This window comes from Bradyrhizobium sp. th-b2 (genome assembly GCF_000426785.1).
GTDB lineage: Bacteria > Pseudomonadota > Alphaproteobacteria > Rhizobiales > Xanthobacteraceae > Bradyrhizobium > Bradyrhizobium septentrionale.
Genome location: NZ_AUGA01000019.1, coordinates 56976 through 113086, shown reverse-complemented (window position 1 = coordinate 113086; position 56111 = coordinate 56976). Strand labels below are relative to the sequence as shown.

52 protein-coding genes and 1 pseudogene (2 of these 53 cut by a window edge) are annotated in these 56111 nt (G+C 65.0%); 35 read left to right on the top strand and 18 right to left on the bottom strand.

Annotated elements, in window-relative coordinates; genetic code table 11:
• On the bottom strand, positions 1 to 410 hold the 5' end (the start) of the coding sequence (locus K359_RS0123080; RefSeq protein WP_029081459.1) for a serine hydrolase. It extends 823 nt beyond the left edge of the window; the window shows 410 of its 1233 coding nt (coding positions 1-410); it begins with the start codon at positions 408 to 410; its stop codon lies beyond the left edge, outside the window.
• 191 nt (positions 411 to 601) lie between these two features.
• Entirely contained in the window at positions 602 to 1978 is a 1377-nt protein-coding gene (locus K359_RS0123075) for a PLP-dependent aminotransferase family protein (RefSeq protein ID WP_029081458.1), read from the bottom strand.
• Between the two features lie 81 nt (positions 1979 to 2059).
• On the opposite strand from K359_RS0123075, the gene K359_RS52720 reads away from it, so the two are divergent.
• Both K359_RS52720 and K359_RS0123065 read left to right on the top strand, forming a co-directional pair.
• Positions 2060 to 2479 carry a DUF983 domain-containing protein gene (locus tag K359_RS52720; RefSeq protein WP_051346307.1) on the top strand — a complete coding sequence of 140 codons (420 nt, stop codon included), beginning with the start codon at positions 2060 to 2062 and terminating at the stop codon, positions 2477 to 2479.
• A 25-nt stretch (positions 2480 to 2504) separates the two neighbouring features.
• Complete coding sequence (locus tag K359_RS0123065; RefSeq protein WP_029081456.1) at positions 2505 to 3473, top strand: MBL fold metallo-hydrolase; 969 nt, start codon at positions 2505 to 2507, stop codon at positions 3471 to 3473.
• Here K359_RS0123065 and K359_RS0123060 read toward each other — a convergent pair.
• Complete coding sequence (locus K359_RS0123060; protein WP_371261178.1) at positions 3458 to 4660, bottom strand: multidrug effflux MFS transporter; 1203 nt, start codon at positions 4658 to 4660, stop codon at positions 3458 to 3460. The genes K359_RS0123065 and K359_RS0123060 overlap by 16 nt on opposite strands.
• A gap of 307 nt (positions 4661 to 4967) precedes the next feature.
• Here K359_RS0123060 and K359_RS0123055 point away from each other — a divergent pair, with 307 nt between their 5' ends.
• The gene (locus K359_RS0123055; RefSeq protein ID WP_029081454.1) at positions 4968 to 6302 is read left to right on the top strand and encodes an MFS transporter; all 1335 of its coding nucleotides are present in this window, start codon (positions 4968 to 4970) and stop codon (positions 6300 to 6302) included.
• A gap of 99 nt (positions 6303 to 6401) precedes the next feature.
• Here K359_RS0123055 and K359_RS0123050 read toward each other — a convergent pair whose 3' ends face one another.
• The 4 genes from K359_RS0123050 to K359_RS0123035 form a co-directional block, all read right to left on the bottom strand.
• The gene (locus K359_RS0123050; RefSeq protein ID WP_029081453.1) at positions 6402 to 7040 is read right to left on the bottom strand and encodes an aspartate/glutamate racemase family protein; all 639 of its coding nucleotides are present in this window, start codon (positions 7038 to 7040) and stop codon (positions 6402 to 6404) included.
• A gap of 210 nt (positions 7041 to 7250) precedes the next feature.
• Positions 7251 to 8261, bottom strand: coding sequence for an amino acid ABC transporter substrate-binding protein (locus K359_RS0123045; protein WP_035976927.1), 1011 nt, complete (start codon positions 8259 to 8261; stop codon positions 7251 to 7253).
• An 84-nt stretch (positions 8262 to 8345) separates the two neighbouring features.
• Positions 8346 to 9701 carry an aspartate aminotransferase family protein gene (locus K359_RS0123040; RefSeq protein ID WP_029081451.1) on the bottom strand — a complete coding sequence of 452 codons (1356 nt, stop codon included), beginning with the start codon at positions 9699 to 9701 and terminating at the stop codon, positions 8346 to 8348.
• Between the two features lie 5 nt (positions 9702 to 9706).
• On the bottom strand, positions 9707 to 10582 hold the full coding sequence (locus K359_RS0123035; RefSeq protein ID WP_029081450.1) for a MurR/RpiR family transcriptional regulator: 876 nt from the start codon (positions 10580 to 10582) through the stop codon (positions 9707 to 9709).
• Between the two features lie 106 nt (positions 10583 to 10688).
• On the opposite strand from K359_RS0123035, the gene K359_RS0123030 reads away from it, so the two are divergent.
• The 5 genes from K359_RS0123030 (at position 10689) to K359_RS52710 (ending at position 16725) form a co-directional block, all read left to right on the top strand.
• The gene (locus K359_RS0123030) at positions 10689 to 11876 is read left to right on the top strand and encodes an amino acid ABC transporter permease (protein ID WP_029081449.1); all 1188 of its coding nucleotides are present in this window, start codon (positions 10689 to 10691) and stop codon (positions 11874 to 11876) included.
• Between the two features lies 1 nt (position 11877).
• Complete coding sequence (locus K359_RS0123025) at positions 11878 to 12999, top strand: amino acid ABC transporter permease (RefSeq protein ID WP_029081448.1); 1122 nt, start codon at positions 11878 to 11880, stop codon at positions 12997 to 12999.
• Between the two features lie 141 nt (positions 13000 to 13140).
• A complete protein-coding gene (locus tag K359_RS0123020; RefSeq protein ID WP_156928628.1) occupies positions 13141 to 14067 on the top strand; it encodes a hypothetical protein in 927 nt (308 codons plus the stop codon).
• Between the two features lie 398 nt (positions 14068 to 14465).
• Entirely contained in the window at positions 14466 to 15260 is a 795-nt protein-coding gene (locus tag K359_RS52715) for a FadR/GntR family transcriptional regulator (protein ID WP_051346305.1), read from the top strand.
• The gene (locus tag K359_RS52710) at positions 15238 to 16725 is read left to right on the top strand and encodes an amidase family protein (RefSeq protein ID WP_051346303.1); all 1488 of its coding nucleotides are present in this window, start codon (positions 15238 to 15240) and stop codon (positions 16723 to 16725) included. Before K359_RS52715 ends, K359_RS52710 begins: the two co-directional genes overlap by 23 nt.
• 1121 nt (positions 16726 to 17846) lie before the next feature.
• On the opposite strand, the gene K359_RS61435 is transcribed toward K359_RS52710, so the two are convergent.
• Complete coding sequence (locus tag K359_RS61435; protein ID WP_156928627.1) at positions 17847 to 18062, bottom strand: hypothetical protein; 216 nt, start codon at positions 18060 to 18062, stop codon at positions 17847 to 17849.
• A 74-nt stretch (positions 18063 to 18136) separates the two neighbouring features.
• Here K359_RS61435 and K359_RS0123005 point away from each other — a divergent pair, with 74 nt between their 5' ends.
• From K359_RS0123005 to hemC, 9 genes are all read left to right on the top strand, one after another.
• Positions 18137 to 18889: a hypothetical protein gene (locus K359_RS0123005; RefSeq protein ID WP_029081446.1), complete on the top strand. Its 753-nt coding sequence runs from the start codon at positions 18137 to 18139 to the stop codon at positions 18887 to 18889.
• Between the two features lie 124 nt (positions 18890 to 19013).
• The gene (locus tag K359_RS0123000) at positions 19014 to 20606 is read left to right on the top strand and encodes an NAD(P)/FAD-dependent oxidoreductase (RefSeq protein ID WP_035976926.1); all 1593 of its coding nucleotides are present in this window, start codon (positions 19014 to 19016) and stop codon (positions 20604 to 20606) included.
• A gap of 2 nt (positions 20607 to 20608) precedes the next feature.
• On the top strand, positions 20609 to 21019 hold the full coding sequence (locus K359_RS0122995; protein ID WP_245284696.1) for a cytochrome c: 411 nt from the start codon (positions 20609 to 20611) through the stop codon (positions 21017 to 21019).
• Between the two features lie 15 nt (positions 21020 to 21034).
• Positions 21035 to 21523: a Rid family hydrolase gene (locus tag K359_RS0122990; RefSeq protein WP_029081443.1), complete on the top strand. Its 489-nt coding sequence runs from the start codon at positions 21035 to 21037 to the stop codon at positions 21521 to 21523.
• 127 nt (positions 21524 to 21650) lie between these two features.
• Positions 21651 to 22595 (top strand): M20/M25/M40 family metallo-hydrolase, encoded by a 945-nt coding sequence (locus tag K359_RS52705; RefSeq protein WP_245284695.1) that lies wholly within the window; start codon positions 21651 to 21653, stop codon positions 22593 to 22595.
• Positions 22573 to 23073 (top strand): M20/M25/M40 family metallo-hydrolase, encoded by a 501-nt coding sequence (locus K359_RS64525; protein WP_245284694.1) that lies wholly within the window; start codon positions 22573 to 22575, stop codon positions 23071 to 23073. The genes K359_RS52705 and K359_RS64525 overlap by 23 nt, the downstream gene beginning before the upstream one ends.
• Positions 23073 to 23891, top strand: coding sequence for an aspartate dehydrogenase (locus K359_RS0122980; RefSeq protein WP_029081442.1), 819 nt, complete (start codon positions 23073 to 23075; stop codon positions 23889 to 23891). The genes K359_RS64525 and K359_RS0122980 overlap by 1 nt, the downstream gene beginning before the upstream one ends.
• Positions 23891 to 24511 (top strand): bifunctional nicotinamidase/pyrazinamidase, encoded by a 621-nt coding sequence (gene pncA, locus K359_RS0122975; RefSeq protein ID WP_029081441.1) that lies wholly within the window; start codon positions 23891 to 23893, stop codon positions 24509 to 24511. The genes K359_RS0122980 and pncA overlap by 1 nt, the downstream gene beginning before the upstream one ends.
• A 65-nt stretch (positions 24512 to 24576) precedes the next feature.
• Positions 24577 to 25587: a hydroxymethylbilane synthase gene (gene hemC / locus K359_RS0122970; RefSeq protein WP_051346301.1), complete on the top strand. Its 1011-nt coding sequence runs from the start codon at positions 24577 to 24579 to the stop codon at positions 25585 to 25587.
• Between the two features lie 8 nt (positions 25588 to 25595).
• Here hemC and K359_RS0122965 read toward each other — a convergent pair whose 3' ends face one another.
• From K359_RS0122965 to K359_RS0122955, 3 genes are read right to left on the bottom strand one after another with little or no spacing between them, the layout of a single operon-like run.
• Positions 25596 to 26285, bottom strand: coding sequence for a DUF1045 domain-containing protein (locus K359_RS0122965; RefSeq protein ID WP_029081439.1), 690 nt, complete (start codon positions 26283 to 26285; stop codon positions 25596 to 25598).
• 20 nt (positions 26286 to 26305) lie between these two features.
• Positions 26306 to 27478 (bottom strand): alpha-D-ribose 1-methylphosphonate 5-triphosphate diphosphatase, encoded by a 1173-nt coding sequence (locus tag K359_RS0122960; RefSeq protein ID WP_029081438.1) that lies wholly within the window; start codon positions 27476 to 27478, stop codon positions 26306 to 26308.
• Positions 27475 to 28140 (bottom strand): chloramphenicol acetyltransferase, encoded by a 666-nt coding sequence (locus tag K359_RS0122955; protein ID WP_029081437.1) that lies wholly within the window; start codon positions 28138 to 28140, stop codon positions 27475 to 27477. Before K359_RS0122955 ends, K359_RS0122960 begins: the two co-directional genes overlap by 4 nt.
• Before the next feature lie 197 nt (positions 28141 to 28337).
• Between K359_RS0122955 and phnC the strand changes: the two genes are divergently transcribed.
• From phnC to phnE (K359_RS0122935), 4 genes and pseudogenes are all read left to right on the top strand, one after another.
• Positions 28338 to 29153, top strand: coding sequence for a phosphonate ABC transporter ATP-binding protein (phnC, locus tag K359_RS0122950; protein ID WP_029081436.1), 816 nt, complete (start codon positions 28338 to 28340; stop codon positions 29151 to 29153).
• A gap of 78 nt (positions 29154 to 29231) precedes the next feature.
• Positions 29232 to 30167 carry a phosphonate ABC transporter substrate-binding protein gene (gene phnD / locus K359_RS0122945; protein WP_029081435.1) on the top strand — a complete coding sequence of 312 codons (936 nt, stop codon included), beginning with the start codon at positions 29232 to 29234 and terminating at the stop codon, positions 30165 to 30167.
• Positions 30168 to 30245: 78 nt separating this feature from the next.
• Positions 30246 to 31126 (top strand): annotated as a pseudogene (gene phnE, locus K359_RS52700) (phosphonate ABC transporter, permease protein PhnE).
• The gene (phnE, locus tag K359_RS0122935; RefSeq protein ID WP_029081434.1) at positions 31123 to 31971 is read left to right on the top strand and encodes a phosphonate ABC transporter, permease protein PhnE; all 849 of its coding nucleotides are present in this window, start codon (positions 31123 to 31125) and stop codon (positions 31969 to 31971) included. The pseudogene phnE (K359_RS52700) and the gene phnE (K359_RS0122935) overlap by 4 nt, the downstream one beginning before the upstream one ends.
• Before the next feature lie 151 nt (positions 31972 to 32122).
• On the opposite strand, the gene phnF is transcribed toward phnE (K359_RS0122935), so the two are convergent.
• Complete coding sequence (phnF, locus tag K359_RS0122930) at positions 32123 to 32848, bottom strand: phosphonate metabolism transcriptional regulator PhnF (protein ID WP_029081433.1); 726 nt, start codon at positions 32846 to 32848, stop codon at positions 32123 to 32125.
• A 104-nt stretch (positions 32849 to 32952) separates the two neighbouring features.
• Here phnF and phnG point away from each other — a divergent pair, with 104 nt between their 5' ends.
• From phnG to K359_RS0122885, 9 genes are all read left to right on the top strand, one after another.
• Positions 32953 to 33414, top strand: a complete 462-nt coding sequence (phnG, locus tag K359_RS0122925; protein WP_029081432.1) for a phosphonate C-P lyase system protein PhnG — start codon at positions 32953 to 32955, stop codon at positions 33412 to 33414.
• 4 nt (positions 33415 to 33418) lie between these two features.
• Positions 33419 to 34027 carry a phosphonate C-P lyase system protein PhnH gene (phnH, locus tag K359_RS0122920; RefSeq protein WP_029081431.1) on the top strand — a complete coding sequence of 203 codons (609 nt, stop codon included), beginning with the start codon at positions 33419 to 33421 and terminating at the stop codon, positions 34025 to 34027.
• Between the two features lie 3 nt (positions 34028 to 34030).
• Entirely contained in the window at positions 34031 to 35134 is a 1104-nt protein-coding gene (locus K359_RS0122915; protein ID WP_029081430.1) for a carbon-phosphorus lyase complex subunit PhnI, read from the top strand.
• A complete protein-coding gene (locus K359_RS0122910) occupies positions 35131 to 36015 on the top strand; it encodes an alpha-D-ribose 1-methylphosphonate 5-phosphate C-P-lyase PhnJ (protein WP_029081429.1) in 885 nt (294 codons plus the stop codon). The genes K359_RS0122915 and K359_RS0122910 overlap by 4 nt, the downstream gene beginning before the upstream one ends.
• Complete coding sequence (gene phnK / locus K359_RS0122905) at positions 36008 to 36805, top strand: phosphonate C-P lyase system protein PhnK (RefSeq protein WP_029081428.1); 798 nt, start codon at positions 36008 to 36010, stop codon at positions 36803 to 36805. Before K359_RS0122910 ends, phnK begins: the two co-directional genes overlap by 8 nt.
• Positions 36806 to 36813: 8 nt before the next feature.
• Positions 36814 to 37512 carry a phosphonate C-P lyase system protein PhnL gene (gene phnL, locus K359_RS0122900; protein ID WP_029081427.1) on the top strand — a complete coding sequence of 233 codons (699 nt, stop codon included), beginning with the start codon at positions 36814 to 36816 and terminating at the stop codon, positions 37510 to 37512.
• A gap of 13 nt (positions 37513 to 37525) precedes the next feature.
• On the top strand, positions 37526 to 38680 hold the full coding sequence (locus tag K359_RS0122895; RefSeq protein ID WP_029081426.1) for an alpha-D-ribose 1-methylphosphonate 5-triphosphate diphosphatase: 1155 nt from the start codon (positions 37526 to 37528) through the stop codon (positions 38678 to 38680).
• Positions 38677 to 39273 carry a phosphonate metabolism protein/1,5-bisphosphokinase (PRPP-forming) PhnN gene (gene phnN, locus K359_RS0122890; RefSeq protein ID WP_029081425.1) on the top strand — a complete coding sequence of 199 codons (597 nt, stop codon included), beginning with the start codon at positions 38677 to 38679 and terminating at the stop codon, positions 39271 to 39273. Before K359_RS0122895 ends, phnN begins: the two co-directional genes overlap by 4 nt.
• An 85-nt stretch (positions 39274 to 39358) precedes the next feature.
• The gene (locus K359_RS0122885; RefSeq protein WP_029081424.1) at positions 39359 to 39970 is read left to right on the top strand and encodes a pyridoxamine 5'-phosphate oxidase family protein; all 612 of its coding nucleotides are present in this window, start codon (positions 39359 to 39361) and stop codon (positions 39968 to 39970) included.
• A 27-nt stretch (positions 39971 to 39997) separates the two neighbouring features.
• On the opposite strand, the gene K359_RS0122880 is transcribed toward K359_RS0122885, so the two are convergent.
• Together K359_RS0122880 and K359_RS0122875 are read right to left on the bottom strand one after the other, a co-directional pair.
• The gene (locus K359_RS0122880; RefSeq protein ID WP_029081423.1) at positions 39998 to 41722 is read right to left on the bottom strand and encodes a SulP family inorganic anion transporter; all 1725 of its coding nucleotides are present in this window, start codon (positions 41720 to 41722) and stop codon (positions 39998 to 40000) included.
• Positions 41723 to 41775: 53 nt separating this feature from the next.
• The gene (locus tag K359_RS0122875; protein WP_029081422.1) at positions 41776 to 42375 is read right to left on the bottom strand and encodes a TetR/AcrR family transcriptional regulator; all 600 of its coding nucleotides are present in this window, start codon (positions 42373 to 42375) and stop codon (positions 41776 to 41778) included.
• 203 nt (positions 42376 to 42578) lie between these two features.
• On the opposite strand from K359_RS0122875, the gene K359_RS0122870 reads away from it, so the two are divergent.
• Together K359_RS0122870 and K359_RS0122865 are read left to right on the top strand one after the other, a co-directional pair.
• The gene (locus tag K359_RS0122870; RefSeq protein WP_029081421.1) at positions 42579 to 43823 is read left to right on the top strand and encodes an efflux RND transporter periplasmic adaptor subunit; all 1245 of its coding nucleotides are present in this window, start codon (positions 42579 to 42581) and stop codon (positions 43821 to 43823) included.
• 23 nt (positions 43824 to 43846) lie between these two features.
• Entirely contained in the window at positions 43847 to 47029 is a 3183-nt protein-coding gene (locus K359_RS0122865) for an efflux RND transporter permease subunit (RefSeq protein ID WP_029081420.1), read from the top strand.
• A 37-nt stretch (positions 47030 to 47066) separates the two neighbouring features.
• Here K359_RS0122865 and K359_RS0122860 read toward each other — a convergent pair whose 3' ends face one another.
• The 4 genes from K359_RS0122860 to K359_RS0122845 form a co-directional block, all read right to left on the bottom strand.
• Complete coding sequence (locus K359_RS0122860) at positions 47067 to 47285, bottom strand: hypothetical protein (protein WP_029081419.1); 219 nt, start codon at positions 47283 to 47285, stop codon at positions 47067 to 47069.
• Between the two features lie 245 nt (positions 47286 to 47530).
• Positions 47531 to 48331: an SDR family NAD(P)-dependent oxidoreductase gene (locus K359_RS0122855; RefSeq protein ID WP_029081418.1), complete on the bottom strand. Its 801-nt coding sequence runs from the start codon at positions 48329 to 48331 to the stop codon at positions 47531 to 47533.
• 1 nt (position 48332) lies between these two features.
• Positions 48333 to 48887, bottom strand: coding sequence for a carboxymuconolactone decarboxylase family protein (locus K359_RS0122850; RefSeq protein ID WP_029081417.1), 555 nt, complete (start codon positions 48885 to 48887; stop codon positions 48333 to 48335).
• Between the two features lie 47 nt (positions 48888 to 48934).
• Positions 48935 to 49885, bottom strand: a complete 951-nt coding sequence (locus K359_RS0122845; protein ID WP_029081416.1) for a hypothetical protein — start codon at positions 49883 to 49885, stop codon at positions 48935 to 48937.
• 203 nt (positions 49886 to 50088) lie between these two features.
• Between K359_RS0122845 and K359_RS0122840 the strand changes: the two genes are divergently transcribed.
• From K359_RS0122840 to K359_RS0122830, 3 genes are all read left to right on the top strand, one after another.
• Positions 50089 to 53562: an indolepyruvate ferredoxin oxidoreductase family protein gene (locus K359_RS0122840; RefSeq protein WP_029081415.1), complete on the top strand. Its 3474-nt coding sequence runs from the start codon at positions 50089 to 50091 to the stop codon at positions 53560 to 53562.
• Between the two features lie 236 nt (positions 53563 to 53798).
• The gene (locus K359_RS0122835; protein WP_029081414.1) at positions 53799 to 54230 is read left to right on the top strand and encodes a hypothetical protein; all 432 of its coding nucleotides are present in this window, start codon (positions 53799 to 53801) and stop codon (positions 54228 to 54230) included.
• Positions 54231 to 54544: 314 nt separating this feature from the next.
• A protein-coding gene (locus K359_RS0122830) for an alkaline phosphatase (protein WP_051346300.1) crosses the window boundary here: on the top strand, positions 54545 to 56111 show its 5' portion. Its footprint extends 14 nt past the window's final position; only the first 1567 of its 1581 coding nucleotides appear in the window; the start codon lies at positions 54545 to 54547; its stop codon lies beyond the right edge, outside the window.

Genomic DNA, 56111 nt, shown 5'->3' with positions numbered 1-56111 from the left:
ATCGGCGGCACTAGCTCCACCTTGGCCGGATCGTTTCCGCCATCGGGTTCGATCGCGACCTTCACGTCGGCGAACGCCGGGATGTATTTCGACAATGGGTCCTGCGGCGACAATTTGCCTTCGTCGACCAGCATCATCGCGGCGGTGTTGGTGATCGGCTTGGTCATCGAATGCAGCGCAAACATCGTATCCGGCCGCATCGGCGATTTGGTCGTGACGTCGCGATAGTCGAAGGCTTTCAGATAGACCTGCTTGCCGTGCTGCTGGATCAGGATGACGGCGCCGGGAATTTTTCCGGTCGCAACTTCGTTGTTGAAGAATGCGGTGATGCGTTCGAGCTTCTCCGGCGACGGGGCAGGGGCATCGGCGGCGCGCGCCGCGCCTGATGTGACAAGCGCAAGACAGCCCATTGCAAGACACAAATTCGCGGTCACTGCCTTCCGAAGCGTCCGCACGTCAATGTGGACTGCCCGATCATACCCGCATGACATTGAAAAAGCCTGCCCCTGCCTGATGCCTTGAACGCCGGCGTTTTGGCACGAGCGCTCCCGCGCATCATAATCATTTTCGGGCGAGTTTATTCCCTGACGATGATCGAAATTTACACAATTTGCGTGGCGCCGACTGGCGTGCGCACCGCATTCGACAGCACCTGCAGCGCCTGGCTCAGTTCGGCGCGGTTGCGCGCGGCGCCGAGCGACACGCGCAGGCCGCGCGGCGCCGCATTGCCCACCGCAAAGGCATCTTCGCCGACCACGGCGAGGCCGTTGCGCATCAGATGCGACAGCAGGTCGGTGCCGTCGAAATGCTTTGAGAGCGGTATCCAGAGATGATGGCTCGCCGGCCGCGCCGCATAGGCGACGCCCTTAAGGAAGCGGCCGGCAAGCTGCTGGCGCGCCGCTGCCTCGTTGCGGATGGCGCGGATGACCTCGGTGGCGACGCCGGAGCGCAGCCATTGCGTGACCAGCGCGACCATCAGCGATGGCGGCATCTGCATGGTGGCCTGCATGCTGGCGCGCATGCGCTGTTCGGCGGCGGCGTCGGGCGCGACGAGATAGGCGACGCGCAATGCGGGCGCGATGCATTTCGCGATGCTGGCGGCAAGGTAGGTGCGCTCCGGAATTAGCGTAGCGATCGGCGCCACTTGCGGTTCGAGCGGGCCGTAGACGTCGTCCTCGATCAGGACGCAGCCGCGCTTGCTGATGATGTCGGCGATCGCCTTGCGCCTGATAGCGCTCATCGTCGCCGTGGTCGGGTTCTGCTGCGTCGGCACCAGATAGACCGCCTTCGGTCTGTGCTTGCGGCAGGCGTCGTCGAGTGCGTCGGGCCTCGCGCCTTCGTTGTCCATCGCGACGCCGACCAGGCGGACATCGAGCCGCGCCGCCGCGGCCTTGATGCCGGGAAACGTCAACGCCTCGGTCAGCACGATGTCCCCGGGCGACGTCAGCGCCAGCAAGGCGTTGAAGATGATCGCCTGCGATCCCGGATAGATCACGATGCGGTCGACCGATGCGCTCGGTACGCGCGGCTGCAACCACGCGGCGCCGGCGTCGCGCTCCTCAGTCGTGCCGCCGGGACGCGCATAGCCGAGATAGGCGGAAAACCCGGCCTCGGAGCGGATGGTCGCAAGTCCCTGTGCGATGCGCAGGTCGAGATTGGCCTCGACCGGTTGCGGCGGCAGGTTCATCGACAGGTCGATGTTGACGGGCGCGGGCAGGTCGGACGCCGCACGCGCGGTCGTCTCCGAGACGAAGGTGCCCTGGCCGACGCGGGCGTCGAGCAGTCCGCGTCGCCGTGCCTCGCCATAGGCGCGCGTCACCGTGGTGAGATCGATGTCGAGCGCGGTCGCCAGCGCGCGGTGGGTCGGCAGCCGCTGGCCGCGCACCAGCCGGCCGCTGGCGATATCGGCGGCGAGCGCATCGACGATGCGCAGGAACATCGGGCCGTGCCATTCCGAAACTGTAGGGATCCAATCCATGCAATCTGGCGCTTTGTCTTTGATTGTATGCCTTCGAATACATATTGTATGGATCATCAGATCAGGTCAAGGACAACGACAATGACCGAGACGGTTTCCCTGCCAAAGGCGATGTGGCGCGGCTTCACCATGAAGTGCCCGAACTGCGGGCGCGGCCATCTGTTCGGCCGCTTCCTCAAGGTGGCGGATCATTGCGAGGTGTGTGGCGAGGATTTCACCCCGCAGCGCGCGGATGATTTCCCGGCCTATCTCGTGATCGTCGTGGTCGGCCACGTCGTGGTGCCGGCGCTGCTGTGGCTGGAGATGAACTACGCGCCGCCGGCCTGGCTGCAGCTCGCAATCTGGCTGCCGTTCACGCTGTTCAGCGCACTCGGGCTGCTGCAGCCGACCAAGGGTGCGATCGTCGGTTTGCAATGGCAGCTCGGAATGGAAGGGTTTGCGACGTCGCGGCGGCGAGTGGATACCAGCCGACAATTGCTCGACTTGCACCGACAGGTTTGAGTCTGCAACGCGACAGGGGATTCCGATGGGTTCACAGCATGGACAGCTGATCTCGCGCCGCCACTTCTGTCTTTGCTGCACAAGCGCAGCTCTGGCCGCCACCAGTGGTTGGCTCACACCGCGCCAAGCCTACGCGGAGGCGCGTGGGCTCGTTACCCTCATTAAGGACAGTGCGGCAGCTTCGCCAATAACCACACACAAGTTGCGCGGAAACGTGACTGTACTCGAGGGCTCCGGCGGCAACATTGCCGTGTTGTCAGACCCAGACGGGAAGTTGCTTGTCGACGCAGGAATTAGTGTCTCTCGGCCGCAGCTCAGCAAAGCACTGTCCGGTCTAGGCCCCGATCCCGTGACACACTTGATCAACACTCATTGGCACTTCGATCACGCCAGCGGAAACGATTGGCTGCACTCGGTCGGCGCCAAGATCATTGCCCACGAGAACACCCGCAAACATCTTTCCGAGGTTCAGCGAGTGGAAGACTGGGACTACAATTTCCTGCCGTCACCGGCTGGCGCGATACCCAGTGAGGTCATTAGCGCAAACCACGCATTCAAATTCAACGGGGCATCCATCGAGTTGAAGCCTTACAAGCCCGCCCACACGGATGGCGATCTGTCGGTCACGTTCGGGGAAGCCGATATACTTCACGTAGGCGACACGTACTGGAACGGAATTTACCCCTTCATCGACTATTCGACGGGCGGGAGCATCGATGGAATGATTGCCGCATCGGACGCAAACCTGGGCATGGCAACGGAAAACACCGTGATCATTCCTGGACACGGAAAGCCGATCAGCAATAGATCGGAGCTCAGGGCTTTTCGCGACATGCTTGTCGACGTCAGAAACAATGTCGCGGCGTTGAAGAAGGAAGGCCGTAGTCTGGAAGAGACGGTCGCTGCCAAACCGACGGCCGCTTACGACGAAAAGTGGGGCCGGTTCGTGATCGATCCGCCCTTCTTCACAAGGCTCGTCTACGACGGTGTGTGATGATGCGGCCGGAACATCCGGCCCTTTTCCGTTACCAGCACCACGGCGAGCGCGGCCAGCGTGCAGAGGAAGAAGCCGGTCGCGAACGGCAGCAAGGTGCCGTCGTAATCCTGGCCGATCGTGGTGCCGATGCCGATCCCGAGCAGGGTGGTGATGGTGCCGTAGAGCGACGACGCAGTGCCGGCAATCTTGCCCTGCGGCTCCATCGCGAGCGCGGTGAAGTTCGCCATCATCAGCCCGAACGCGAACATCATCAGGCCGGCCAGCACCATGAACAGCGGCAGGGACAGCGTGTCGGTCTTTACCGCGAGCAGCAGCGCGCCGGCGACGACGGCAAAGCCGGTCAGCGCGGCGTGCGAGATCACCCGCATGCCGATGCGGCCGACGATGCGCGAATTGAGAAAGCCGGCGATCGCGACGCCGACCGCGCAAGCCGCGAAGGCAACCGGGAAGTAATGGCCGAGCTTGAAGACCTCGGTGAAGATCTGCTGCGAGGAGAACACGAAGGCGAACAGCGAGCCCTGCACGCCGCCGGCGGCGAGCGCGTAGCCGAGCGTGGTGCGGTTCGTGATGGTCTGGCGGAACGCGGAGAGCACGTCGGGGATCGCCAGCGACTTGCGCAGCTCCAGCGGCAGTGTCTCCGGCATCCGCAGCGCGCTCCAGGCCAGTGCGATCACGCCATAGATCATCAAGAGCACGAAGATGCCGCGCCAGTGCGTCAGCAGCATCACCGCCTGGCCGAATGACGGCGCGATCACGGGCACCGCGATGAACACCATCATCGCCAGCGACATCACGCTCGCCATGCGCCGTCCGGCGTAGCAGTCGCGCACGATCGAGGTTGCGATCACGCGGGTTGCCGCGGTGCCGAGCCCTTGCAGCGCGCGCGCCAGCAGCAGCGTCTCGAACGAGGGCGCCATGATCGCGAGCAGGCCGGCGATGGTGTAGACGGTCATGCCGCCGAGCAGCACCGGGCGGCGGCCGAAACGGTCCGACAGCGGGCCCATCACGAACTGGCCGACGCCGAAGCCGACCAGGAAGATCGACAGCACCATCTGCGGACGGTTGGCGTCGGCGATCTGGAACGCGGAGCGGATGTTCGGCAGCGCCGGCAGCATCATGTCCATCGCCAGCGGGTTCAACGCCATGATGGATGCAATGACGACGACGAATTCGGGAAAGCCCATCGGGCGGTGGCCTGAAGAAACCCAGGCATCGGCATTGATGTCAGACACTTAGCAACCTCTTGGGAATCTTGGCATCGTAGCAATCTTGCTGCGGTGCACAATCGGCGTTTCGGGATGGCTGCCCGCCGATCGCGGGTGAGGTAGCCAGGTCCGGGAACCGGCAATGTTGTCGAATATCGTTGCGAATGCAACTATTTTGCTCGTCCCCGGCAAGAAGCTCTGCTATCCCGGGTCCAACATCCGTGCGGGGCAGGTGCATCGCGGCCGGTCACGCCCGCGTGGACAAGAACGGTATTGGGGAGGCCACATGTCCATCGAACTATCCGCGCGCTCGCGCGGCGCTGAACTGTCGGAGGAGGAGCGCAAGGTCCTCACCGCAACGCTCGTCGGCACCACGATCGAGTGGTACGATTTCTTCGTCTACGCCCAGGCGGCGGGCCTGGTGTTCGGCGCGCTGTTCTTCGCGCCGATGAACGCGAACAATCCGCTGCTGGCGCAGATCGTGTCGTTTGCGACGCTCGGCCTGTCATTCCTGTTCCGCCCGTTAGGGGCCATCGTCTGCGGCCATCTCGGCGATCGCTTCGGGCGCAAGAACATGCTCGTCGTCACGCTGCTGTTGATGGGAGCTGCGACCGCACTGGTCGGCCTGCTGCCGACCTATGCGCAGATCGGCGCCTGGGCGCCGGCACTCCTTATTCTTCTCCGCATCCTGCAGGGCTTCTCGGCCGGCGGCGAGTGGGGCGGCGCGGCGCTGATGGCGGTGGAATCGGCCCCGCGCGACCGGCGCAGCTTCTTCGGCTCGTTTCCGCAGATCGGCACGCCGCTCGGCATGATCCTGGCGACCGGCGCGTTGTGGGTGCTGACCGCGACGCTCGGCAAGCAGGCGATGATCGAATGGGGCTGGCGGATTCCGTTCCTGCTGTCGATCCTGTTGATCGTGGTCGGCATTGTGATCCGCCGTACCGTCGAGGAATCCCCGGTGTTCAAGGCGATGCAGCGCCGGCACAAGGAATCCTCGGCGCCGCTCAAGGAGCTGATGCGCAATCACAGCAGGGAAATCCTGCGCACCGCGTTGATCTTCATGGCCAACAATGCGGCCGGCTACATCCTGATCGCGTTCATCATCAGCTACGGCACCAACACGCTGAAGATGCCGTCGGAGCAGTTGCTGCTGATCGGTACGCTGGCCGCGGTGAGCTGGTTCATCTTCACGCTGCTCGGCGGCATCCTCGGCGACAAAATCGGCCGCGTGCGCTGCTTCCAGATCGGCTACACCCTGATGGTGCTGTGGGCCGTGCCGATGTGGTTTTTGATCGACAGCAAGAACCTGCTGCTGTTCTTCATCAGCGCCGTCGGCCTCACCATCGCGCTGGGTCTATCCTATGGCCCGCAGGCGGCGCTTTATGCCGAGCTGTTTCCGGCCAAGGTGCGCTACTCCGGCGTCTCGATCGGCTACGCGCTTGGCGCCATCTTCGGCGGCGCCTTCGCGCCGATGATCGCGCAATGGATCATCGGCACCTACGGCGAGTCCTGGCGCGTCGGCGTCTATATCGGGGGGCTGGCGCTGATCTCGCTGATCACGGTGTCGACGATCAAGGATCCGCAAGGCGTCGATTTGAACGTGAGTGACGCGGGCGGGTAGGCAATCACAGCTCTGTAGGGTGGGTTAGCCGAAGGCGTAACCCACCGACTGCTCGACGAGAAGATGGTGGACTACGCTTCGCTAATCCACCCTACGGAGCTACGCAGTCACGCCCAGCATCGCCTTCAGCTTCTTGACCGCGCTGTCGGGTGTCGTCAGCACCTCGCGGCCGGTGGATTCAGCGACGCGTTCGGCTGCGGGTGCCATGCTGTACTGGGCGAGCGCGATCAGATCGCAGTCGCGCAAATCCCTGGACGCCTCGACCACGATGCGGTCGTGCTCGGCGCGGTCGCCGCGGTCGAGCGCCGCCAGCGCGCCTTCGGCGAGTTTTGGCACCAGCGTCACCGACGCGGGAAATTCCGGCGGCATCGACGCCAGCGTCGGCGGGAAGGTCGAGAGCAGGCCAATGCGTTTTCCCCTCGCCACCGCCTGCTCGATCATGGCCTCGTTCGGCTTCAGCACCGGCATCGGCGTGTGCTCGCGCGCGACCGCCTCGATGCAGGGCCCGAACGCCGAGCAGGTGAACAGGATGCCGTTGGCGCCGGTGCTGACCGCGTAGCGGCCGATGGTGAGGAAGCGCTCGGTCATGCGCTCGTTAAGCTTGCCGTCGCGCGCGAGATCGGCCGACAGGCTGTCGTCGAGCAGGTTCATCAGCCGCGCCTCCGGCCAATGCTTTGCGAATGACGCCTCGATCGGAACGATCGAATGCTTCAGGGCGTGAATCAGGGTGATGCGCATCGGGTTGTTACCGCCTCTTCTCCTCTCCCTCGCCCCGCCCTTCGCGGGGAGAGGGCAGGGGTGAGGGGCTCTATCGTGGCAACAGGTGTGGGAAGGATAAGCGGAAGCTCCCCCGCACCCGTCATTCAAGCTGCGCTTGAATGACGACCTCTCCCCGCATCCGCCTTCGCCAGGGCTTCGGCGGACAGGGGCGGGGAGAGGTGACTTCGCCTACTTGAACGGGATCGCGTACATTAACCCGCCCTTGCTCCAGGTGGCGTTCAACCCACGCTCGAGCTTCAGCGGACTTGCCTTGCCGACATTGCGCTCGAAAATCTCGCCGTAATTGCCGCCGGCCTTGATCGACGCGACCAGCCATTTGTTGTCGAGGCCGAGCCGCGAACCAAGATCGCCGGAGACGCCGAGCAGGCGCTGGATCGCCGGGGTCTGCGACTTCGTCATCTCGTCGGCATTGGCCTGGGTGACGCCGAGCTCCTCGGCCTCGACCAGGCCGTAATGCAGCCAGGTGATGATGTCGCTCCAGACCTCGTCGCCGTTGCGGGTGAACGGGCCGAGCGGCTCCTTGCTGATGGTCTGCGGCAGCACGACGTAATCGTCGGCCTTCGGCGCAGCGGTTGCGACCGCGCCGGCGAGCGCGGAGGCGTCCTGGGTCATGGCATCGCAGCGGCCGCCGAAGAAGGCCTGGTACATGGTGTCGGGCCGGTCGAACACCAGCGGCTTCCAGTCGATGCTGTTGGCGCGGCCGTAGTCGCCGAGCGTCACCTCATGCGTGGTGCCCTGCGCAACGCAGACCGTGGCGCCCTTGAGGTCCTTCACCTCCTTCACGCCGAGGTCCTTCTTCACCACAAAGCCCTGGCCGTCGTAGAAATTGACCGGGCCCTGGCGCAGCCCGAGCGTGGTGCCGCGCAGGTAGGTCTGCGTCGAGTTGCGGTAGAGCACGTCGATCTCGCCGGATTGCAGCGCGGTGAAGCGGTTCTGTGCGGTCAGCGCCACAAAGCGCACCTTGGCGGGATCGCTGAGCACGCCGGCGGCAAGCGCGCGGCAATAGTCGACGTCGAGGCCCTTGAAGTTGCCCTGCGAGTCCGGCGCCGAGAAACCGGCAAAGCCGGTCGAGACGCCGCACACCAGCGTGCCGCGCTGCTTGACGGTGTCGAGCGTCGCCGCGCTTGCGCCCGTGATGCCTGCGGCGAGAACGGTTGCAGTGATCAATCCTCTGTACATCTTACTCCTCCCTCCTGTTTGAGCATGATCCATGCGCAAACGCTTCGCGTTTGTCGCGGGAAAACCGGTGCCCACTTTTCCGGATCATGCTCCGTGACCGACATCTTTCAACGCGCTGTCTACCGCAGCCCCTAACCTTTCGACGATCATGTCGATGTCGCCGGGCGTTGCGATATAGGGCGGGGCGAGCAGCACGTGGTCGCCGCGCTGGCCGTCGGCGGTGCCGCCCGAGGGATAGCAGCCGAGGCCACCGGCGAAGGCCGCAGACTTGATCCGCTGATGCAGCTTCAGCTTGGGATCGAACGGCTGCCGGGTGCCGCGGTCCGCGACCAGCTCGATCGCCCAGAACAGGCCGCGGCCCCTGATGTCGCCGATATGGCGATGATTGCCGAAACGTTCGACGAGGCGTTGCTCGAGCTGCCTGCCGCGCGCCTTGACCTGGTCGAGCAGCTTTTCCTCAGCAATCGTCTTCTGCACCTCGAGCGCGGCGGCGCAGGCGAGCGGATGCGCCAGATAAGTGTGGCCATGCTGGAACGCGCCGGAGCCGTCGCGCACGGTGTCGACGATGGTGCCGCTCGCAAGCATCGCGCCGATCGGCTGATAGCCGCCACCGAGACCCTTGGCGACCGCCTGGATGTCGGGCGAGATGCCTTCCTGCTCCCACGCATGCAGCGTGCCGGTGCGGCCCATGCCGCACATCACCTCGTCGAGGATCAACAGCGCGCCGTGGCGGTTGCAGATCTCGCGCACCGCCTTGAAGTAGCCCTCGGGGGCCGGCACGCAGCCGGCGGTGGCGCCGACCACGGGCTCGGCGATGAAGGCTGCGACGGTGTCGGGGCCGAGCCGCTGGAATTCGGCCTCGAGTTCGGCGGCGAGCCGGCCGACGAACGCGGCCTCCGACTCATCGTCGCGCTGCTCGTGATAGGCGAAAGCGGGCGTGACATGGCTGAACGACGGCGACAGCAGCGGCGCGTAGGGCTCGCGGCGCCAGGCATTGCCGCCGGCCGACAGCGCGCCGAGCGTGTTGCCGTGATAGCTCTGGCGGCGTGCGATGAAGCGGGCGCGCTTCGGCTCGCCGCGCTCGATAAAATATTGCCGCGCCAGCTTGATCGAGGCCTCGATCGCCTCCGATCCGCCGCTGACGAAATAGACGTAAGAGAGACCGCCGGGCTCATGGCCGACCAGCCGCTCGGCGAGCTCTTCCGCCGGCGCGGAGGAGAAGAAGCCGGTATGGGCATAGGCGAGGGTCGAGGCCTGCTTGGCGATCGCGGCGAGAATGCGCGGATGCTGATGGCCGAGACAGGAGACCGCGGCGCCGCCGGACGAGTCGAGAATACGGCGGCCATCCTCCGCGATCAGAAACACGCCGTCGCCGCCGATTGCTTTCGGCGGGGTCTCGCGCAGGCTGCGATGCATCACGCGGCTCTTGGGGGCGGCCATGACACTCATCCTTTCTCGGCAAAATATTGCGACATTTCGGCAAGCCGGCCCTCGGTCTCCTCCAGCTTGCGTTTTGCCCCTGCGCCGCCCAGCGTGAAGCTGACGGCGGCGAGCGACTGCGCCACCGCGATCGCGCCGGTAAGGCTCGGGAAGAAGCCGGGCGAGGCGGCGGCCTCGAACAGCAAAAGATGATCGGCGCCTTCTGCCATCGGTGCGCTGATGGTATCGGCGATCGCGATCAGCGTGGCGCGCGCCTGATGCGCTGCGCGCGCGGTCTCGACGCTTATCAGCGTGTAGGGCGCAAAGCCGATCACGACCACGGCGTCATCGGCGCGGAAGGCGCCATGGTCGAGATCGAACGGGCCGGAACCGCCGACCAGCTGCACGGCGTCGGGGCGGAACAGGCGAAGCTGATAGGTCAGGAGTTCCGCGACGCTGCGGCAGCTGCGAAAGCCCGTGATCCAGATCCGGTTGGCCGCATGCAGCGCGCGCGCGGCGTCCGCAATCGCACTCGCGGAAATGCGCGCAAGTCCCGCCGCTTCCGCCTCCAACTTGTCGTGCACCAGCCGGACATCGGCATTCGGCCCGGCGCGGCGGCTTTTGGCGCGGCCGGAGAACGGCGAACCCTGCGCCGGCCGTCGCGCCTCGGTGAGCGCGGCGCGCAATTCGTCCCAGCCGGAATAGCCGAGCGCCTTGGCAAGACGGGTGAAGGAGGCGGGGTCCGCGCCCGCGACGGATGCGAGATCGCGCATCGAGCGGGTGGTGGCGTCGTAGTCGTTGGCTGCGACAAACCGCCCGACCTCCTGCAACCGCATTGGCAGCGATGGCAGCGCGCTGCACAATTCGTTCAGGGGCGATGGTTTCGGCTGAGCCTGGGCCATGAAACATATGTTGCATGAATCCAGATTTGGTGCAACATATGAAGTGCGCAGCCCCGAATACGCTCTTGCGCATGGCAGAAGATCGCTTCTCAGAGGATCCTGTGCTGTGACGACATCGACGCCGAAACGCCCTCCCACACGTCCCTGGCAGCTTTCGCTCGGCGATCCCCGCGTCGCCGGCCTGTTCTGGCAGATCCTGGTGGTCGCCATCGCGGTCGCCATCGTCGCCTTCCTGTGGTCGAACGCGCTGCATAATCTCTCGGTGCGCCGCATCTCGACCGGCTTCGCCTTCCTCGGCCGTGAGGCCGGCATGCCGATCGCCGACAGCTGGATCGACTACACGCCGAAGAACAATTATCTGCGCGCCTTCATCGTCGGCGTCGTCAACACGCTGCGCGTCGCGGTGATCGGCATCGTGCTTGCGACCGTGATCGGTACGCTGGTCGGCATCGCGCGGCTGTCGTCGAACTGGCTGCTGGCGCGGCTCGCCGCTGTCTATGTCGAGGTGCTGCGCGACCTGCCGCTCTTGCTGCAGCTGCTGTTCTGGTACGTGCTGATGCAGGGCCTGCCGGCGGCGCGCCAGGCGTGGAAGCCGGTCGAGGGCGTCTATCTCTCCAATCGCGGCCTGATCCTGCCGTCGGTCCCGCTGCACGAGGCCAATCTGTGGACGATCCTCGCGGTCGTCACCGGCCTCGTCGTGTTCTATCTCGTCCGGCGCCGCCTGATCGCGCAGCAGATGCAGGACGGCAAGGCGCGGCCGGCCTTGCCTTACGCGCTCGGCCTCGTCGTCGCGCTGCCGGCGCTGCTGTCGTGGCTTCTGGGCGCGAGCTGGAGCATCACGCTGCCGGAGTTGCGCGGCTTCAATTTCGTCGGCGGGCTGACTTTGGCGCCGGAATATTTTGCGCTACTGATCGCGCTCGTCACCTACACATCGGCCTTCATCGCCGAGATCGTGCGCAGCGGCATCCAGGCGGTGCCGCGCGGGCAGTCGGATGCCGCCAAAGCGCTCGGGCTGAAGCGCAGTTTTGTCTTGCAACACATCGTGCTGCCGCAGGCGCTGCGCGTCATCATCCCGCCGATGACCAGCCAGTATCTCAACCTGACGAAAAATTCCTCGCTCGCGGTCGCGGTCGGCTACCAGGACATCGTCTCGATCGCCAATACCACGCTGAACCAGACCGGGCAGGCGATCGAGTCGATCGCGCTGATCATGATGGTGTTCCTCACCATCAGCCTTGGTATCAGCCTGTTCATGAACTGGTACAATGCGCGGATCGCGCTGGTGGAGCGCTGACATGAGCTCGGTCGCCCACCTTCCGCAGGATCCGCTTCCGATCGGCCCGCGGCCCGCGCCACGGGCGCTTGGCGGTCAGTTCACCGCGTGGCTGCGCGCCAATCTGTTCCCCTCCATCCCGTCTGGTATCGTGACCCTGCTGCTGCTGTTCGTGCTCGGCAAGGCCTGCATCAGCCTCTGGCAGTGGGGCATTGCGAACGCGGTGTGGATCGTCCCCGGCAACGACAGCAGCGCCTGCCGCGCGCTGCGCGGCGTCGGCGCCTGCTGGGCGGTGATCCCCGAAAAATACCGCTTCGTCCTGTTCGGCACCTATCCGTTCGACGAGCAGTGGCGGCCGGCGCTCGTCGTCGTGATCTTCATCGCGCTGTTCGTGGTCTCGAGCCGCCGCAGTTTTTGGCGCAAGGAGCTGTTCCTGCTGTGGGCCGCGGCGCTGATCGTGATTGGATGCCTGATGTGGGGCGGCTTCCTTGGTCTCAGCTTTGTCACGCAGGACCGCTGGGGCGGGCTGCCGGTGACGCTGATCCTCGCGACCTTCGGGCTCGCCTTCGGCTTCCCGCTCGGGATTCTCGTCGCGCTCGGCCGCCGCTCGAAGCTGCCGGCGATCCGTTCGCTCTGCGTGCTCTATGTCGAATTGATCCGCGGCGTGCCGCTGATCAGCCTGTTGTTCATGGCGAGCGTGATGTTCCCGCTGTTCATGCCCGACGGCGTCAACATCGACAAATTGCTGCGCGCGCAGATCGCCTTCATCCTCTATGCCGGCGCCTATCTCGCCGAAGTGGTGCGCGGCGGCCTCCAGGCGGTGCCGCGCGGGCAGTATGAGGCGGCCGATGCGCTCGGCCTGTCCTATTGGGAGAAGAATGCGCTGATCGTGCTGCCGCAGGCGATCCGCCACGTCATCCCGCCGCTGGTTAACACCTTCATCGCCTTCTTCAAGGACACCAGCCTTGTCCTGATCATCGGCATCTTCGACTTGCTCACGACCGCCAAGACCGCGATCGTCGATCCGGCCTGGCAGGCGTTCAGCGTCGAGGTCTATGTGTTCGTAGGCGTGATCTGCTTCGTGTTCTGCTTTGCGATGTCGCGCTACAGCCGCGGCCTTGAGGCGCAGCGCACCTCCGGCTGAGGCCGTGATCACGTTCGAGCGCGAAGCCTCGACCGGATAAGCTTGAGAAAGTGGAAAACATCTCCGTGAGTGCATGAACCCCGGCCGTGGCAACTTGCACTCATGTGGTGCGATCACGCAGCTCATGAGGAGATCGATGCCATGGCGCCCCCGAAACGCTCGCCTCATCCAATCGAGCGACCGCCAAAAGGCATGGCCGTCCCGCGCAATTGGGGATTGATGCAAGGCGGCATTCCCTACCGGCCGCACGGCCCTGTCCGACCGGGAGATACCCGGCCTCAGGAAGACTGGTACACCGTCGCTGAGAAGTTCAGTGTCGGAGTCAAGGAGCTGATCTATTTCAACTTCATGACCGACGACCCCGATGTCGTGAATTGGTACCTCAAACGCTATGTGGGATGCGTTAAAGTTAGCCCCAGCGGCAACAACTGGATGTTCAGCAATTCGGCCAACCCCGGTATCATCTACATCCCGCCCGCCGATCATGATCCGATCGATTTCGAGGCCGAGGATATCTGCGTCTGGACTCCAAACGATGCGAAGACGTTTCTGATGCGCCTGTTTGCGCTTGCGCAGGGCATGAAGGGCTACAAGGGGCAGCGCATCAAGAAGCTTGTGCAAGTGATCCTGAATGCTGGATATCCGGCGTGCCTGGACCTCTGGTACTACAACGATATGGTCATATCGGTGTATGTCGACATCAAGGAAGGCAACGCCAAGCGCCGCGAGATGATCAAGGCGACGCGTGGCGCGTTCCCGTTCAGTGGAGAGTCGGGTGTCTACGGGCAGCAGGGCAGCGAAGAGCGCCATCGCGGCATGTGGCAAATCCATCCGGTCAGAAGCCTGTTCACCGACTCTTGCGGCGCTTTCAATGCTCAGGCCATGAAGGACCGCCTGGAAAGTATCGACGAGGAAATGTACAGGGGCTGGCACGAGCTCGATATGGTATCCGCCAAGTCAAGCCAGGGCGGCGGCAGTGCCTTCGGAGAGATGGTCTGGGACTTCATCAACCATGTGAGACTGTTGTCGGAAGACGAGAAGCACCTTTACTGGGCGTTTTCACAATAGCGGCCCATCGCTCGCCTGCCGCAACCATGCCGGCGCCTGTCTCACCGAAGTCGTGCGCGGCGGATTGCAGGCGGTGCCGCGCGTACCAAACAAGGCGGGAGACGCGCCCGGGCTGTCCTGCCGGGAGAAGCACGCGCTGATCGACGCGCCCAGAGTATGCAGGGCGATCGCACAAGACATCAGGGCGTTGGCGTGGTGTTCCGTATCCGTCATGGTCGGGCATAGCCGTCCGAAGGATGACGTCGCTTCCGCTCGCCTGTATCCCGGCCATCCACCTGTTTTCCCGCTGCGGCCGCCAAGACGTGGATGCCCGGGCCGAGCCCGGGCATGACGGGGTGAGGGGGCGGGCGATCAAAGCCCCCTTGCCAAGCCGTCCCGGACCTATTTATGATCATAAAATGGATAAATCGGCTTTACCCTCCCTCGACCCCTCCCGGCGCGCCTCGATCAAGCGCAAGCGCTCGGACGCCGTCGCCGACCTGATCCGCAGCCACATCTTCCAGGCCGGGTTGCAGCCCAACGACCGGCTGCCGCAGGAGGGTGAGCTGATCGAGATGTTCGGCTGCAGCCGCTCGACCATCCGCGAGGCGCTCAAGTCGCTCGAGGTGCAGGGGCTGGTGCAGAACACCACCGGGCCCGGCGGCGGCGCACGGGTGGCGCCGGTGTCGATCAACCGGATCGTCGGCCTGCTCAGCAACTACTTCTATTTCCAGTCGATCAACGCCGCGCAGATCTACCAGATCCGCCGTCTGATCGAGCCGGAGCTCGCCTCCAGCGTGGTCGGCCACCTCACCGCGGAGCATTTCGCCGCGCTGGAAAAGGCGATCGCGGTTCAGGAGCATCATCCCGGCGGCATCGCGGACTGGGAGCACCACCGCCATGCCGAGATCGATTTCCACGACATCCTGATCGAGGCCTGTCCCAACCCTCTGCTCGGCCTGATGTGCCGGTTCGTCAACGAGGCGATCCGCCATCTGATCAGCAAGCTCGGTGCGCAGGAATTCGCATCGAGCTTCACCTGCGAGAACATCGAGTTTCACAAGCGCCTGATGGCCGCGTTCCGCTCCGGCAACGCCGCGCGCGCAAGGCGCGTGATGCTCGACCATGTGCTGAGCGCCGAGGCGGTGGTCGTCCCCGCGGAAGACCGGCGCATGGATCAACCAGTCTTTTATGAGCCCTTGCGGCTCGACTGAACCAACCATCAAGAAACAAGCGGAGGAACGACACGTGACGAACGCACCCATTTGGCAATGGTCCGCCGTGGAGACGGCTGCGGCGATCAGGAACGGCGAGGCGACCTCGGAGCAGGTCGTCCGCGCTCACCTCGACCGCATGCACGAGGCCAACTCGGCGCTCAACGCCGTCGTCGTCGATCTCGGTGCTGCGGCGCTGCAGGCGGCGAAGGCCGCGGATGAGGCGCTGGCTATCAGCAAGCGTCAGGGTAACGCCGTCGGACCGCTGCACGGCGTGCCGGTTACGATCAAGATCAACATCGACGTCGAGGGACAGGCCAATTCGAACGGCGTTGTCGCCTTCAAGGACAACATCGCGCCGGGCGATTCGCCGGTGACGGCCAATCTCAGGAAGGCCGGCGCCGTGATCATCGGTCTGACCAACACGCCGGAATTCTCGCTGCGCGGCTTCACCGACAATCCGCTGCACGGCCTGACGCGCAATCCCTGGAACGCGGATGTGACCTGCGGCGGATCCTCGGGCGGCGCCGGCGCCTCGATCGCCGCCGGCATCGGCACCATCGCGCATGGCAACGACATCGGCGGCTCGTTGCGCTGGCCGGCGCATTGCAACGGCATCGCCACCATCAAGCCGACCCAGGGCCGCATTCCGGCGTTCAATCCGAGCGCGACCGCGGAGCGGCCGCTGATGGCGCAGTTCATGTCGTCGCAGGGACCCCTCGCGCGCCATGTCGCCGACGTCCGTCTCGGCCTCGAGGTGATGGCACAGCGCGATCCGCGCGATCCCTGGTTCGTGCCGGCGCCGCTGACGGGGCCGAGGCCCGCGGTGCCGGTCAAGGTCGCGCTCGCAAAAATCCCTGAGGACATGGCGACCGATCGCGGCGTGATCGCGCTTCAGCGCAAGGCGGCCGATCATCTGGCTGACGCCGGCTATGCGGTCAGCGAGGTCGAGGTCCCCGACCTCAACAAGGTCTGGCAGCTCTGGTGCGACCTGATCATGACCGAGGTCCGCGTGTTGCAGCAGGACCAGATGCTGGCGACCACCAGCGCCGACTTCCAGAAGTCGTTCCGCGGCTTCATCGCGATGGCCAGCCCGCTCGACCAGGCCGGCTACATGAAGGCGATCGCCGAACGCTCGCGCCACATCAGGAACTGGATGACGTTCCTCGAACAATATCCGCTGGTGCTGATGCCGACCACGGTGCGCAAGACGCCTGAGGTCAATGCCGATCTCGGCGGCGATCAGCGTGTCAAGGACTTGTTCTGGAACGACCTCCGCTTCATTTCATCGATGAACGTGCTCGGTCTGCCGGCCGCCGTGGTGCCGGTCGGCCTGCACGAGGGATTGCCGGTCGGCGTCCAGATCGTCGGCTCGCGCTATCGCGAGGACATGTGTCTCGATGCCGCCGAGGCGATCGAGCGCAAGGCCGGGATTCTGACACGGCAATTGTGGGAGCGGCGCTGATCGCTCCTCAATCTCTCCGCATGAATGGACTCTGCGGTCGACGCTATCGCGTCGCTTCCAAGTGATGGTGAGGTGAGCACGCCTCTCGGGCTCCCTCCCCACGCAACCGGGGTCTACCCCGGTTGCGCATGATTGATTTACGCAAGTCGGGCAAGCCCGACTTGCGTTGGGGGAGGGTTGGGGAGAGGGGTGGCCCCGGGAGTGATGCAAGAGATCAGCATCGTTGCATCAACGCCGCGCGGGCGCGGGGAAGCGATGTCCCTCCATTAACAACGGAGCAAGTGGCACCCCTCTCCCTAACCCTCTCCCGCAAGGGGAGAGGGAACCCTTCCGCTGGTGTCTCCCTCACACGCCAATCACTGAGTTGCCCGACGGGCAACTCAGCAAAAACCTGTCAATACTCGTGAATAAAAATATTTCGCTTTATCAGAAATTTACTTCAGTGTATGGTTCGCCCGTCTCACCCGATACGGGGGCGCTTCGCGGTCGTCACGAACGCGGTGTGGGATGCGGTGGACGCGGAGCGTGTGACTGACGAGAGCACGCGAAGCGGACGGTGAAGTCGTGTGGTCCTGACACCTAGCGGCAGGTGTCTCGTCGCAACACGCGAAGGCGTGATGCGGGGGCGGTGACAAGCAAGCCCAGTCTCGCCGGGGAGAGCACGAAGTAAGCCGTAGCCCATCGCGCAGGGAAAGCCGGATTGCTCCGGTTACACCTGTGGTCCTACCCCCGTGCTTTCTACCTTTTGCACGGGACCCATGGGTGCGATCGGCACCCGGCTTTCCCTGCGCCCTCTGCTAGAGGAGAGGGCGGAACGAGAAGCAAAGCTCGGGCAATCATGTCGCGAGAATGCGGATGTTTGACTCACAGGCTGTGTCACACATTCACCGTCGTCCCGGCGAAGGCCGGGACCCATAACCACCGATGCTGCTTGTCGCGCAACGCTGGTACGACGAGTACCGTTCACAACATCCGCCGCGGCGTATGGGTCCCGGCCTGCGCCGGGACGACGCCTGGGAAGGAGCCGGGCTCCCATTCTCCCCGGTGCAGGCCTGTGAAAGCGGGCGATCCAGTACGCCGGGGCCTCTCGGCTCAAGCACAGGTGTCTCTGGAATACTGGATCACCCGCTTTCGCGGGTGATGACACCGTGTTGTTTGACATCCATAATCGAGAGTATTCTCCATTGCGCGACACACTCAGTGTCGTCCTTGCGAAAGCCAGGATCCATTACCCCAAATCTCAATTGCTGCGCGACGCCGGTGCCGCGATCCCGCTCATCATTGAAGGCGGTGGTTATGGGTCCTGGCTTTCGCCAGGATGACAGCGGTGATGACATCGCGCTGTTCCCGAGTATCCTCCATCGCTCGACGTTATCGTGACGACCGCATCCACCTCACATCCAGAGGCAACATGACCAGCACCATCGAGGCTCCCGACAGCGGCTACCGTTTCATGCCCGGCGTCAGTCAATATTCCTGCGGCATCGGCGCGCTGCCGGGTTTTGCGATCGAGCGCGTCAGGTTCTCGGAGCCGGTGCCGTTGAGCGCGGGCTTTGACAGGATCGCAGACATCCTCAAGTCCGCGGGCCGTCCGCTCACCGCATTCGGTGCCTGCGAACTGCGCTCGCCGGCGCCGTTCACCGAGGACGGGTTCAAGGCCTTCAACGAAATCTACATCAAGACCCTGATCGAATGGGGCGTGATGCGCGACGGCGTCAATCCGGTGGCGCGCAGCAATGTCTGTCCGAAGCTCGATCCGCCCGGCGAGCCGTCGTTCCACGCCTTCTGCTACACGGTGCCGGCTGCGAAGGACGCGCCGTCGAGCTTCGTCGTGGCCGGCAGCGGCGAGTCGGTCGAGGGCAAGGCCAATTATCGCGACCACACCATCGCCCTCGGCGACACCAGTCCGGCCGGCATCCTGGCGAAGGCGAAATTCGTGGCTAACGAGATGGAACGCCGGATGAGCGCGTTCGGCGGCGCCTGGCAGGACACCACCGCCGTGCAACTCTATACCGTCCACGACGCCTATCCGGTGCTCGAAAGCGAGCTCGGCCGCCGCGGCGTGCTGCGCAACGGCTTAACCTGGCATTTCGACCGGCCGCCGGTGATTGGGCTTGACTTTGAAATGGATTGCCGGCGCGTGCATCGCGAGCGCGTGGTGTGATGCATCGATCACCTGCTGCATCAAAAGCGCGTGTGGGTGCATGGCGAAGCGTGTGGCTTTCCTTGACACGGATCGCGTCAACCGTTTCCCTTCGCCATCGAAATCAGCGGCTGGGTGAACGCGGGTGCAGAACGAATCTGTGATCAGGCGGCGGGATCTGCTCGCGCTGATCGGCACCATCGCCGGCAGTTCGGCGATGTATCACGCGATGACGAGCCTCGGCTTCGCGTCCGAGTCCGCCTACAAGGGGCCGCTCAAGCTCGCGGGCGATGTGAAGGGCGCCTCGGTGCTGATCCTCGGTGCCGGGCTTGCCGGCATGACGGCGGCGCTGGAACTGCGCAAGGCCGGCTACAAGGTCCAGATACTCGAATTCAACAACCGCCCCGGCGGCCGCAACTGGTCGATCCGCGGCGGCGACAGCTTTACCGAGCTCGGCGGCTTCAAGCAGACCTGCCAGTTCGAGCAGGGGCTCTATCTCAATCCCGGCCCGTGGCGAATTCCCTATCATCATCGTGCGCTGCTCGATTACTGCCGCCGGCTCAACGTGACGCTGGAACCCTTCCTTCAGCTCAACCACAACGCCTATCTGCACGCGACGCGCGCATTCGACGGCAAGCCGCAGCGCTTCCGCAGCATCAAGGCGGATTTCCAGGGCCAGGTGTCGGAGCTGCTTGCGAAAGTCACCCAGCAGGGCAGGCTCGACGAGATCGTCACCAAGGAAGATCAGGAGATATTGCTGCAGGCGATGCGCGACTGGGGCGCGCTGGACCGTGACTACAAGTACAATGCCAACCTGGTCTCGGCCGAGTTCCGCGGCTATACGCGCGATCCCGGCGGCGGCCTGATGGAGGATCCGCTGCCGAGCGACCCGATCTCGCTGCAGGAGCTGTTGCGGTCGCGGATGTGGCGCTATCTGCAGAGCTATGCGCGCTACGATTTCCAGACCACCATGTTCCAGCCGGTCGGCGGCATGGACATGATCGGCAAGGCGTTCGCGCGCGAGGTCGGCGATCTCATCCGCTACAACGCCAAGGTCACGCAGATCCAGCAGAACGGCTCCGGCGTCACCGTGAGCTATGTCGATACAGCCAGTCCTTCCACGGTGCAGCAGGCGACCGCCGACTGGTGCATCTGCACCATCCCGCTGCCGATCCTGAGCCAGCTGCCGCTCGATGTCAGCGGGCCGATGAAGAACGCGATCGATTCGGTGCCCTATGCCGCCTCGGTGAAGATCGGGTTGCAGTTCAAGCGGCGGTTCTGGGAGGAGGATGAGGCGATCTATGGCGGCATCAGCTACACCGACCTGCCGATCCGGCAGATCGGCTATCCGAATTATGGCTTCAACCGCGGCGGACGCGGTGTCCTGCTCGGCGGCTACATGTATGGAGGCGCCAATTCCTTCGAGTTCACCGCGATGACGCCGGCCGAGCGCGTCGCGAGTGCCGTCGAGTTCGGCGCCAAGATCCACCCGCAGTACAAAAGCGAATTCGAGAACGGCGTCGCGGTGGCCTGGCATCGTGTGCCGTTCACGCTCGGCTGTGCCGGCGAATGGACCGACGCCGGGCGCGCGCAGCATTACCGCAATCTCTGCCAGATCGACGGCCGCATCGCGCTGGCGGGTGAGCACGCCTCGCAACTGCCGGCCTGGCAGGAAGGCGCGATCCTGTCCGCGCTCGACGCCATCAGCCGATTGCACGAACGCGTGGTGAAGACGTGATGATGCGTACCAGCATATCGGCGGTTGCCGCGTTGACGCTGCTGTCCGCCACCGTGGCGGTGGGGCAGGATAACGCCACGGGCAAGCGCACCTTCTCCTCGGGCTACCGTTTCGTGGAGATGACCGGCGAGGAGCTGTTCGGCAATGTCTGCCAGGGCTGCCACATGCCGGATGCCACAGGCGCAAGCGGCGCCGGCACTTATCCGGCACTCGCCAGCAACAAGAATCTCGAATCCGCCAGCTATCCGATCTTCCTTGTCGTCAATGGCCGCCGCGGCATGCCGGGGTTCGGCGACATGATGACCGATGGTCAGGTCGCCGCCGTTGTGAATTATCTGCGGACGCACTTCGGCAACACCTATCAGGACGCGGTGACGGCCAAGGATGTCCAGGACGCCCGCCCTAACAAATAATTCGGGGAGAGTTTGATGAAAGTCACAGGTATCCTGTTGGGCGCCGCGCTGTTGGCGGCGGCGAGCGCTGCCTCGGCTGACGTGATCAGGCATCCGATTCCCAATTCGACGTTCCCGATCGCGCAGGCGGTCACCGTCACCGGCAACACCACGACCGTCTATGTCAGCGGCCAGGTGCCGCCGGTCGCCAACAAGGATGCCGATCCGTCGAGCCCGCAGGCCTATGGCGATACCAAGACCCAGACCGTCGGCGTGCTCAATCGCATCAAGAGCATCCTGGAGGGCCAGGGGCTTGGCTTGGGCGACGTCGTCAAGATGCAGGTGTTCTTGGTGCACAACGCGTCAGCGCCGATGGACTTCAAGGCCTTCATGGAGGGCTACACCCAGTTCTTCGGCGGCAGCCAGCCCAACCTGCCGGCGCGCTCGGTGGTCGGCGTCGCCGCGCTCGCCAATCCCGGCTTCCTGGTCGAGATCGAGGTGATCGCGGCCAAGGATGCCAAATAAGGACTTCAAATGGCGTGCGCGAAACTCCGGAGCATGCGCGCGGAAATTGAAGGGCTCGCCGTCTTGCCAAAGCGCGTGTCGCCTGTCTGAATTCGCTCCTGAGACGATGGAATTCTGGGAGAGCACGATGTCGCACAAGGCCCGAAACATGGTTCGATCGCTGCAGCTCGCAGCAGCACTTGGTCCCGTCCTCCTGCTCGCAACCGGCGTCGCGGCGCAGGGGCTGACCGAGCAGCAGCAGTTTGCCCGCGGCATCTATCAGGAACTGGTCGAGATCAACACCACCACCGCGACCGGCGATACCCAGAAGGCGGCGGAGGCGATGGGCGCGCGGCTCCGCGCGGCGGGCTTCTCTGAGGCCGACGTGCACGTGTTCTCGCCGGCGCCGCACAAGGGCAATCTGGTGGCGCGGCTGCCAGGCTCCGGCGCGCGCAAGCCGATCCTCCTGGTTGCCCATCTCGACGTCGTCCCCGCCCTCCGTGAGGACTGGACGGTCGATCCGTTCAAGCTGACCGAGCAGGACGGCTATTTCTATGGCCGCGGCTCCAGCGACGACAAGTTCATGGCGTCGGCCTTCATCACCAACCTGATCCGCTACAAGAAGGAGGGCTACAAGCCCGACCGCGACATCATCGTCGCGCTCGAGACCGACGAGGAGATCCTCGATGCCAACGGCCTCGGCATGCAGTGGCTGATCAAGAACCACCGTAACCTGATCGACGCCGAATTCGCGCTCAACGAAGGCGGCGGCGTCGGCCTCAAGAATGGCAAGGCGATCCGCAACAGCGTACAGACCAGCGAGAAGGTTTCGGTCGGCTACCGGCTCACGGTGAAGGATCGCGGCGGCCACTCATCGCTGCCGCGCAAGGACAACGCGATCTACCACCTCGCCGAGGGCCTCGTCCGGCTCTCCAATTACAGCTTCCCGATGAATCTCAACGAGACCACGCGGGCCTATTTTGCAAAGACCGCCGAAGCAGACAAGTCGCATGCCGACGATATCAAGGCGATCCTGGCCTCGCAGCCCGACCTGGCGGGCGCTGGCGCGATTGTCGGAAAATCCCGGGTATAATGCGCAGCTTCGCACCACCTGCGTCGCGACCATGCTCGAGGGCGGCCACGCCATCAACGCGCTGCCGCAGCTTGCGACCGCCAAGGTGAACTGCCGGATCCTGCCCGGCGAGCCGGTCGACGGCGTCCAGGCGACGATCGAGCGCGTGCTCGCCGACAAGCAGATCGAGGTGACCCCGACCGGCAAGGCCGTGCTGAGCCCACCGTCGCCGCTGAACGAGGAGGTGATGGGATCGATCGAGAAGCTGTCGAAGGAGTTCTGGCCGAATGCCGAAATCGTCCCTACCATGAGCACCGGCGCGACCGACGGCAGCTATCTGCGCAATGCGGGGATTCCGACCTATGGTCATTCCGGGCTCGGCGCCGATGTCGATGATAACCGGAACCATGGCAAGGACGAGCGCGTGCTGGTCAAGTCGTTCTACGAGGGCGAGGAGTATCTCTATCGTCTGGTCAAGATGCTCGCCGGCGGAAAATGATGGCTGACGGCAAGACAAGGCTGCGGGTGGCGGTCGCCGGCCTCGGCGCGATCGGCACTGACGTCGTCAAGGCGCTCGATCAGGGTATCGAGGGCCTGACCTTGGTTGCGGTGTCGGCGAACAGTCCGGACAAGCACCGCGGCTGGGTCGCGGAGCTCAACTCTGCGCCGAAGCTGGTGCCGATCGACGGGCTCGCCGATGTCGCCGACATCGTGGTCGAGTGCGCGCCGAGCAAGCTGGTGCGCTCGATCGTGGCGCCGGTGGTAGCGCGCGGCAAGACCGCGGTCGTGCTCAGCGTCGGCGCGCTGTTGCAGAATGAGGACCTCGTCGATCTCGCCCGGGCCCATGGCGGCCAGATCATCGTGCCGACCGGCGCGCTGATCGGGCTCGATGCGGTGACTGCGGCGGCGATCGGGACCATTCATTCGGCCAGGCTGGTGACGCGGAAGCCGGTCGCGGGGCTCGTCGGCGCGCCGCATCTGGTCGAGAACAACATTCAGATCGAAGGCATCACCGAGCCGCTGCGCATCTTCGAGGGCAGCGCGCGTGACGCCGCAAAGGGCTTTCCGGCCAATCTCAACGTCGCCGTGGCATTGTCGCTGGCCGGCATCGGGCCCGACCGCACAAGGGTAGAAATCTGGGCTGACCCGACGGTGACGCGCAACACCCATCGCATCGACGTCGATTCCGACTCGGCGCGGTTCTCGATGATGATCGAGAATATCCCCTCGGAGAACCCGAAGACCGGCCGCATCACCGCGCTGTCGGTGATCGCCTGCCTGCGCAAGCTGCGCGCGTCATTGCGGATCGGGACGTGATGAAGATTTTGCCCGACGATCTCTTCCTGATCATCGACGTGCAGAGCGATTTCTGCCCGGGCGGCGCGCTCGCGGTCGCCGACGGCGACGCCGTCGTGCCGGTGGTCAACCGGCTCGCCAGCCGCTTTGACCATGTCGTGCTGACCCAGGACTGGCACCCGGCGGGCCACAGCTCGTTTGCGACCTCGCACCTGGGCGCGGCACCGTTTTCCTCGATCGCCATGCCCTATGGGCCGCAGACGCTGTGGCCGGATCATTGCATCCAGGGCACCGCGGGCGCCCGGTTTCACCCCGACCTCGCAACCGACCGCGCCGAGCTCGTGATCCGCAAGGGCTTCCGCGGCGCGATCGATTCCTATTCGGCGTTCTTCGAGAACGACCGGACAACGCCGACCGGGCTCGCGGGCTATCTGCGCGAGCGCGACCTCAAGCGCGTCGTGATGGCCGGGCTCGCCACGGATTTCTGCGTGCAGTATTCGGCGCTCGACGCGCGGCGGCTCGGCTTCGAGACGGCGGTCGTGCTGTCGGGCTGCCGTGCCATCGACCTCGGCGGTTCGCTTGCCGCCGCCACCGCAGCGATGCGCGAGGCCGGCGTCACGCTTGTCGAGGAGATTGCCTGAGCGCGGCCGGCTAAGGGCGAAAACCGTTGTTTTGACTGGCCTTTTGTTCTAATCCCCAGCCGTTGATGTTGACGCGCAGCGGAGATTTCGTGTCGGGACAGGTTTTGCGGATAGGGACGCGCAAGAGCGCGATGGCGCTCGCGCAAACGGACGAGGTCGCGCGGCTGCTGCGCGCCTCGGCGCCCGACCTTGCCGTCGAGATCGTCAAGTTCGAGACCCGCGGCGACCAGGACCAGACCAGCAAGCTGCTGCGTCACGGCGGCAAGGGCGGCGCCTTCGTCGCCGAGATCCGCGAAGCGATGCGATCAGGCACGCTGCAGGCCGCGATGCATTCGCTGAAGGACGTGCCAGGCAATGAGGAGACGCCGGGTCTCGTCCTTGCCGCGATGCTGGCGCGTGATGCCGCCAATGACAGCCTCGTGCTGCGTCCCGGCCTGTCGCTGGATGCGTTTCGCGCCTCGCGCGGCAAGGGCTTCATGATCGGCACCAACGCCGTGCGCCGCGCCGCCTATCTGCGCCGGCTGTTTCCGGAAGCGACCGTGATCCATTATCGCGGCGCCGCCGACACGCGGGTGGCCAAGCTCGATCGCGGCGCCAAGCAGCGGCTGCCCGATGGCGGCGAGGTGGGGCCGGCGGACGCGCTGGTGATGGCGCGCTCCGGTCTCGAGCGCATCGGCATGACCGCGCGCATCGCGCATGATTTCTCGGTCGATGAGATGCTCCCCGCGGTCGGCCAGGGTATCGTCGCGGTCGAATGCGTCGAGACCGACTGGGCGACGCGTGCGCGGCTCGGGCGGATCGACAACGCGCCGTCGCGGCTCGCTGCCGAGGCCGAGCGCGAGGTGCTCTGGGTGCTCAACGGCCATTGCAATTCGCCGATCGCCGGCCACGCCACGCTTGCGGGAGCTGAGATGACGCTGCGCGCCTCGGTGCTCGACGAGGCCGGCGCCGGCTTCATCGAGGTGACGCGGCGCGGACCCGCGGACCGCCCGCGCGAACTCGGCCGCGCCGTCGGCATGGAGCTGCTCGCGAAGGGCGCCGCCGAGATCATCGCCCGCACCCGGGTCGAGGAATAGCGCCGCCGTTACGCCCGCAGCGGCCAGCTGCCGATGATGCGGAAGCGGGATGCGGCATCGGTCTGCTTGAACAGCGCGATGCGGTCGACTGCAAGTCTCGTGAGCTCGATCGCCGCGAACCGCTCGCGGAGCCGCGCCACGATCGGGCCGCGCCGCTCGTCGCTCAGCCGCCCGGTCAACGTCATGTGGAAGCGGAATTCCTCCATGACGTAGGGATAGCCCCAGCGGTCGAGATAGTCGCGCTGCCGCTCCGTGAGCCGTTCGGGCTTGCGCCGCGCGCGATCGTCCGGCCTCAGCGACGCGCGGAAGGCGTCGAATTCGGTGACGCAATCGGCGGCGAGCTGCTGGAGTTCGTCGGAGCGCTTCGCCGGGATCACGGCGATGAAGTCGCTGATGGCATCGACAACAGGCTCGATCACCGGAATGCGCCGCGCGCGGCCGGCAAAGGCGGCGCAGGCGTCGACAAGCTCGGCCTCGCTCCTGCCGTCGGCAAGCGCAGTCGGCGCCTTCAGCGTGGCGTGAAAGCCGTATTTGCGTGGGTCCTCCATGACCTCGCGCCAATCGGGCGCGACGCCATCGGGAAACGGCAGCTCGGCGTCCGACACGGCGTCATAGCCGAGCAGCGTCGACCCGAAGCGGTGCAGGGCGCTGTCGGGGGACGGCGCATAGTAGATCGCGTAGCGCGGAGTGGGGGCCATGGCAGCAGAATAGAGCCTGACTATGCCGCCGCAACCGTCTTGCGCGGCGCGAGCGTGTGAACGAGGCAGCTCGCATCCGCCAGATGCACCAGCCGTCCGGCTGATATCACGGCGACGATGCGCGGCCGCAGCGGCACCTTGTCGTCGACGATGACGATGTCGGCGCGGCGGCCTGCGGCCAGTATGCCGCGATCGGCGAGCCCTGCGGCGCGCGCCGGCGCCGACGAGATCAGGTCCCACGCCCTGGCGAGCGGCAGGATGCCGTCGGCGGCGAGGCGGAACGCTGCGAGCAGCTGCGCCGGATAATAATAGTCCGACGCCAGCACCGAGCAGAGGCCCTTGGCGATCATGTCAGACGCCTTGGTCCAGCCGGTGTGGCTGCCGCCGCGCACCACATTCGGCGCGCCGAACACGATGAAGTCATCAGCATCAGCGGCATCGCGCGCGGTCTCCTCGTTGACGGGGAATTCGGCAATGGCCGTGCCCAGCGCGCGAAACTCCCGACGCATCGCCGGGCTGTTGTCGTCATGCGAAAGCATACGGACATCAGCCGCGCGTGCTGCGGCAGCCAGTCGCGCGATCGAGGCCGGCACCTCTGGACGGCGCGCGACGACCCGGTCGATCAGCTCGTTGAAGGCCTCGAGCGAAAGCCCGGCGCGTTCGGCCGACTGGTTGCGCTTCTTCGGCTTGACGTTGCTGTGGTCGTTGAAGGCGAACAGGTCGATGCGGCCTTCTGTGAGCCATTGAATGATCTCGGGCTCGGCGTCGAGATTGTGGGTCTCATGACGCAGATGGAAGCGCGTATCGGCGGCGAGAAGCGGCCGCAGCGCCTCGATCGCATCGAGCAGCTTGCGCGCATTCTCCGCGCTGCGCAGGCCGGGCTCCCACGACCAGGTCGTGCCATGGAACACGGTGGTGATGCCGTTGGCGATCGCCTGCCGGTCGCTGTCGACAAGCGCGACGTCGGTCGGGAAGTCGACGTCCGGGCGCGGCATCATCTGCCGCTCGAACGCATCGCCGTGCAGATCGATGATGCCAGGCAGCACCAGGAACCCGCCGGCATTGATGTGGAGGGCGGCGCGGCCTTGTTCGGCGTCAAGCGCGCCGATATCGCGGCCCGCGGTCCGCAGCGAGGTCTCGACCAATGCGCCGTCAACCAGCGTGCGTCCGCCCTCGATGAAAATGTCGGTCACGATGCGGCACTCCGTTGTTTGGCCTGTGATTGGGATACGGCCTCGGCCTCATACTTGTCGAGGAATTCCTCCACCGCGAGCTTGCGAAAGTCGGGCAGGACACGGCGAAGCCTCTCGTGATCCCAGTCCCACCACGCCAGCGCAACGAGACGATCCGCGACCGCTTCGGAGAAGCGCCGCTTGACCGGCCGCGCCGGATTACCGGCAACGATGGTATAGGCGGGTACATCCTTGGTCACGATCGCGCCGGCGGCAATCACGGCGCCGGTTCCGATGTTGCGGCCCGGCAGCAGGATCGCGCCGTGACCGATCCAGACGTCATGGCCGATATGCACGTGATGCGCACGTCGCCAGTTGAAGAAGTCGGTGTCGTCGCTCTCGCCGGGAAAATAAGCGCTGGCGCGGTAGGTGAAATGCGCCTGCGTCGCGCGATGCATCGGGTGGTTGCCGGGATTGATCCGGGTCATCGCCGCGATCGAGCAGAATTTTCCGATCGAAGTGTAGGTGATCTGGCTGTCGTTCACGACGTAGGAATAGTCGTCCACGCTGACTTCAAGCAGGATCGTGCGCGCACCGACCTCGGTATATTTGCCGAGCTTGCTCTCGCGGACCGACGCAGTCGGGTCGACGGTCGGCACAACCGAGAGTGTTTTTCCGGCCATCAGGCCTCCGTAATTCTTGTAAATCTCTGGCTTCCGGGAGATGCGCGCTCGTCATCAGGATGCTTGATGACAACATCATGACGTCACGATGACGGCAAGAGAGCGGTGTGGACGATCGCCGCACCGCAACGTCACGTCACATAACTGTTAAACACCGGGGATAGCGATGGCCCAACACGGCGCGGTTGGAGCATTACATGCTGGTGGTGGAAGGTTTGACGTGCCGGTTCGGCACAAAAGCCGCAGTCGACAACGCATCCTTCTCGATCGCGCCGGGCAGCTTTGTCGGTGTGATCGGCCGCTCCGGTGCCGGCAAGTCGACCCTGTTGCGGATGATCAATCGTCTCGCCGATCCGACCTCCGGCCGCATCCTGTTCGAAGGAACCGACGTGACTGCATTGCGCGGCAAGGCGCTGCGGCAGTGGCGGGCGCGCTCGGCGATGATCTTCCAGCAGTTCAACCTTGTCGGCCGTCTCGACGTGCTGACCAACGTGCTGATGGGCCGGCTGGCCCAGATCCCGTCCTGGCGTTCGTTGGCGCAAGCCTGGCCGGAGCAGGACAGGGCGCTCGCGATGTCCGCGCTCGATCAGTTCGACATCGCCCAGCTCGCGGCGCAGCGCGCCGACCAGCTCTCCGGCGGCCAGCAGCAGCGCGTCGCGATCGCCCGCGCGCTGGTGCAGGAGCCCGACATCATCCTCGCCGACGAGCCGATCGCCTCGCTCGATCCGCGCAACACCAAGATCGTGATGGATGCGTTGCTGCGCATCAACAAGCATTTCGGCATCACGGTGCTCTGCAATCTGCACTCGCTCGACCTGGCGCGGACCTATTGCGATCGCCTGGTCGGCATGGCGGCGGGGCGCGTGGTGTTCGACGGCGCCCCGGCGGCGCTGACCGATCATATCGCCCGCGAGCTCTACGACCTCGAGGCCAACGACGTCATGGGCGGCGCGCCAATGCCCGCGCCCGACGGCGCGTCCGTTCCGGCACTCGGCACCGCAGCCGCGGCTTGAGCGTCGCGCGTTTTCCGATCTGAATGGCCGAGCATTTTGCCCGGCCAACAGGTGCAACCATAATAAAGAGGGGTAGTCATGTTCACTCGTCGCATCATTCTGGCCGGCGTCGCCGCGCTGGCGCTCTCCGGTTCCGCATCCGCGCAGGACTGGAAGGCAAAATATCCGGAGCTCACCTTCGCGGTGGTGCCGGCGGAAAACGCCTCCGGCGTCACCGAGCGCTGGACACCGTTCGTGGCATATCTGTCGAAGGAGCTCGGCGTGAAAGTCACGCTGCGCATCGCCAATGACTACGCCGCCGTCATCGAAGGTCAGCGCGCCGGCAACATCCAGATCGCCAGCTACGGCTCGGCCTCGTTCGCGCGCGCCCGCCTGACCGGCGTCAAGACCGACGCGTTCGCCAACGACATCAACGCCGACGGTTCGACCGGCTACTACTCGGTGTTCTTCGTCAAGGCCTCGAGCCCGTACAAGAGCGTCGACGACCTGAAGGGCAAGAACCTCGGCCTGGTCGATCCGAACTCGACCTCGGGCAACAACGTGCCGCGCTTCGAGCTAGACAAGATGGGCATCGCCGACGCTGACACCTATTTCGGCAAGGTCGTGTTCACCGGCAGCCACGAGAACGCCGTTCTGGCGCTGGCGCAGGGCACCGTCGACATGGCTGCCAACCAGTGGACCAGCGACGACGATTCGACGCTCGCGCAGATGCTGACCAAGGGCATGCTGAAGAACGCCGACGACTCGGCGATGAAGAAGGACGATTTCCGCATCATCCACAAGTCGGCGCCGATCATCAACGGACCCTATGCCTACAACGCCGATCTGCCCGAGGACCTGAAGGCCGCGATCGCGAAGGCCTTCTTCGAAGCCCCGACCAAGGACAAGGCCGCGTTCGACCGTCTCTCCGACGGCCAGAAGAAGGGCTTCCATCCCGCCACCACCAAGGACTGGGATGGCACGATCGAGCTGATCAAGTTCGTCGACGCTCTGCGCAAGAAGAAGGCGAGCTGATCGTTCACCTGACGTCACGAGGCCGGGCCTGACAGCCCGGCCTTTGTTCTCAACTCCGAACCGGACTGGCACGCGTCGATGGCGACCGCCGTATCCATTCTTCCGGCGCAGCAACTGGCAACGCTGGAAGAGGCCTACCGCAGGTCGGTCTCGCGCAAGCGGCTGAAGGTCGCGCTGGCGGCGGCAATATTCTGCGCGGCCTTGGTGATCGCCGCGTTCGGCGCGGAAGTGAACCTGCGCACGCTGTTCACCTATTTCGGCAACTTCGTCAGCTATTTCGACCGCATTCTGACGCTCGAATCGGGCGCGCGGGTGTGGACCGATTTTCCCGAATGGTTCTGGGGCTGGAAGAAATGGTTGAGGATGCTCGGCGAGACCGTGCTGATCAGCTATGTAGGCACGCTGACCGGCGCGGTGTTTGCCTTCGCTCTGAATTTCTTCGCGGTCCAGAACACCTCGCCGGCGCCGTGGCTGCGCTTTGCGGTGCGCCGGCTGCTTGAATTCGCCCGCACGGTGCCCGGCATCGTGTTCGCGCTGATCTTCGTGATCGCGTTCGGCCTCGGGCCGATGGCCGGCGTGCTGGCGATCGCGATCCACTCGACCGGTGCGCTGGGAAAACTGTTCGCCGAGATCGTCGAGAACGCCGACATGAAGCCGGTCGAGGGCATCCGCTCCACCGGCGCGAGCTGGCTGTCCTGCATGCGCTTTGCCGTCCTGCCGCAGGTGTCGGCGGGCTATGCCAGCTACGCGCTGCTGTCGAGATCAACGTCCGCGAAGCCTCGGTGATGGGTTTTGTCGGGGCCGGCGGCATCGGCCAGGAGCTCGTGGTCGCGATCCGCAAGTTCTACTATTCCGACGTCAGCGCCATCCTGGTCACCATCATCATCACCGTCTTCATCATCGACATCTCGACCGGCTGGCTGCGCGGCCGGCTGTTCGGCAAGGAGACCCGGCGATGAGCCAGCTGCCGAAGCCGGACACCGGCGCGCTGCGCGCCAAATATCCCGACGCATTCGACCGGCCCGCCGCGGCGCGGCTGGCGCTGCCGGCCATGATCGTGGCGGCGCTTGCGGTCTTTGTGTACGGCCTGGTCGATCTCGACTTCTCGCCGTCCAGGCTGATCGCGGGCCTGAGCCAGCTCGGCTGGATCACCATGCTGATGATCCCGCCGAATCCCGGCGCGTCATTCCCGCTCTACATGCAGGCGCTCGGCGAAACGCTGTCGATCGCGCTGCTCGGCACCACGCTTGCGGCGTTGCTGGCGCTGCCGGTCAGCCTGCTGGCGGCGCGCAACATCATCCCCTCGAACCTGATCCGCTTTCCGGTACGCCGCTTCCTCGATTCGATCCGCGGCGTCGACACCCTGATCTGGGCGCTGGTCTGGATCAACGTCGTCGGCCTCGGGCCGTTCGCCGGCGTGCTCGCGATCATGGTGTCGGACTTCGGCGCGTTCGGAAAACTGTTCTCCGAGGCGATCGAGGCGGCCGACCGCAAGCAGGTCGAGGGCATCCGTGCCTCCGGCGGCAATACGCTGCATGAAATCCGCTTCGGCCTGCTGCCGCAGGTGTTGCCCGTGATCGCAGGCCAGGTGCTCTATTTCATCGAGTCGAACACGCGTTCGGCCACCATCATCGGCATCGTCGGCGCCGGCGGCATCGGCCTGCAACTCGCCGAGCAGATCCGCGTGCTGGAATGGCAGAAGGTGTCGTTCCTGATCCTGATGATCCTGATCGCAGTCGCGGCGATCGACTTCATCTCGAGCAAGCTGCGCTTTGCGATTATCGGTCAGCGCGCTGTGGTGTAGTTTCTTCTTCGCCTCTCCCCGCGGCGCGGGGAGAGGTCGGAATTTTCGCGCAGCGCAAATTCGGGTGAGGGGGACTCTCTGCGCACTCCAAGCTTTCGAATTTGCGGAGATAGCCCCTCACCCCGACCCTCTCCCCGAGGGAGCAGAGAGATCAGCCGTTCTCGACCAGAAACTCCACGCGCTCGGCGGCGAAGCGCGAGCGTTTGGTCACCAGCGGCTGGTCCAGCATGTCGACGTCGGTTGCGTCGACCACCAGCACCGGCCGTCCCAGCGGCAGATCGAGACGTGCAGCATCGGTGGCATCGGCGATTGCTGCGGTGATTCGGGTCGAGGCGCGATGGTAATCCCTGACGCCGTAATGCCCGAGCAGCTTGGTCATCGAGCGGACGTTGGCGAACACGTCGCCGGCATCGGGAAACCGCTCGGCCGACAGCCATGTGGTGGAAACGCAGATCGGCGTCCGGTCGGCGAGGCGCACCGACTCGATTCGGATCAGCGGCGCGCCGATCTTCAGGCCGAGCTCGCGCGCGATCTCGCGGTTGGCGATATCCTCGCCGGCCTCGATCATCTGGCCGCGCGGCTCGTGGCCGCCGGCGCCGACGATCTCCGAAAACCTTGTGCGTGACCGCAGGGGATAGGCGAGGCGTTGGGCCTCGACATAGGTGCCGCTGCCGCGCTCGGCGCGCACCAGGCCGCGCTCGGCCAACGCGGCGAGCGCCCGCCGCACGGTGTGGCGATTGACCCGGTAAGTCTCGGCGATCTCCATCTCGCCCGGCAGCTTTTCGCCCGCGGCAAAGCGGCCGTCAGCGATGCCGCGCTCGATGCCGTCGGCGACCTGCCGCCATAAGGCGACGCCGGAACTTTCCTGCATGCTCATGGCGCGGTGATACCAGAAATCGTCGGTTTGTCACGAAACAGTCATGGCGCTCGGCTATCAAGTTGTCTATTATTATAGACAACTTGACATAGGCAAGGTTGCCCATGAGTTCGACCGGACCAAACAGCAAACAGGCCCAGCGTAAGGCCGCGATGACGGTGCTGGCGCATTCCGCCGCTTCCGACATCGCAGGCCGGCTCGCCGCGATTGTGGTGCCCGCGCATGAGAACCTGCGCGAGCCGGAGAACGGCCTTGTGATGCTGCGCGGGCGGATCGGCGGCGACGGCGCACCGTTCAATCTCGGCGAGGCGACGGTGTCGCGCGCGGCGGTGCGGCTTGCGAGCGGCGAGGTCGGCTTCGGCTACACGCTCGGCCGCGATGCGCAGAAGGCGCAGATGATCGCGCTGTGCGACGCCATGGTGCAGTCGGCGGAGTTGTCCGGCGAAGTCGAGGCGAAGGTGATCGCGCCGCTGCGTGTGGTCATGAACGCCGAACGCTCCCGCAAGGCCGCCGAGACCGCGGCGACGCGGGTCGATTTCTACACGATGGTGCGCGGTGAGGGGTGATGCAATGACGACGATTGCCGAAATGCCCGCAGGTTTTGCCGACAAGGTGCTGTCGGCGCAATCAACCTTCCGTTCCGTGATGGAGGCGATGGCGCGTCCGGGCAGCGTGCAGCGCGTCGCCGCGAGCGCAGGCGCGCCCGCCGGTATGATGCGCGGCGCGGCCGCGATCGCGCTGACGCTGTTCGATCACGACACGCCGATCTGGCTCGATGCCGCGATGTCGGCGACGCCGGATGTCGCCCGCTGGCTGAAGTTTCACGCCAGCGCGCCGGTGGTCGGGGATTCCTCGATCGCGAGCTTCGCGCTGATCGGCGATCCCGCGAATCTGCCGGCGCTCGAGCGTTTCGCGTTCGGCAGCAACGAATATCCGGATCGTTCGACCACGCTGATCCTGCAGGTCGACAGCCTGACACAGGGCCCGGCCTTCGAGCTGAAGGGGCCCGGCATCGACGGCAGCGCGCTGCTGCAGGCGATGATCAAGCCGCGCGATCTGTTCGAGCGGCTGTCGATCAACGAGGTCCTGTTCCCGCGCGGCATCGATGTCGTGCTGGTCCATGAAGATGCCATTGTCGCGATCCCGCGCACCACGCGGCTGATCGCAAGCGGAGTGTGAGCGATGTATGTAGCGGTCAAGGGAGGCGAGCGCGCCATCGAGAACGCCCATCGCCTGCTCGCGCATGAGCGGCGCGGCGATCGCGACGTGCCCGAGGTGACGCTGGCGCAGATATCCGAACAGCTCGCGCTCGGTGTCGATCGGGTGATGAGCGAGGGTTCGCTTTACGACCGCGAGCTCGCGGCGCTGGCGATCAAGCAGGCGCGCGGCGACATGATCGAGGCGATCTTCCTGGTCCGTGCGTTCCGCGCCACGCTGCCGCGCTTCGGTGCCACCGAGCCGGTCAACACCGGCGAGATGCAGGTGCGGCGGCGCATCTCCTCGACCTTCAAGGACGTTCCGGGCGGCCAGATCCTCGGCCCGACCTTCGACTACACCCACCGCCTGCTCGATCCGCAACTCGCGGAAGGCTTTGTGCCGGAGCAGCCGGCGACGTCGGAAGCCTCGCAGGCGGCAACGCCGCGGGTCACCGACATTCTCGGCCGCGACGGCCTGATCGAGCTCTCGCCGCAGGCCGAGGCCGACGCGCCGGTCGGCGACCTCACGCGCGAGCCGCTGAGCTTTCCGGCCGATCGCGATCTGCGGCTGCAGAATCTTGCGCGCGGCGACGAGGGCTTTCTGCTCGCGCTCGGCTACTCGACGCAGCGCGGTTACGGCCGCAACCATCCCTTCGCCGGCGAGATCCGGTTCGGCGAGGTCGAGGTCGAATTCTCAGCCGAGGACGTCGGCTTCGCGGTGCCGCTGGGTTCGATCGAGCTGACCGAGTGCCAGATGGTCAACCAGTTCAAGGGCTCGACGACCGAGGCGCCGTGCTTTACCCGCGGCTACGGCCTCGCCTTCGGCCAGAGCGAGCGCAAGACCATGTCGATGGCGCTGGTCGACCGCGCGCTGCGCGCGCGCGAGCACGGCGAGGAAGCCGCCGCACCGGCGCAGGACGAGGAGTTCGTGATGTCGCACTCCGACAATGTGCAGTCGACCGGCTTCGTCGAGCATCTCAAGCTGCCGCATTATGTCGACTTCCAGTCCGAGCTCGGCCTGTTGCGCAAGCTTCGGCAGGAGTTCGCCGAGGCCAACCGGGCAGTCGAACTGCAGGAGGCCGCGGAATGAACGCGCCGACATACAACTTCGCCTATCTCGACGAGCAGACCAAGCGGATGATCCGCCGCGCGATCCTGAAGGCGATCGCGATCCCCGGCTATCAGGTGCCGTTTGCCAGCCGCGAGATGCCGATGCCGTATGGCTGGGGCACCGGCGGCGTGCAGGTGACGGCGGCGATCCTCGGCCCCGACGACGTGCTGAAGGTGATCGATCAGGGCTCGGACGACACCACCAACGCGATCTCGATCCGCAAATTCTTCGGCAAGACCGCGGGCGTTGCGACCACGACGTCGACGACGGATGCGACCGTGATCCAGACCCGGCATCGCATTCCCGAAGCGCCGCTGCACGCCGGGCAGGTGCTGGTCTATCAGGTGCCGATCCCGGAGCCGCTGCGCTTCCTCGAGCCGCGCGAGACCGAGACGCGGCGGATGCACGCGCTCGCCGAATACGGGCTGATGCATGTCAAGCTGTACGAGGACATCGCGCGCTTCGGCCACATCGCGACCGCCTACGCCTATCCGGTGAAGGTGAATGCGCGCTATGTGATGGACCCTTCGCCGACCCCGAAATTCGACAATCCGAAGATGGACAATTGCGCGGCACTGCAGCTGTTCGGTGCCGGCCGCGAGAAGCGCATCTACGCGATCCCGCCCTACACCACGGTGGTCTCGCTGGATTTCGAGGATCACCCGTTCACGCGCTACCGCTTCAATGCGCCCTGCGCGCTGTGCGGCGCCGACTCCTCCTATCTCGACGAGATCGTCACCGACGACAAGGGCGGGCGGATGTTCGTCTGCTCCGACACCGACTTCTGCGAGCAGCGCCAGGCGGCCGGCCATCACGGCACCGAGAGCGCGGCGCCCCACAAGGAGAAGGTGCATGTCTGAGCTCTCAAGCCTCGACACCGACCAGCTGATGCTGGTTGCCGAGGGGCTCGGCAAAAATTATGGCCGGCTTCCGGCCTGCCGCGATGTCTCGTTCGCGCTCTATCCCGGCGAAGTGCTGGCGATCGTCGGCGAATCCGGCTCGGGCAAGTCGACGCTGCTGCAGCTGCTCTCGGCGCAGCTTGCGCCCAGCGCGGGGCGGGTGTCCTACCGGATGCGCGACGGCGTGCTGCGCGATCTCGCCGAACTCGGCGAGGCGGAGCGGCGCTTCCTGTTCCGCACCGACTGGGGCTTTGTGCATCAGGACCCGGCGCAGGGATTGCGCATGGGGGTCTCGGCCGGCGCCAATGTCGGCGAGCGGCTGATGGCGGTCGGCTGGAATCACTACGGCCGAATCCGCGGCACCGCCTCGACCTGGCTGGAGCGGGTCGAGATCGATGTCGGCCGCATCGACGATGCGCCAAAGACCTATTCGGGCGGCATGCGGCAGCGGCTGCAGATAGCGCGCAACCTGGTCACTGAGCCGCGGTTGGTGTTCATGGATGAGCCGACTGGCGGCCTCGACGTCTCGGTGCAGGCGCGCCTGCTCGATTTGATGCGCAATCTGGTCAGCGAGTTGGGCTTGGCCGCCATCGTCGTGACCCACGATCTCGCGGTCGCACGGTTGTTGTCGCATCGCGTGATGGTGATGAAGGGCGGTCGCGTCATCGAGACCGGCCTCACCGACCAGGTGCTCGACGATCCCCGCGAGCCGTACACGCAGCTGCTCGTTTCCTCGATTCTCCCGCCATGAGCTTGCCAATGACCGCGATGATCGAACTCACCAACGCCGAGAAGACCTTCATCATGCATCTGCAGGGCGGCGTCGAGCTGCCCGTGGTGCGCGGCGTCTCGTTCCACGTCGCATCAAGCGAATGCGTGGTGCTGTCCGGCCCGTCGGGCGCCGGCAAATCCTCGATCCTGAAGATGATCTTCGGCAATTACCGCTGCGACAGCGGCCGGATCGGCATTCGTCACCACGGCAAGGTGATCGACCTCGCCACCGCCGAGCCCCGCCAGGTGCTGAGCATCCGCCGCTCGACGATCGGCTATGTCAGCCAGTTCCTGCGTGCGGTGCCGCGGGTGGCGACGATCGACGTCGTCGCCGAGCCGCTGATCGTCAACGGCGTGGCGCGCGAGGAGGCCCGCGAGCGTGCCGGCCGCCTGCTGCGCCGGCTGAATATCCCGGAGCGCCTCTGGACCTTGCCGCCCTCGACCTTCTCCGGCGGCGAGCAGCAGCGCGTCAATATCGCGCGCGGCTTCATCTCGGAGCTGCCGATCCTGCTGCTCGACGAACCGACCGCTTCGCTCGATGCGGCGAATCGCGCAGTGGTGGTCGAGCTGATCGCGGAGAAAAAGACCAGGGGCGTCGCGATGGTCGCGATTGTCCATGACGACGAAATCCGTCATCTGATTGCCGATCGCATCGTCGACGTGACCTCGTTCGCCGCTGCTGCCTGAAGGACCGTTTGAAATGACCGCCAAGCAAGACACCATCATCGGCAACGCCCGGCTGGTCCTCGCCGACCGCGTGATCGAGCAGGGCTGGGTCGCGATAGCGGACGGCAGGATCGCCGAATACGGCGAGGGCAGGGCGCCCGAGGTAGCCGAGGACGCCGGCGGCGATCTCCTGATGCCCGGGCTGATCGAGCTGCACACTGACCATCTCGAGATGCACTACGTGCCGCGGCCAAAAGTGTTCTGGAACCCGATCGCGGCCGTGATCTCCTATGACGGGCAGCTCGCGACCTCGGGCATCACCACGGTGCTGGATTCGCTACGGGTGTGGCGCGAGGACGGCGCCGAGGATGTCGACGGCCGCGCCGGCGTATTGGCGGCGGCGATCTCGGCCGCACGCGAGGAGAATCTGCTGCGCGCCGATCACTTCCTGCATCTGCGCTGCGAAGTGCCGATGCCGGATGTCGTTGCCGAGGCCAAGGAGCTGATCGACCGGCCTGACGTGCGACTGATGTCGCTGATGGACCACACCCCGGGCCAGCGCCAGTTCCGCGACGAGGTGAAGCTGCGTGACTATTACCGCGGCAAGGGCGGCGGCATGACCGACGCCCAGCTCGACGTGCTGTTCGCGCGGCGCTTCGCCTATCAGAAGGAATATGCCGTCACCAACACCCGCGCGATCGTCGCGCTGGCGCACGAATACAAGATCCCCCTGGCGAGCCATGACGACACCACCGACGAGAACGTGGTCGACGCCGTCAACGACAAGGTCGCGGTCGCGGAATTCCCGACCACGATGGAAGCCGCGCGGGGGCTGCACGCGGCCGGCATCGACATCCTGATGGGTGCGCCGAACGTGGTGCGCGGCGGCTCGCACTCCGGCAATATCGCCGCCGTCGATCTCGCCAATGAGGGCATGCTCGATATCCTGTCGTCGGACTACATCCCGTCCAGCCTGCTGATGGCGGCGCTGCAGCTGCCGCTTCATGTGCCGGCGATCGATCTCGCCTCCGCCGTCCGCACCGTGACCAAGACGCCGGCCGAGGCGGTTGGGCTCGCCGATCGCGGCGAGATCGCGGTCGGCAGGCGGGCCGATCTGATCCGCGTGCATGTCGCGCGCGACCTGCCGGTGGTGCGCAGCGTCTGGCGCGAAGGAGCCAGGGTCGCATGAGCGAACTCCCTGCCGTCGCCGCGCAGCACGCCACCACGATTGGTCCCGGCCGGTTGATCCTGGTGGTCGGCCCGAGCGGCGCCGGCAAGGACACGCTGCTGGGGTTGGCGAAGGCGGCCTGTGCGGATGATCGCGACATTGTCTTCGCGCGCCGGCTGATCACCCGCCAGGCGTCAGTGTCGGAAGACAATGAGGAGGTCAGCGCGGACACCTTCCAGCGCGCGGCCGCGGCCGGCGACTATGCTATGCACTGGGAGGCGCACGGCCATCGCTACGCGCTGTCGCGGACGATCGACGATGCTATCAGGGCCGGGCGCACCGTGATCGCGAACGTCTCGCGCACGGTGGTCGCAGCCGCCCGCCGCAACTATGCCAATGCCATCGTGGTGTCGGTCACGGCGCCGCCGGACGTGCTGGCTGCGCGACTGGCGGCGCGCGGGCGTGCCAGCGACGGCGGGCTCGCGCAGCGGCTGGGGCGCACCGTCGACGAGAGCGCAGCGCCGCCTGATCTCACCATCATCAACTCCGGCACCGCCGAATATCACGCGCGACAGCTTGTCCGCATCATCAAGGGTGAACGCTGGGATGGCTAGAGCGTTTTCGAGCGAAGTGGACGCCGGTTCGCGTGAAGAAAACGCGTCGAACAAGAAGCTCTAACGAAAGAGGAGGACAGCACGAATGTCGGTGATCTCTACGATCGAGCAGCTTGAGGCGATCTACGGTTTCCCAAATGACGCGTCGACCGTGAAGGTCGCCGATCACGTGACGCCGCTCTATCGTGTGCTCATCGAGAAATCGCCGTTCGTGTCGCTCGCGACCTCTGGCCCCGAGGGGCTCGACTGCTCGCCGCGCGGCGACCTGCCGGGCTTCGTGCGCATCCATGATGCGAAGACGCTGATGATGCCGGATCGCCGCGGCAACAATCGCTGCGATTCGCTGCGCAACATCGTTCGCGATCCCCGCGTCGGGCTGTTGTTCCTGATCCCGGGCTCGGGCAGCACGCTGCGTGTCAACGGCCGCGGCCATGTCTCGGCCGAGCCGGAGCTGCTCGCCTCGTTCAAGATGGAGGGCAAGGCGCCGCGCACGGTGATCGTGATGAATGTGGACGAGATCTATTTCCAGTGCGCCCGCGCGATCGTGCGCTCCGACCTCTGGAATCCGGACAAGCAGGTCGATCCGAAGGCGTTGCCGACGCCAGGCCAGATCCTCGCCGAAATGAGCGAGCACACGGTCGGTGGTGAAAAATACGATCGCGAGTGGCCGGAGCGCGCGCGGCAGACGATGTGGTGACGTGCGCCCGGACGGTCGGGGTTGAACCTAGGATATAGCCCGGTCTTCCCAGTCCTCCCAAGTCACGTCGGCATTGATCTCGAGGTAGTGCGAAACGGCGACGCCGATGGTCGGGAAGAAGTTGTTCTCGCCAAGCTGCGCCAACAAGCCGAATTTCTTCAGCTTGTCCTTGACGGGATCCTTGAGCTCGGCAAAGCACAGCTCTATCCCTTGTGCGTGCAATGCATCGTCCAGCTCGGCGAGAATGTCGCCGGCGGTCACGTCCACGCTGGTGACCGGCTCGGCCGCAACGACCAGCCAGCGCACCGGCGTCGGAGATTTCGCCACGGCATCCAGCACACGTTCCCTGAAGAACTCGGCATTCGCAAAGAACAACGGCGCATCCCACCGGAACAACACCAGCCCGGGGATTTGGCGCGCGTCCGGATATCGCGTGATGTCGTGATAGCCCTTCACGCCGGAGGCGCGGCCCAGCACGGCGGAATGCGGCCGCCATCCGTCCCACAGGAACTCGATGATGGCGATCACGATGGCGAGGCCTATTCCCGGAATCACTCCCAGCACGGCCACGCCAACAAAGCAGACCACCGATAGCCAGAACTCCCACCGCTGGATGGCGTAGATTCGCCTGAGATCGCTGAACTCAAATAGGCCGAGCGCGGCGGCGATGACGACGGCGGCCAATGCGGCGTTGGGCAAGTGCTGAAGCAGGTTCGGCGCCATCAGCAGCAGAAGAGCGATGGCAAGCGCGCCGATGACGCTGGTAAGTTGGGTGCGCGCTCCGGCGGCTTCCGCAACGGGCGTGCGCGATCCGCTGCTGCTGATCGGAAAGCCCTGAAAGAAGCCGGCCGCCAGATTGGCCGCGCCGAGCCCCACCATCTCCTGGTTGGGATCAACGCGATCGCCCAATCGTCCCGCATAGGCCCGCGAAAGCACGCTGGTGTCGGCGAATGACACCAGCGCGACGGCGCAACCGCCGATCAGCACCTGCACGATATCGCCATAGCCGATCCAGGGAATCGCGAATCCCGGCAGGCCCTGGGGAAGCGAACCCAAAACTGTCACGTTAAAGCGCGCTCCAAGATCGAGCACGCCGGTGACGACCGTCGCCGCAACGACGGCAATCAGAATGCTGGGAAGCCGCTTGTTCCGCTGGAGCAGCAGGATCACCGCCAATGTGGCAAGGCCGATCCCGAGCGCGATCCAATTCGTCTTTCCGTCAAGAACCGCTCCGACGACCGCCCAGAGGCTGCGCAGAGGTCCATCGCTTTCGATGGAGAAGCCGAACAGCTTTGGCAGCTGGCTGATCAGCACGGTCAGGGCAATTCCATTCATGTAGCCGTAGCGGATCGGCTTGGAGAGAAGCTCTGTCAGGAATCCCAACCGCGCGATGCCCGCCACGATGCATATCGTTCCGGAGACGATAGCCATCATCGCGGCGAGGGCCACCGCGCGCATGGGATCGCCGCCCGACAGCGGAACGACAACGCCGAGGATGATGGCTGCAAGCGCCGAGTCCGGTCCCAGGACGAGGATGCGGCTCGGCCCGAACAACGCGTAGACGAGCAGCGGGATGATCGTCGCGTAAAGTCCGTAGATACCCGGCAAGCCGGACGCTTCCGCATAGGCGATGCCGACCGGGACCAGCATGGTCGCGAGCACAAGCCCCGCGACGATGTCGTGTGGAAACCACGCCGCTTGGTATCGACGGAGCGTGTTGAGACCTGGCAGCCAGCTGGTCCAGTGATGCATTGCCGGTCACTCCCAACTGCGTTGGGGCTCGCGTGCGCATGACTTGAACCGCTCTAGCCCTTCGCCTGTTCATCGAACGCCTTCAGCGACACCGCCGCAATCTCGCGCAGCGCGTTGCGGTCGGCGCCGGAGGAGGCCATCACGCACATGCCTGATGTGACCGCGGAGAGATAGCGGGCAAGCATGGCCGGATCGGCGCTTTCGTTCAGGTCGCGTTCGGCCTTGGCGCGGACAAAGCGTTCGCGCAACTGGTCTTCGGTGTGGGTGCGGCGCGCCGCCAGTTCGAATGGAACATTTTCCGAGCCGGTGCCGCAGGCAAGGCCGCCCTGGACCAGCAGACAGCCGGGCGGGTTGGCGGGATCGGTCTGGGCGTCCGCGTGCTCCATCAGAAATCGTTCGGCCACCTCGCGGGCGGTGGCGGCGCCCAAAACCGTTTCCATCCAGGCGTCACGGCGCTCGGTGTAGCGGTCGAGGGCGGCCTTCAGCAGGCCTTCCTTGCTGCCGAAGGCGGCATAGAGGCTCGGCGGATTGATGTTCATCGCCTCGGTGAGCTGCGCAATCGTCGCACCCTCGTAACCATGGCGCCAGAACACGTCCATCGCCTGGTCCAAAGCGGCATCCGCGTCGAAAGCGCGGGGGCGTCCCATACCCATTTTCGTTACTCCGTAAGCCGGGTGCCGTTTCTGTGACGGATTGTCCCTGGCTTATCCTCTTGTTGCACGTGATGTTTTTCCGCGGCTTCTCATTTCCCCACGAATGCGCTAAGAAAATCATAGTGCTCGATACATAAGTATCTTGCGAACCGGCGTCCAGCTCCACATCTGTAGTGAACACTACAGATATCTGGAGCGCGTGAATGCCCTCGTCAACCCAAAATCCTCGTTCCGGCCGCCTCCGACGCGTCGTCGGCGGTATTGTGATCCTCGGCGCCCTCGGCGTCGCCGGTTCGATCGCGACCGGCCACTATTTTCATGCCGCCCAGGCGACCGCCACAGCAGCCGCCCCCGAACCGGCGGTGCCGGTGACCGTGGCCGTGATCCAGCCACGCCCGACCACCCTGTTCGATGACTTCTCGGGCCGGCTCGAGGCGGTCGACCGCGTCCAACTCCGGCCGCGGGTCGCGGGCGCGATCCTGGCGACCAACTTCACCGAAGGCGCGCTGGTGAAGTCCGGCGACATCCTGTTCAAGATCGACCCCGCGCCCTACGCCGCCGAGGTCGACCGCGCCCAGGCGCAGCTCGAGGCCGCCAGGGCCCGCGCCGTCTTCACCGCGAGCGAGGTCGAGCGCGGCGCACAGCTGGTCGGCAACAACATCGTCACCAAGCGCGACTTCGACCAGCGCGACAACACCAATCGCGAGGCGATCGCCAACGTCAAGGCGGCTGAAGCCGCGCTGCAGACCGCAAAACTCAATCTCGATTACACCGAGGTCCGCGCACCGGTCGACGGCCGGGTCGGCAGGATCGAGATCACAGTCGGCAATCTCGTCGCCGCGGGCACCTCGTCGCCGGTGCTGACCTCGCTGGTCTCGGTCAACCCGATCTATGCGAGCTTCGATGCGGATGAGGAGGTCGTGCTGCGCGCGCTGAACTCGATCGCAGACGCCTCCGGCAAGCGCGGCAATCTCGATCAGATCCCGGTCGACATGGTGACGTCAGGCGGCCTCAGCGCCAAGGGCCACATCCAGCTGATCGACAACCAGGTCAACGGGCAGAGCGGCACCATCCGCGTCCGCGCCGTGTTCAGGAACGATGACGGCCGGCTGATCCCCGGACAGTTCGCCCGCGTGCGCATGGGCCAGCCGAAAGAGCAGACGATGGTGCTGATCGACGAGCGCGCCGTCGGCACCGACCAGGACAAGAAGTTCGTCATGCTGGTCGGCGACGACAGCCGCGCGGTCTATCGCCCGGTCACGCTCGGCGGTGCGGTCGACGGCCTGCGGATCGTGACCGCCGGCCTGAAATCCGGCGACCGCATCGTCGTCAACGGCCTGCAGCGCGTGCGTCCCGGCGCACTTCTGAAGATGGAAGTCGCCGAGATGGGCGCGCGCGGTATGCAGCAGGCATCCACTGAAACCAACCAGCACGTCGTGCGGCGCTAGGCGCTGCGCGCGGGGGCGGAGCCATGAATCTCTCAAAATTCTTCATCGACCGGCCGATCTTTGCCGGCGTGCTATCGATCCTGATCTTCCTGGCCGGTCTGATCTCGCTGCTGGCGATGCCGATCTCGGAATATCCCGACGTGGTGCCGCCGTCGGTCGTGGTGCGCGCGACGTATCCGGGTGCCAATCCGAAGGTGATCGCCGAGACGGTGGCAACGCCGATCGAGGAACAGATCAACGGCGTCGAGGGCATGCTCTATATGTCGAGCCAGGCGACCACCGACGGCGCGATGACGCTGACGGTGACGTTCCGGCTCGGCACCGACCCCGACAAGGCGACCCAGCTGGTGCAGAACCGCGTGCAGCAGGCCGAACCGCGCCTGCCGGCCGTGGTGCGCCAGCTCGGCATCATCACCAAGAAGAGCTCGCCCGACCTTACCATGGTCGTGCATTTGCTGTCGCCGAACAACCGCTACGACATGACGTATCTGCGCAACTACGCAGTGCTCAACGTCAAGGACCGATTGGCGCGGATCGACGGCGTCGGCGACGTCCAGCTCTATGGCGCCGGCGACTATTCGATGCGGGTCTGGGTCGATCCGCAGAAGGCCGCCGAGCACGCGCTGACCGCAAGCGACGTCGTCCGCGCGATCCAGGCGCAGAACGTCGAGGCCGCCGCCGGCGTGGTCGGCTCCTCGCCGAGCGTCAAGGGCCTCGATCTCCAGCTGTCCGTCAACGCCGAGGGACGGCTGTCGACCGAGGAGCAGTTCGGCGACATCGTGGTGAAGACCGGCGCGAATGGTGAGGTGGTGCGGCTGCGCGACGTTGCCCGGATCGAGCTCGGCGCCTCCGAATACGGCCTGCGCTCGCTGCTCGACAACAAGCAGGCGGTCGCGATCCCGATCTTCCAGGCGCCAGGTTCGAACGCGCTGGAGATCTCCGACCATGTCCGCGCCACCATGGCCGAGATCAAGAAGAACATGCCGGAAGGCGTGTCGTACCAGATCGTCTACGATCCCACCCAGTTCGTGCGCTCGTCGATCGAGGCCGTCATCCACACACTGCTCGAGGCGATCGCGCTCGTCGTGCTGGTCGTGATCCTGTTTCTGCAGACCTGGCGCGCCTCGATCATTCCGCTGATCGCGGTTCCGGTGTCGATCGTCGGCACCTTCGCGGTGATGCATGTGTTCGGCTTCTCGATCAACGCGCTGAGCCTGTTCGGCCTGGTGCTCGCGATCGGTATCGTGGTCGACGACGCCATCGTCGTGGTCGAGAATGTCGAGCGCAACATCGGATCCGGCCTGTCGCCGCGCGACGCCACCAACCAGGCGATGCGCGAAGTGTCGGGCCCGATCATCGCGATCGCGCTGGTGCTGATCGCGGTGTTCGTGCCGCTCGCTTTCATCTCCGGGCTGACCGGGCAGTTCTACAAGCAGTTCGCGCTGACGATCGCGATCTCGACCGTGATCTCCGCGATCAATTCGCTGACGCTGTCGCCGGCGCTGTCGGCACTGCTGCTGAAGGGGCATCACGAGCCGAAGGACTGGCTGACCCGGGTCATGGAGAAGTCGCTGGGCTGGTTCTTCCGCGGCTTCAACAAGGTCTTCACCAAGTCTTCCGAGAATTACGGCCGCACCGTCACCAAGGTGATCTACGGCAAGGCCGTGGTGATCGGCCTCTATGTGCTCCTGATCGGTGTCACCGGCGTGCTGTTCAAGCAGGTCCCGAGTGGCTTCGTGCCGGGTCAGGACAAGCAATATCTGGTTGGCTTTGCCCGGCTGCCCGATGGCGCGACGCTCGACCGCACCGAGGAAGTGATCCGCAAGATGAGCGACATCGCGCTGACCCAGCCGGGCGTCGAAAGCTCAGTGGCGTTCCCGGGCCTGTCGATCTCCGGCTTCACCAACTCCTCCAACGCCGGCATCGTGTTCTCGACCTTGAAGCCGTTCGACGAGCGCAAGGATCCCTCGCTCAGCGGTCCGGCGATCGCGGCGGCGCTAAACAAGAAGTATGCCGGCATCCAGGATGCCTTCATCGCGATGTTCCCGCCGCCGCCGGTCAACGGCCTCGGCACCATCGGCGGCTTCAAGCTGCAGATCGAGGACCGCGCGGGCCTCGGCTATGAGGCGCTGAACGACGCGACCAAGGCGTTCATGACGGCGATGCAAAAGGCGCCGGAAATCGCTGGCGTGTTCTCGAGCTTCCAGGTCAACGTGCCGCAGCTGTTCGCCGACATCGACCGTACCAAGGCGTTGCAGCTCGGCGTGCCGGTGACGGAAGTCTTCAACACGCTGCAGATCTATCTCGGCTCCTACTACGTCAACGACTTCAACAAATTCGGCCGCACCTATTCGGTCTATGTGCAGGCGGATGCGCCGTTCCGCGCGCGTGCCGACGACATCAGGCAGCTGAAGGTCCGCTCGTCGTCCGGCGACATGGTGCCGCTGTCGGCGCTGTTGAAGGTCCGCCAGAGCGCGGGGCCGGAGCGTGCGATCCGCTACAACGGCTTCCTGTCATCGGACATCAACGCCGCCGCGGCGCCCGGCTATTCCTCCGGCCAGGCGCAGGAGGCGGCAACGCGGATCGCCGCCGAAACGCTGCCGCCGGGCTTTGCCTTCGAATGGACTGACCTGACTTATCAGGAGTTCATCGCCGGCAATTCCGGGCTCTGGGTGTTCCCGCTGGCGATCCTGCTGGTGTTCCTGGTGCTCGCCGCGCTCTATGAGAGCCTGGCGCTGCCGCTCTCGATCATCATGATCGTGCCGATGGGCCTGTTGGCCGCGATGTTCGGGGTCTGGCTGTCGAAGGGCGACAACAACGTCTTCACCCAGATCGGCCTGATCGTGCTGGTCGGATTGTCGGCCAAGAACGCCATCCTGATCGTCGAATTCGCGCGCGAGCTCGAATTCGCCGGACGTTCGCCGATCCGTGCTGCGATCGAGGCGAGCCGGCTGCGGCTGCGGCCGATCCTGATGACGTCGATGGCGTTCATCATGGGCGTGCTGCCGCTGGTGCTGTCGACCGGCGCGGGCTCGGAGATGCGGCGCGCGATGGGTGTCGCGGTGTTCTCCGGCATGATCGGCGTCACGATCTTCGGCCTGTTCCTGACGCCGGTGTTCTATGTGCTGCTACGGAGCCTTACCGGCATGAAGCCGCTGACGCAGCACGGCGAGGCGACCATTCCCGGAAAAGCACACGCGGCATGATGCCGCGTGTGTAAGCTTCTTGTCAGTTTCGAGGGGATCAGGCCGCGATATCGAGCAGCAATTGTGACGAACCGCGGACCAGCACCTTGCGGCCCGCGGGGGTCAAGGCAAACGCGTCTCCGCGCACCGCGACATAACCGAGCGCGATCAGGCTTTCGACGGCAAACCGGTTCAGCCTTGAAGGGTTTGCTGCGGGAGCCCGCAACGCTTTCAACGCATCCCACTGATCGGGTCTGAGTTCGAATTCTTCGCTCATGGTCTTGGCACTCCAGAAATCTTGGGGTGCGAGATACAGAGCGCAGATGAATTTCGTGCGACCACAGCGAGTCAGGATTTCGATTTATGTGGACGCGCCGTCACATCGCCGTGTCATTGGAATACTTCAAGTTTTTCGAATCATTGCGGCACATTGACGCGTGATTTCGTCACAGTGATTAACCGCACGTCGTCACACAGGTTAATCAACCGGATTAACCGGGTTAATCATCTCGATTATCCGGATTAGCCGCGCCGCACACTTGCGCCGCCATCGACCGGCAACGTCACACCGGTGATGAAATTGGCTTCATCCGATGCGAGAAACAGCGCGGCATTGGCGACATCCCAGCCGGTTCCCATCTTGTGACGCAGCGGCACCTTGCTGTCGCGTTCCGCCTCGACCTCGGCGCGGCTCTTCTTGAATTCGCGTGCGCGCGTGTCCACCGCCATCGGCGTGTTCATCAGTCCGGGCAGGATCACGTTGGCGCGAATGCCATATTGCGCGTTCTGGTAGGCGAGCTGCTCGGTGAAGGCGATCATCGCCGATTTCGTCGCCTTGTAGGCCACGTAAGGATAGGTCGTGATTGCGGCCATCGACGAGATGTTGATGATCGAGCCGCGCTGCTGCTTGCGCATGATCGGGATCACATGCTTGGCGGCGAGGATGCAGCTCTTCAGGTTGATCGCCACGCAGCGGTCGAACGCCTCCTCGGTGATGTCGAGCAATTCGGCATCGCCGCCGGAAAGGCTGACGCCGACATTGTTGTGCAGGATATCGATGCTGCCCCAGCGGTCATGCGCATCCGCCACCATCGCCTTGATGTCGGCATTCTTGGTGACGTCGGCCTTGAAGGCGACAGCGGTACCGCCTTTGGCCGTGATCATGTCGACGGTCTCCTGGGCCGACGCCAGATTGTGATCGACGCACAGCACCTTGGCGCCCTCACGCGCGAAGGTCAGCGCGGTGGCGCGGCCGTTGCCGATGCCCTCGCCGGGGCTCTGGCCGGCGCCGACGACGATGGCGACGCGATCTTGCAGGCGCATCTCACTTCACTCCCGGGATCGGGTACTGTTGCAGTACCTCTTTGTACGTGGGTTCGTTGTCGATCTGCATGGTGGCGAGCACGCGCACCACGGCGCAATAGAACGCAATCGTCAGCACCAGGTCGGTCATGTGCTCGTCGGACAGCTCTCGCTTGATCTCGGCGAAGGTCGCATCCGACATCGCGAGCTCGCGCACCATCTCGCGGGCGCCCCTGAGGATCGCTTTCGCCAGCGGCTCGAGTGTCGACGGCTTGCCACAGGTCTCCGCGATCAGGCCCTTTATGTCCTCATCGGTGACGCCGAACTCCTTGCCGATCTTCACATGGTGGGTGAACTCGTATTCCGACTTCTCGAGCCAGCCGACCTGCAGGATCGCGAGCTCGCGCAACCGCGGATCGAGCTTGCTGTTGAAGCGGATATAGCCGCCGACGCCGTTGAAGGCGCGCGCCATATCCGGCGAGTTGACCAGGAGCTTGTGCAGATTGGTATTGCGCTTGAGCATGTCGCGATATTCGGGTGCGACCTGATCGGCTTCGAGATAGGGCAGGCGGGCCATTGTTGTTGTCCTTGGTTTGGCGGCTTGCGGAAGGGGCGGCTGTTGCTTCAGCCGTAGAGTGCTTTGTGCTCGCTTTCGTAGTTGGCGTAGGAATCCTTCATGCTGGCGCCGTTGAGCAGCATGGTCGCAACCTCTGCATTGTCGGCATCGAGCACGGTCGAGCGCACCCACATGCTCTCGGTGCGCTTGCTGCCCGAGAGCGCGACGACCTCACGCTCGACCCAATAAGTCTCGCCCGGGAATAGCGGCCCGCGCACCAGCCGAATCTCCTGGTCGGCGAACAGCCCGACCGCCGGACCACGGACCGGCAGGCGATCTTCGCGCGCGCGGTACTGGAACAGCACGCTCAGCATCTCCATCGGGATGATGGCGCGGCCCCAGGGATTATGCTCCAGCGAATAATAGTCTGAAGGTTCGGTGATCACCTTGAGCTTGTCGGCCAGCGAAAACGGATAGAGATCGCCCATGTTCTGGTCGAAATCCATCTTGATCGCCTGGCGCGGCGTCTTCATGCCGACCTTGATGTCGGCAAGGATCACGGGATCGGTCAGCGGCTTCAATTCGCCGAGCCTGTGGGAGAGCGCTGTCTCCGTGCCGTCGCCGTCGATCGAGGCGGTGCCGCGCAAAATCTCGGTGCCGTCGCGCTTGACCATCCCGACCGTGCAAACGGTCTGGCCCGGCTTCGGCTTCTCGATCTGGGCCTGCACCTCTTCTCCTTCGAACACCGGATTGCGGTAATGCGCCGACAGGCATCCGGTCATGAACCAGGCCCGGCCCCAGATCCGCTCGCACAGCGGTGTGAACTGGCTGAAATGGGTCGGTCCCTCGATCGTGCCACCGCGGAAGCCGAGCTTCTGCGCGGTTGCATCGTCGTGGATCGAGGCGTGCGAGTCGTAGGTCTGGGTCTGCAGCATCTGCTTCGGGCTGCGCCACGGACCCACCAGCAGATTGCCGTTCTCCACGATTTCCGTCGTGAACGCGGATTCGACTGTAATCATCCTTGGTCTCCCTTTGCGCGCACCGTTTCAAAGAAGCCGGGGTTCGGCAAGACCTCGCATCTGCAACATCGAGTTATGTGCTGCGGCCATGGAACGGGGCTGTTCATGCATAACAAAACCGGTGCATGCTGATGCATGATCATTCGGAAGATAATGAGACCGGTTCGGACCGGCGCGACTAACCGGCGGGGAGCCTGAGACTGATGGCGTTGATGGACGTTGGACTGGACGACAAGTACCGGTTGGACACGAAACGAATCTTCCTTTCCGGTACCCAGGCTCTGGTCCGATTGCCCATGTTGCAGCGCGAACGCGACCGCGCGCACGGGCTGAACACCGCGGGTTTCATTTCCGGATATCGCGGCTCGCCGCTCGGCATGTACGACCACGCGCTGTGGCGCGCCAAATCGTTCCTCAGAGAGCACGACATCGCCTTCGTTCCCGGCCTCAACGAGGATCTGGCAGCGACCGCGGTGTGGGGCAGCCAGCAGGTGGGCATGTTCCCGGGCGCCAAGGTCGATGGCGTGTTCGGCATCTGGTACGGCAAGGGCCCCGGCGTCGACCGCTCGCTCGATGCGCTCAAGCACGCCAATTCGGCCGGCACGTCGCCGAATGGCGGCGTGATTGCGCTGGCTGGTGACGACCATGGCTGCCAGTCCTCCACCCTGGCGCACCAGAGCGAGCAGGTGTTCGCCTCGGCGCTGATGCCGGTGGTCAATCCGGCGACGCTGCAGGACTATCTCGACCTCGGCATCCTCGGCTTTGCGCTGTCGCGCTATTCCGGCTGCTGGGTCGGCTTCAAGGCGATCTCGGAAACCGTCGAAAGCTCGGCCTCGATCGTCAGCGATCTCGATCGCATCAAGATCATCACACCTGATGATTTCGAGATGCCGCCGGATGGGCTCTCGATCCGCTGGCCGGATCCGCCGCTGGAGGCCGAGCGCAGGCTGCATGGGCCCAAGATGGAGGCGGTCGCGGCTTTTGCCCGCGTCAATCGGTTCGACCGCATCGTGCTGGATTCGAAGCCGGCGCGGCTCGGCATCATGGCGACCGGCAAGGCCTATCTCGATCTGCGCCAGGCGCTCGCCGATCTCGGCATCACCGATGCCGACGCGCAGGCACTGGGACTGCGCATCTACAAGGTGGCGCTGACCTGGCCGCTGGAAGCGCGCGGCGCGCGCGCCTTCGCCGAAGGCTTGCAGGACGTGCTTGTCGTCGAGGAGAAGCGCGGCTTCATCGAGGACCAGCTGGTCCGCATCCTCTACAACATGGACGCATCCAAGCGTCCCTCAGTGGTCGGCAAGCGCGACGAGAGCGGCGCGCCGTTGCTGCCGAGCGAGGGCGAGCTGACGCCGACCATGGTGGCGGCCGCCGTCGTCGCGCGTCTGCGCAAGCTCGGCCATCGCAGTCCGCTATTGGAGCAACGCCTGGCAAAGCTCGAGGCGTTCGATCGTCCGGCCGAAGGCACGGGCACCGCGAAATTGCAGCGCACGCCATATTTCTGCTCGGGCTGCCCGCACAACTCGTCGACCAAGATCCCCGAGGGCAGCCGCGCCATGGCCGGCATCGGCTGTCACGGCATGGCGCTGTCGGTGCCGAACCGCAACACCCAGACCATCTCGCATATGGGCGCCGAGGGCGTGAGCTGGATCGGGCAGGCGCCGTTCACCAGCGAACAGCACGTATTCCAGAATCTCGGCGACGGCACCTACACCCATTCCGGCCTCCTGGCGCTGCGCGCCGCTGCTGCGGCCGGCGTCAACATCACCTACAAGATCCTCTACAACGACGCGGTCGCGATGACCGGAGGCCAGCCGGCCGAGGGCGGCTTCACGGTGTCGCAGATCGCCCACCAGGTCGCGGCCGAGGGCACCAAGCGGCTCGTGATCGTCTCCGACGATCCGGACAAATATCCCGCCAATTATTTCCCGTCGGGCGCCACCATCCACCATCGCCGCGAGCTCGACGCCGTGCAGCGCACCTTGCGCGAGATCGAGGGCCTCACCGTCCTGATCTACGACCAGACCTGCGCCGCCGAGAAGCGCCGCCGCCGCAAGCGCGGGCTGTTTCCCGATCCGGCCAAGCGCGTCTTCATTAATGAGCGCGTCTGCGAAGGCTGCGGCGACTGCTCGGTGGCGTCGAACTGCGTCTCGGTGCAGCCGCTGGAGACCGAACTCGGCCGCAAGCGCCGCATCGACCAGTCGAACTGCAACAAGGATTTCTCCTGCATTGAGGGTTTTTGCCCGAGCTTCGTGATGGTGCAGGATCCCAAGCTGCGCAAGGCCGACCGCACCGCCGCCGATCCCAAGGCGCTGTTCGCCGACCTGCCGACGCCGCCTGCGGCCGCGCTTGCCGCGCCCTACAACATCCTGATCACCGGTATCGGCGGCACCGGCGTCATCACCATCGGCGCGCTGCTCGGCATGGCCGCGCATGTCGAGGGTCTGGCCTGCTCGACGCTCGACTTCACCGGCCTGTCGCAGAAGAACGGCGCGGTCATGAGCCATGTCCGGCTGGCGCCGGCGTCCGACATGCTGACCACCGTCCGCATCGCGCCCGGCAATGCCAACCTGATCCTCGGCTGCGACCTCGTCGTGGCCACCAGCGTGCCGGCGTTGAGCCGCGCCGAGCGCGGCGTCACCCGCGCCGTCGTCAACGCCGATCTGCTGCCGACCGCGAGCTTCGTGATCGATCCCGATATCGATTTCGAGGCTGGTGCGATGCGCGACGCGCTGAACGGCGCGGTGCGACCTGATGATCTCGACATTCTCGATGCCACCGGGCTTGCCACCGCGCTGATGGGCGACAGCATCGCGACCAACGCCTTCATGCTCGGCTTTGCCTTCCAGCGCGGCGCGATCCCGCTGTCGCTCGATGCGATCCTGAAGGCGATCGAGCTCAACGGCGCCGCGATCGAGATGAACAAGACCGCGTTCTCGTGGGGCCGGCTTGCCGCGCACGATCTGCAACGCGTGGTCAGCGCCGCGCGCTTCAAGAGCGCAGGCGCAGCGCCTGCAAAGAAGACGCTCGACGAGACGATCGCGTTCCGCGCCAAATTCCTCACCGACTATCAGGATGAGGCCTACGCCAAGCGCTATCTCGATGATGTCGCGCGCGTCCGCACCGCTGAGGCCGCGGCCGCGCCGGGCTCGCAGGACCTGACCGAGGCCTTTGCAAAAGGCCTGTTCAAGCTGATGGCCTACAAGGACGAGTACGAGGTCGCGCGGCTCTATTCCGACGGCGAGTTCAGCAAGGCCTTGAAGGAGCAGTTCGAGGGCAATTCCGGCTTGAAGGTCCTGTTGGCGCCGCCGCTGCTGGCGCAGCGCGATCCCGTCACCGAGCGTTTGCAGAAGCGCGAATTCGGCCCGTGGATCTTCAAGGCGTTCGGCCTGCTGGCGGGGCTGAAGGGCCTGCGCGGCACCGCGTTCGACATCTTCGGCTACACCTCAGAGCGCAAGATGGAGCGCGCGTTGCCGGTCGAGTATTCCGCGATGATCCTGCGTCGTCTCGACGGCACGAAGCCGCTCGACCTGCCGCGGCTGGTGGCGCTGGCCAAGGCTGCGGACCTCGTGCGCGGCTATGGCCACATCAAGGAAGGCAACGTCGCCCGCTACCGCACCGAATGCGCGCGGCTGGAACGCGCGATCGGCCAGCCGCTGGCGCAGGCGGCCGAATAGGCTAGAGCGTTTTCGAGCGAAGTGGCTACCGGTTCGCGTGAAGAAAACGCGTCAAAACAAGAATCTAGAGCCCCGTTCCGATACCATCGGCACGGGGCTCTAGGCGGCGGGCAGCGGGAACTTTCCACGGCCGCCTTGGTTGACTGGTAACCCTGCCCGCAACAGCGGGGTGGATTCGCGCGGCCGGGCCCCTACATGATGGCTGTTCTGTTCGAGTGATTTCAGGAGGCCCTTTGATGGTCCTGAAAAGCGCTTTTGTTGCAATTGTTTGTACCGCGTGCCTGGCTGTGGGCGGCGTGGCGCTGGCTGACGAGTATCGCCCCAGCGAGTTCTTCAGCCTCGATCTTTCCCAGGCGGTGCTGTCGCCGAAGCGGCTTGGGCCGCCTGCGCAATTCGAGCCGGTTCCGGTCGAGGCGAAGACCGACCACGGTCCGGATCAGCGTGCCAATGTCGAGCCGACGGTCGAGCAGCCGAAGGTCGCATCACAGAAGGCCGCCCGGACGGCCAGGGTAACGGCGCAGCCTGAGCCGAAGCGCGCGGCGGCGCCTGCGCCAGCCCGCGCCAGGCTCGCGCGGCGGCACGCGAACCCGCTCGATGCCGAAGCCCGCGACACCAGGATCCAGACCTGGCCGTGCCGCACCGGCGGCATCTGCAGCTGGCAGCGGTGAGAGGCTTCACTTCCTTGCGTCGATCCTCGCGTCAACATTAAACCCGTCATCCTGAGGAGCGCGCTCTTGCGCGCGTCTCGAAGGATGCACGGCCCAGATCGCGCAGCAGGGCCGTCGATCCTTCGAGACGGCGCTACGCGCCTCCTCAGGATGACGGGTTTGGCGCTTGAGCGCTCGGTGCCGAACGACGCCGTTCCGAGAGCCCCCGAGTCATCCCGCCGTCGCAAAACCGTCGGCGGAGAGTCAAGAAACCGTAAGGGCGGAGTCAAACGGCGCAGGCAAAACCTTCGTTGCGATTCGACGAAGGTTGTTCGATGCCGACAGCGATCTCCGCGAGGGGACGAGGCCTTACAAGGCGTCAGCTTCTGGTGCGCTTGGCATCGACGGCTGCGCTGGCCGGATTGGGCTCGCTCGCAAAGCCCTATCTGAGCCGTGCGGCGGATCGTCCCGCGATCGCGGGTATCCAGTCCGGCGACGTCGCGAGCGATTCCGCTGTCATCTGGGCCCGCGCCGATCGCGCAGCGCGGATGCAGATCGAATGCGCGAGCGTCGAGAGCTTCGCCACCATCCTGCGCACCGCATCCGCCGATGCGCTGCCCGAGCGCGATTTCACGGCAAAGCTGCTGCTCGACGGCCTGCCGCCGGGCCAGGACCTGTTCTATCGCATCAGCTTCGCGGATCGCGACGGCGTTGCAGGCGAAAGCCGCGTCGGGCATTTCCGCACCGCGCCGGTCGACCGCCGCTCGATCTCGTTCGTCTGGTCCGGCGACGTCGTCGGGCAGGGCTGGGGCATCGATCCCGCGCGCGGCGGCTTGCGCAGCTACCGCACCATGCTCAACGAGCGCCCGGATTTCTTCATCCATTCCGGCGACCACATCTATGCGGATTGCACGGTGCCGCCGGAGCAGACGCTGCCGAACGGCGAGATCTGGCGCAACATCGTCACGGAGGAGAAATCCGTCGTCGCGTACAGTCTCGACCAGTTTCGCGGCAACTACAGATACAACTGGCTTGACGAGAATTTTCGCGCCTTCCACGCCGAAGTGCCGATGTTCGCTCAGTGGGACGATCACGAGGTGGCCGACGACTGGTCGCCGATCGGCACCGCCGACGCTACCGGCTACGACGCGGACGGTACCTCGCGCCTGGTGGCGCGGGCGCGCCGCGCTTTCCATGAATTCATGCCGATGCGGTTGATGCCGGAGCGCGACGGCCGCGTCTATCGCAAGATCGCCTATGGGCCGCTGCTCGACGTCTTCATCATCGACATGCGCTCCTATCGCGATTCCAGCTGGAACAAGCAGGGCGATCCCGACAAGGCGTTCATCCTCGGCGAGAGCCAGCTCGCCTGGCTGAAGCGCGAACTGGTGGCGTCGGATGCTGTCTGGAAGGTGATCGCGGCGGATTTGCCGATCGGCCTGATCAGCCTGGATGCGGTCGCGCTCGGCGACGGCCCGCCCGCGCGGCGCGAGCACGAGATCGCCGATCTGCTGTCCTTCATGAAACGCGCCGGTGTCCGCAACACGGTGTGGCTCACCGCCGACATGCACTACACTGCCGCGCATCACTATGATCCGAACCGCGCGGTGTTTCAGGAATTCGAGCCGTTCTGGGAGTTCGTCTCCGGTCCGCTGCATGCCGGCACCTGGTCGCCGGGCGAGCTCGACAACACCTTTGGCCCGAAGGCGATGTACCAGAAGGGCTGCTCGGTCGAGCAGGGCGACAATCTCGCGCCGTGCTTCGGCCTGCAATTCTTCGGCCGCGTCGACATCGACGGCACGACCTCTGTGATGACGGTGACGCTGAAGGACGTCGACAACCACGACCTCTGGTCGGTCGACATCGAACCGCGGCCGGACGCGCGGCCCGGCCAGATCATGG

What these genes read in the sequence shown, in the direction of transcription:
- K359_RS0122910 (WP_029081429.1), top strand. Translation starts at nt 35,131, where the DNA reads ATGAACGCGCCGACATACAACTTCGCCTATCTCGACGAGCAGACCAAG.
- phnG (WP_029081432.1), top strand. Translation starts at nt 32,953, where the DNA reads ATGAGTTCGACCGGACCAAACAGCAAACAGGCCCAGCGTAAGGCCGCG.
- K359_RS0122835 (WP_029081414.1), top strand. Translation starts at nt 53,799, where the DNA reads ATGGTCCTGAAAAGCGCTTTTGTTGCAATTGTTTGTACCGCGTGCCTG.
- K359_RS0122875 (WP_029081422.1), bottom strand. Translation starts at nt 42,375, where the DNA reads ATGGGTATGGGACGCCCCCGCGCTTTCGACGCGGATGCCGCTTTGGAC.
- K359_RS0122955 (WP_029081437.1), bottom strand. Translation starts at nt 28,140, where the DNA reads ATGGCCGGAAAAACACTCTCGGTTGTGCCGACCGTCGACCCGACTGCG.
- K359_RS52720 (WP_051346307.1), top strand. Translation starts at nt 2,060, where the DNA reads ATGACCGAGACGGTTTCCCTGCCAAAGGCGATGTGGCGCGGCTTCACC.
- K359_RS0123045 (WP_035976927.1), bottom strand. Translation starts at nt 8,261, where the DNA reads ATGTACAGAGGATTGATCACTGCAACCGTTCTCGCCGCAGGCATCACG.
- hemC (WP_051346301.1), top strand. Translation starts at nt 24,577, where the DNA reads ATGTTGACGCGCAGCGGAGATTTCGTGTCGGGACAGGTTTTGCGGATA.
- phnK (WP_029081428.1), top strand. Translation starts at nt 36,008, where the DNA reads ATGTCTGAGCTCTCAAGCCTCGACACCGACCAGCTGATGCTGGTTGCC.
- K359_RS0123055 (WP_029081454.1), top strand. Translation starts at nt 4,968, where the DNA reads ATGTCCATCGAACTATCCGCGCGCTCGCGCGGCGCTGAACTGTCGGAG.
- K359_RS0122870 (WP_029081421.1), top strand. Translation starts at nt 42,579, where the DNA reads ATGCCCTCGTCAACCCAAAATCCTCGTTCCGGCCGCCTCCGACGCGTC.
- K359_RS0122860 (WP_029081419.1), bottom strand. Translation starts at nt 47,285, where the DNA reads ATGAGCGAAGAATTCGAACTCAGACCCGATCAGTGGGATGCGTTGAAA.
- K359_RS0123040 (WP_029081451.1), bottom strand. Translation starts at nt 9,701, where the DNA reads ATGGCCGCCCCCAAGAGCCGCGTGATGCATCGCAGCCTGCGCGAGACC.
- phnE (WP_029081434.1), top strand. Translation starts at nt 31,123, where the DNA reads ATGAGCCAGCTGCCGAAGCCGGACACCGGCGCGCTGCGCGCCAAATAT.
- phnH (WP_029081431.1), top strand. Translation starts at nt 33,419, where the DNA reads ATGACGACGATTGCCGAAATGCCCGCAGGTTTTGCCGACAAGGTGCTG.
- K359_RS0122895 (WP_029081426.1), top strand. Translation starts at nt 37,526, where the DNA reads ATGACCGCCAAGCAAGACACCATCATCGGCAACGCCCGGCTGGTCCTC.
- K359_RS52710 (WP_051346303.1), top strand. Translation starts at nt 15,238, where the DNA reads ATGAGCCCTTGCGGCTCGACTGAACCAACCATCAAGAAACAAGCGGAG.
- pncA (WP_029081441.1), top strand. Translation starts at nt 23,891, where the DNA reads ATGAAGATTTTGCCCGACGATCTCTTCCTGATCATCGACGTGCAGAGC.
- phnD (WP_029081435.1), top strand. Translation starts at nt 29,232, where the DNA reads ATGTTCACTCGTCGCATCATTCTGGCCGGCGTCGCCGCGCTGGCGCTC.
- K359_RS0123060 (WP_371261178.1), bottom strand. Translation starts at nt 4,660, where the DNA reads ATGGGCTTTCCCGAATTCGTCGTCGTCATTGCATCCATCATGGCGTTG.
- K359_RS0123050 (WP_029081453.1), bottom strand. Translation starts at nt 7,040, where the DNA reads ATGCGCATCACCCTGATTCACGCCCTGAAGCATTCGATCGTTCCGATC.
- K359_RS0123020 (WP_156928628.1), top strand. Translation starts at nt 13,141, where the DNA reads ATGGCGCCCCCGAAACGCTCGCCTCATCCAATCGAGCGACCGCCAAAA.
- K359_RS0122845 (WP_029081416.1), bottom strand. Translation starts at nt 49,885, where the DNA reads ATGATTACAGTCGAATCCGCGTTCACGACGGAAATCGTGGAGAACGGC.
- K359_RS0122855 (WP_029081418.1), bottom strand. Translation starts at nt 48,331, where the DNA reads ATGCGCCTGCAAGATCGCGTCGCCATCGTCGTCGGCGCCGGCCAGAGC.
- K359_RS0122995 (WP_245284696.1), top strand. Translation starts at nt 20,609, where the DNA reads ATGCGTACCAGCATATCGGCGGTTGCCGCGTTGACGCTGCTGTCCGCC.
- K359_RS0122915 (WP_029081430.1), top strand. Translation starts at nt 34,031, where the DNA reads ATGTATGTAGCGGTCAAGGGAGGCGAGCGCGCCATCGAGAACGCCCAT.
- phnL (WP_029081427.1), top strand. Translation starts at nt 36,814, where the DNA reads ATGACCGCGATGATCGAACTCACCAACGCCGAGAAGACCTTCATCATG.
- K359_RS0123035 (WP_029081450.1), bottom strand. Translation starts at nt 10,582, where the DNA reads ATGGCCCAGGCTCAGCCGAAACCATCGCCCCTGAACGAATTGTGCAGC.
- K359_RS0123025 (WP_029081448.1), top strand. Translation starts at nt 11,878, where the DNA reads ATGAGCTCGGTCGCCCACCTTCCGCAGGATCCGCTTCCGATCGGCCCG.
- K359_RS61435 (WP_156928627.1), bottom strand. Translation starts at nt 18,062, where the DNA reads ATGTCATCACCGCTGTCATCCTGGCGAAAGCCAGGACCCATAACCACC.
- K359_RS52705 (WP_245284695.1), top strand. Translation starts at nt 21,651, where the DNA reads ATGTCGCACAAGGCCCGAAACATGGTTCGATCGCTGCAGCTCGCAGCA.
- K359_RS0122840 (WP_029081415.1), top strand. Translation starts at nt 50,089, where the DNA reads ATGGCGTTGATGGACGTTGGACTGGACGACAAGTACCGGTTGGACACG.
- K359_RS0123065 (WP_029081456.1), top strand. Translation starts at nt 2,505, where the DNA reads ATGGGTTCACAGCATGGACAGCTGATCTCGCGCCGCCACTTCTGTCTT.
- phnN (WP_029081425.1), top strand. Translation starts at nt 38,677, where the DNA reads ATGAGCGAACTCCCTGCCGTCGCCGCGCAGCACGCCACCACGATTGGT.
- K359_RS0122850 (WP_029081417.1), bottom strand. Translation starts at nt 48,887, where the DNA reads ATGGCCCGCCTGCCCTATCTCGAAGCCGATCAGGTCGCACCCGAATAT.
- K359_RS0122880 (WP_029081423.1), bottom strand. Translation starts at nt 41,722, where the DNA reads ATGCATCACTGGACCAGCTGGCTGCCAGGTCTCAACACGCTCCGTCGA.
- K359_RS0122980 (WP_029081442.1), top strand. Translation starts at nt 23,073, where the DNA reads ATGGCTGACGGCAAGACAAGGCTGCGGGTGGCGGTCGCCGGCCTCGGC.
- K359_RS0122885 (WP_029081424.1), top strand. Translation starts at nt 39,359, where the DNA reads ATGTCGGTGATCTCTACGATCGAGCAGCTTGAGGCGATCTACGGTTTC.
- K359_RS0123005 (WP_029081446.1), top strand. Translation starts at nt 18,137, where the DNA reads ATGACCAGCACCATCGAGGCTCCCGACAGCGGCTACCGTTTCATGCCC.
- K359_RS0122865 (WP_029081420.1), top strand. Translation starts at nt 43,847, where the DNA reads ATGAATCTCTCAAAATTCTTCATCGACCGGCCGATCTTTGCCGGCGTG.
- phnC (WP_029081436.1), top strand. Translation starts at nt 28,338, where the DNA reads ATGCTGGTGGTGGAAGGTTTGACGTGCCGGTTCGGCACAAAAGCCGCA.
- phnF (WP_029081433.1), bottom strand. Translation starts at nt 32,848, where the DNA reads ATGAGCATGCAGGAAAGTTCCGGCGTCGCCTTATGGCGGCAGGTCGCC.
- K359_RS0122965 (WP_029081439.1), bottom strand. Translation starts at nt 26,285, where the DNA reads ATGGCCCCCACTCCGCGCTACGCGATCTACTATGCGCCGTCCCCCGAC.
- K359_RS0123075 (WP_029081458.1), bottom strand. Translation starts at nt 1,978, where the DNA reads ATGGATTGGATCCCTACAGTTTCGGAATGGCACGGCCCGATGTTCCTG.
- K359_RS52715 (WP_051346305.1), top strand. Translation starts at nt 14,466, where the DNA reads ATGGATAAATCGGCTTTACCCTCCCTCGACCCCTCCCGGCGCGCCTCG.
- K359_RS0122990 (WP_029081443.1), top strand. Translation starts at nt 21,035, where the DNA reads ATGAAAGTCACAGGTATCCTGTTGGGCGCCGCGCTGTTGGCGGCGGCG.